Raw genomic sequence first — 57,671 nt, 5'->3', positions numbered from 1 at the left:
GATCGCAGGCTATTTTCGGGCTTTCGTCGCACCAGGCTATGTCTACGCTCATAATGACCATTTCAATAAACAAAATGAATTGGCAGACCCCGAAGTCGTGGAACGGGTCAAGCAGCTTGCCGATGAAGTGGTTCACATGCAACAAGCTTTAAAATAAATCACACCTGGGAAGGGGGAAGGGAAAAGCATGATCACCGACACGGTTGAACGTGGACTTCGTTTCCTGAAAGATGGGGAACTGATTATTCTTTTTGACAACATCAAAACAGGAAGTGGCATTCTGGTAGGATCGGCCAAGCATGTCACTCCCCATAAAGTTAATTTGATGACGAAAATCGGAAAGGGGTTAGTTTCCGTCTGCATCAGGGAAGAGAAAGCGAAGAAATTGGAGCTTCCTTTCATGGCAGCTCCTTCCCAAGATTCGAATGTGAAGCCCTTTACCCTTTCCGTAGACTATAAAACGAACACTACAGGGATTTCCGCCTATGAGCGGGCAGATACGATCAGAGCCATTGCAGATGAAGATTCCAGGCCGGAAGACTTCCGAAAACCAGGTCATCTTTTCCCCTTGGTCGGGAAAAACAACGGAGTGCTGCAGAGGATGGATATCGTGGAAGCAGTGCTAGATCTCTCCCAAATGACCTCTGCTGTCCCGGTAGGCTATATTTGCGAGATATTAAATCAAGAGGGCGGAGTAGCATCGGAAACGGAGATTCAAATGATATCAGAGGAAAACGGGATTCCCTTACTAAATTTAAGCGATGTGGCGGATATGCGAAAGAGTGAGACGCTAGGGAGTTTAATGGGGACGGTTATTTTCGGGAATCAAATTGGCCGGAAAATCGGCTTTCCTACGGCCAATCTGGATATCCATTCGGAAAAGCCCGATCTGCTGCATGGCGTGTACGGCGTGAAGGTTCATTACAATCAAAAGCCCTATATAGGGATTATGAACGTGGGTGTAAGACCGACGATCCAGCAGGAAGAAACCCAAGTCCACTATGAGGTGCACATCTTTGATTTCGATGAAATGATCTATGGCGAAAGCCTTCAAGTCGAGGTTTGCTTTTTCGTAAGAGAGGAAATGTCTTTTTCCGGTTTGGAGGAGTTGATCCAGCAGATTAACAGGGATGTTGGATTTGTTAAGCTTCGATTGGAAAAAACGGATCCTTTCAACAACCGTTCTCTTCTAATGGAGGGAGCCGTATGAAAACAGGAAAGGAAATCGACGTCCAGTTACCGGATTTATCATTCATACGCTTATGCGAATCCCGATACGGGATTAATCGGGGAGTCTATAACACCATTGATTGCTGGCTTTATGAGCAGGGATGGAAGAATATCGTAGAACGCCGCAAGACGATTCTTGGCTTTCTGGACGGAAATGGCCGCCAGCCGTTTGGTCATGGCGGTTTATCGATGAAATTGCAGGAATATTGCTCTTAACGGGTTAAAAAGGGAGAGGTGAGCCTCGTGAAAAAAAGATTATGGATCAATGGCGAATGGCTGGAAACAGAAAAATACAGCTCTTTGCTGTCTCCCTATTCGGGAGAAGTGATTGCTGAAATACCGGTTGCTACGGAAAAGGAAACCGATGATGCCATCGAAGCGGCTTATCGGGCAAGAATCGAAATGGCCAAAATGCCGGCCCATAAACGGGCCCAAATTCTGGAGACTTTATCCCGATTGCTGGAAGAAAGGGCAGATGAAGCCGCGCATCTTATCGCCTTGGAAGCAGCAAAACCGGTGACAACGGCCAAAGCGGAGGTTTCCCGCACGGTGGAAACGTATAAGTTTGCCGCGGAGGAAGCGAAGCGAATCCATGGCGAAACGATACCGCTTGATGCGGCACGCGGAGGGGAAGGAAGAATCGCTTATACCGTCAGGGAACCGATCGGCGTGATCGGGGCGATTACGCCTTTCAACTTTCCTATGAATCTCGTAGCCCATAAAGTAGGGCCTGCTATTGCCTCCGGTAATACCATCGTCCTGAAGCCTGCTTCCCAAACCCCGTTATCCTCATTTTTTATTGCTGAACTGCTAGAAGAAGCAGGTTTGCCAAGTGGAGCGCTGAACGTCATTACGGGAAGCGGCAGAGTGGTTGGCGATAAGATCGTGTCCGATGATCGAGTCAGCATGATTACCTTTACCGGCAGTCCTGCTGTAGGGATTGGGATTCGCAACAGAGCCGGGTTGAAGCGCGTTACGTTAGAGCTTGGATCCAATGCGGCCGTGATCATCGACAAGGGAGTAAATATCGGCAAACTGGTTTCACGTTGTGTGACGGGTGCTTTTTCCAATCAGGGGCAGGTGTGCATCTCCTTGCAGCGTGTGTATGCTCACGAAGAAGTTTATGATGAATTTGTTGAAAGATTTGTAGAAGCAACAAACCGCTTGAACTTGGGGAATCCGTTGGATGCGGAAACGGATGTATCGGCCTTGATCTCTCCAGGCGATGTAGAAAGAACCCTCCACTGGATCGAGGAAGCCAAGCAGGGTGGGGCGATTGTTGCATCCGGCGGAAAAGCGGAAGGGAATATCCTTTATCCAACCATCCTATTGAATGCAGACCCTTCCCTAAAGGTATCCTGCCAAGAAGTTTTTGCTCCGATTGTGTTAGTGAACAAAGTGAATTCAGTAGAAGAAGCGATTCAGCTCGTCAACGATTCACGCTATGGCCTGCAAGCGGGTATCTATACCGAAAACGTGCATGTGGCTTTGGATGCTGCAGAAAAATTGCATGTAGGTGGCGTCATGATCAATGATATTCCTACGTTTCGCGTCGATCATATGCCTTATGGCGGGGTAAAGGAAAGCGGATTTGGACGGGAAGGACTGAAATATGCCATTGAGGAAATGACGGAACTAAAGCTTGTCGTCTGGAATCGCAACTAATCTTTGATCCCTCAGGAGGGAATAGAATGCCGTATTATACAGCCCTTTTGCATATGCTTGATGCGGAAAAAAATAAGGAAGTCCTGCCGCGCCATATCGCCTACTTGGATCAGCTTGACCAGCAAGGAAAAATTTTCGGCAGAGGTCCTTTTGCGGATGGATCAGGCGGGATGGTCATCTATATTGCTGAAACGCGGGAAGAAGCCCAGCAAATGGCCGAGAATGACCCTCATGTTGTTGAGGGAGTTCGCCGTTTGGAACTGAAGGAATGGAAGCTATGGAAGCCATGATGGGAAAAAAGCACTGGATGGTTCGTAGCCTGTCGATTATATCGGCGGGCTTTTAATTTTTTTTCGATATTGTCAAGAATTAGCTGAGAGACAGCCGCGGATGCCGCGATCCTGAACATGCTGATGGCTGTGATGGAGAAACTAATAGGAGATCACAGCAAAGCGAGGTCTGACGATGGACGATAGGTCGATTGTGCATGAGGAAAGAGGGGGGAGGGAATGAAGCTTTATATCGCTGAAACCTATGATGAGCTAAGCCGGATGGCAGCGGACATCATTTCTGATGAACTGTCGGGTAAAAAGCCCTTCAATCTGGGGATGGCAACGGGTTCCACTCCCTTGGGACTGTACCGTCAACTGGTCCAAAAAAACAGGGCAGGGCAACTGGACCTTACTGATGTTCGCCTGTTCAATCTGGATGAATACTATCCGCTGGCTCAGGATCATCCCCAAAGCTTTTTTTCCTTTATGAAAAACCATGTTTATGATCCCCTCCATCTCCCATCTTATCGGGTATTTATCCCTAATGGACTAGCGAAGGATACGGGGGAGGAATGCAATCGGTATGAGCGGCTGATTCATCAGCATGGAGGCATCGATCTGCAAATTTTAGGTGTCGGAAGCAATGGGCATATCGGATTCAACGAACCCGGAACTTCCTTCGCTTCGCGTACACAGGTGGTCCGGCTTGCTGACCAGACGATTCAGGATAATGCCCGATTCTTTGATGATGTGGGGGACGTGCCGAAACAGGCCATTACCATGGGAATCGGAACGATTCTGGAGTCCAGGCGAATGGTTCTCCTCGCTAACGGAGATGCGAAGGCAGAAGCGATGCGGGAATTGTTCCATGGAAAAATCACGGAACAGGTGCCAGTCACCTCCCTGCGGCTTCATCCCCATGTGACGGTCATTATCGACCAAAAGGCGGCAGCATTACTGAACCTTTCACTTCAAAAAAAGTAGGGATTCCGATGATGAGAAGAGGCTGTCCCTAAAGGTCGAAAAACCGACTTTTGGGGATCAGCCTTTTTCTTTAATCACCATAGCAAAAAAGGCACCTCCCATCTTGGAAAGTGCACTTATTGGAAAGCAGAAACTGTTCGATGCTGGCTACTCCGATTCCTGCCTTCTTGCTTGGCTTGATATAGGGCCTTGTCCGCTTGATTTATCAGCTCCTGTGGGTCGGATCCCAACTGGGGGATCATAGAAGCGATCCCTAAACTGATGGTAAGATGGCTGCCAATCTTTGAGCCGAGGTGGGGAATTTGCAATTTCTCAATGTTCTTTCTTAAGGATTCCGCTACAACCAGTGCCCCGTTCATATCGGTATTCGGCAAGATCACGACGAATTCTTCTCCGCCATAGCGCGCTATAAGATCACTGGAACGATTTAAAGTTTTCTGCAGGACAGAAGCAACGGTTCTGAGGCAATCATCTCCCGCTTGATGTCCATAGGTGTCATTGTATCGCTTGAAATAGTCGATATCGAGCATGATGACGGATAGTCTGGCAGCAGAGCAGGCTGCACGGTCCCATTCCAAGTTTAGAAAAGCATCGAAAAAACGCCGATTGGCAATCCCGGTCAAGCCGTCTAAATTCGATAGCTGCTGCAGCAAGCGGTTGGACTCTACTAAATTTTCCTCAAACTTTTTTCTTTCCATGATATTTCGGGTTACCGCTAAAATCTGCCGGAGGCTGCCATCTTCATTACGGAGCGTTCTTGCGTTGGTTTCCAGCCAGATATACTGGCCATTCTTTGCAAGAAATTGAAAGCTAAAGGTAGCGATGTCTAGCTCGTCCATGGCTTCAATATGCATTCCTTCTAACTTGGGGTAATCGTCAGGATGGATGAATTCCAGGAATGAACGCCCATCCAGCTCTTCTGGGCTATAGCCCAGAAGCCGTTTGCATGCTGGGGAATTATAAAGATATAATCCTTCCGCAGAAAGAAGGGAAATGGTATCCGTAGAATTTTCCGCAATAAACCGATAACGCTCTTCACTTTCCTTCAACGCTTTTTCGATCTGTTTTCTTTCCGTGATATCCCGGAAGATCACTTGGCAAGCAGGTTTTCCTTTATAGGTGATGAAGTTAGCCGAGATCTCAATATCGTGCATTTGCCCATCGAGTCCGATGATTTTCAATTCGGTTATTCCGGCTTCCCGCTTCGTTCTATTCATTTTTCGAATACGGTAAGATGTACTCTCATGGTAGTCTGCGTGAACAAAATCATAGATCGATTTTCCCACCAGCTCGTGATAACTCTTTGCGCCTATTAGTTTTGTCGCTTTCTCGTTAGCAAATAAAATAAAGTTTCCGTCATGGATAATGATCGGATCAGGTGATAGGACTACCAAGCGCCGGTATTTTTCTTCACTTTCTTTTAATTCTTTTTTACTTTCTTTCAGGTTTTCTGCTTGCAAACGAGTTTTATCATAAAATCTGCCGATCCACCAACCCAAGGGTCCATAGAAAATAAGACCAATTAAGTCTGAAATCAGGATGGTATCATAAACCATATATTGATAAGCGCGTTCAAGCAAAGAAGTTATGATAACAAGGCCTAAAGCAGCGATTCTTCCGGTGTATTTCATGAATCCTTTTCCCCTTCTCCAACCTTTAGCAATAATCAGATTATATCACGAGGGGGATAGCAACTGATTCTCTTCATAATTTTGTAATTTTTTCCTACTATCAAAAAAACGTCTGCTTCAAATGGCAAGCCAGTTGTACTTTTAGCATCGATGGCCCATCCTGAAAGCTTATCTTTAATACATCTTCAATTTTTTTCAATCGCTTATAGAGCGTGTTGACGTGGATATGGAGCTCCTCAGCCGCGTGAACGGCAGATTGGTTGTGAGAAAGAAAGACTTGCAAGGTTTTTTCGAGATCGTCATGACCGCTTGCCCATAGGGGAGAAAGAATTTCCTCAATAAAGGGTTCGATCTCCGAATGTTGGCCAATGAACAGGCGATTCATGCCCATATCCTTGTAGCAAAGCACTTCATGCTTGCCTCGAGCCGAAAGAAAGTCCAATACCCTCTGGGCTTCTTCATAGCTTTTTTTCGCTTGAACTAGTCCTTGATGGACGGCTGAAACGGCTGTCCTGAGCGAACAATCGAACCTTTTCTCATATTCACGGTGAAGGGATTGCAAGTCTTTCAGCATGGGTTGAAAGCTTTCGGTTGGTTCCAGCGAAAATAAGGCTACGGCTTTGTTATTAAATCCGTAAATGAGCTTGGGTTGATACGTCAGGCTCGTTTTAATCCGATAGATTAAACGGTGAATATCAAGTTCAAGACGATACGGCTCATAGGCGTTCAGGTTCTCTATGATGACGATAAATATGGAGGAGTGCAGCGAAAGCTTTAAGTCGACCGACCGGTTGGCATGAAATTCGCTGTTTTCACTTTGCAGAAGTTCGTTAAAATATTCGTGCGTTTTTCGATTATACTTGTCCAGCAAAGAAAGTGTCTTCATGAACTCCAGGGCAAGGATGGAGGCTCCTTGCTCAATCATCACTTGATCTAAGAGGGGAAGCTGCCCATGAACAGGTGTGCAGATACATCCTAAGACCTCATGTCCGGAGCTGATGGGAAAAAAGCGGAGCCCTTGATCGCCTTCTTGATAATCAATGGAGGAATTCTTTTGGCGATGGAACAGCCGTTGAACGTCCTCGCAAGGCAAAGGAGATTTAGGGGTCGCTTCCATATTGATAAAGTCATAGAAATGCAGAGGTCTTTGAAGCATGTGTCTCAATTCGCGGATGATTCCCCCGATCCCTCTGTTGTCGAGGGAAAGCTTGGTCAGCACCTTATGGATTTGATTTCTTTTTTCCAGCAGCTCATTTTTCAAGCGCAGTTGATCGCTAAGCCTCGATACCTTCTTAAGCTGTGTCTCCGCATCCTGGTAGAGGTTCGCATTATGAATGGCAATGGCTGTATGTGCGGCAAACCCTTCCATCAGCTGTACATCCCATGGGGTAAGGAGGCCGTGTTTGTGAAATTGGTGGACCGCCAAAATGCCGATTCTCTTCTCCCCTATGGAAACCGGCACACAAATCATCGCCTTCGGATTGAGCGTATCGGCCGATTCCAGTGTAATCCGATAGTTTTCTGGCGTTGTGGTGGCCATGGCCTCATAAATTTCATCCCGATGATTAAATAACCGAGAGGTCCCCTCGAGGAAGACATTGCCTGTAATGCCTTCTCCAGGTGCAGCCTGGAAGTCGAAAAATTTGGGGCTAAACCCGACTAAAGCTTTGGGAACGAGACGCTGGCGCTCGGGATCAAAAAGCAGGAGGTAGCCCGCATCCACATTGGCAATGACGTGCAGCGCGTGATCGATGATTTTGGTCAGCACTTGCTCTCTTTCTAGAGTAGAGGTGATGGAAGTCGTGACCTCCAGCATTCGTTTTAAGTCGGTTTCCTTCGACTTCAACATGTGCTCTAAAACCAGAGGGCGGAACAAAAAGGAGAGCTCTTCATAGTCCTCTCTCGTTATTTCAACGCGTTCTTGCATGAGAACGAAAGTTATGACGTATTCCTCGGGATAACGAAAAGAATGATACGTGTTTCCTAGGTGCTGAAAGAAACGTTCGGATCTCGCGGCATGGGAAGAAGGATAAGGAGGAAAGCAGTGGTCTTCGGAATGGCAGAGTAGGGTTGGGTGGTTTTCTTCTTTCTTCCCGTGCAACCAAATTTGGTAGGGTACATCTGTAAACCTTTTAGATAAGTAGCCAGAAATAAACGGGAGGCTCATTATGTTATCACCTTGGAAGTTGTATTTTTACACTGTTTTTATTATAAAGTGTAGGTTTCTACATTGCAATGTGATTTCTGAAAATTATAATTAGAGATACTTAAATAAATTTTAGACATAATGGAGGGTCATATAATGAGAACGTGGGGAAAAATGAGTCGAGCATCTTTGAGTCTAGCATTAGCTTTAAGCTTAACAACGGGTGTGCTGCCTAGCTTTGCGGCTGAAAAGCATGTAACCGTTTCCCAAACGGAAGAGGTTAAAGTCAAGCAAGGAACCGTTAAAGTGATCCGGGATTCCTATGGGGTACCGCATATTTACGCCCAGAATTTGGACGATTTATATAAAGCCTATGGCTATGTAATGGCCAAGGACCGCTTATTTCAATTAGAAATGTTCAAGCGTGGAAATGAGGGAACAGCAGCAGAGGTTTTTGGGGAGAGGTACTTCGAGCGTGACCAAAAAATGCGTCGTGACGGGTACAGTGATGCAGAAATTAAAGAGATGATCAAGAAGATGGATCCATTCTCTCAAAAAGTGGCTCAACAATTTGCTGAAGGGATTTCATTGTATGTCGAAGAAGCCCTAAAGGATCCGGATAAGCTGTTATCCAAGGAATTCCATGACTACAAACTGACGCCAGAAAAATGGTCCGATGTGGACATTATTCGGCTTTGGATGTCGTCGATGACCGTGTTTATGGACCAGGAACAGGAGGTAAAGAATGCTGGGATACTAGCCAGCCTAGAAAAGCAGCACGGCAAGGAAAAGGCCAAAAAGCTGTTTGACGATATCATATACGCAGACCCTTTTGCTGTGACCACGATTGAATGGGATGAGTTTACTTATGGCGAAAAGAAAGCAGACCAGAAGGTAAGCCAAGCGGATCTTCGCGTGCTAGCTGCTTCTTCGGCCCTAAGCAAAGACAGAGAAGACTTCATTCAAGCCTCGGAAGAGCTTTCCCTGCCTTTGAAAGTAGGAAGTAACGCGTTAGTAATCAGTCCTAAGAAGTCTAAAAGCGGAAACGCTCTTTTAATGAGCGGCCCTCAGGTCGGATTAACGGCCCCTGGATTTATTTATGAAGTCGGATTGCATTCTCCTGATTTTAATATGCAGGGCTCCGGATTTATCGGGTATCCGTTCATCATGTTCGGAAGCAGTGATCATCATGCCCAAACCGCAACCGCTGGCTTCGCTGATATGGTGGATATTTACCAGGAAGAGTTGAATCCGGCGAACCCTTATCAGTATAAGTACCAAGGGAAATGGGTGGATATGGAGAAAAAGACACAGACATTTAAGGTGAAGAATATCGAGACGGGCAAGGTAGAGGAGACCAAGAAGGACTTCTACTATACCGTTCACGGGCCTGTCGTTTATCTCGATGAACAGAACCATTTAGCTTACACGAAAAAATGGGTATTCCGCGGACAGGAAGCACAGGGATGGGAAGCCTATGTTAGGACGAACCATGCCAAGGATCTAAATGAGTGGTTAGAGGCGGCACGCGACTTTAGAATGTCTTTGAACTGGTTCTATGCTGATAAAGAAGGAAACACGGCCTACTATCATGTGGGGCAGCAGCCGGTGCGTGACGAGAGGGTGGATTGGCGGCTTCCGACGCCAGGGACTGGTGAATATGAATGGAAGGGCTGGGCGGATACAAAGGATAATCCGCATGTCATCAATCCTAAGTCTGGCTATATTGCCAACTGGAATAACAAGCCGTCCGCAGGCTGGGACAACAATGAAAGTACTTATTCTTGGGCAGCGGATAACCGCGTCCAGCAATTCAAACTGGGTGTGGAATCCCGTGATAAGCTTGATCTTCAAGATGTCAACGATATCAATTATCATGCAAGCTTTGTCAATTTGCGAACAACGAAGTTCAAGCCTTTCCTCATAGAGGCACTTGAAAAGAACGTAAATGAGGATGACCGATTTGCCAGAGCTTTAGAGCTGCTGAAGGGATGGAACAATTTAGCGGAGGACAAGGATAGGGATAAACTTTATGATTCTCCTGCTGTGGCACTTTTTGAAGCCTGGTGGCCTATTTTAGTAGAAAACGTCATTAAAGACGATCTGGGTGAGGACTACAACACGCTTAGAGGAATTATTGATCACCGTTACGGAACCGGCCTATTATTGCGCATTCTTGAAGAGGATAAGGCTTCTGCGCCAACCCAGCATGACTGGATGACAGAAAATCGGGACGAGCTGATTCTCAGCAGCTTGAAGCAGGCTCTTGATAATTTAGAGAAAGAATACGGATTAGATATGGCGCAGTGGAACAAGCCCATTCGAACGGTTACGTTTGGAGGCCAATCGCTGATCGGAGTTCCGCACGGATTGGGCTCAGAAAAACCGATCATTGAAATGAACCGCGGAAGCGAAAATCATTTTGTAGAGCTTAAGAAAGATGGACAAGCCGGATTTAACTTAACCCCTCCGGGCCAGATTGGTTTTGTGGAAAAGGATGGAACGGTAAGAGACCACTATGAAGATCAGATCGAGATGTATGAGAATTTCGAGTACAAGCCGATCTTATTTACAGACGAAGAAGTCTTAAAGGATGCGGTTTCCACCGAGATGATAGATTTTGGGAAGAAGAAAAAGAAATAAACGAGGATTACAATATTACCCTCTGCCTGTGTTTTTACAGGTGGAGTTTTTTTTGCAACACATTAAAAAAAAATATTGATAGAATTTTTTAAATACTTACATTGACGGGCTTACCAAATTATTGTAACATAACGGGATAAATTATTGCCAGAACGGGAACTGATGGAATTTTTGAGGGTCGCCCGAACTTCTTTACGAGAAGCGATATACGAAGCCATTAACCGTCGAAATCCAGAAGAAGCTAGCTTGCTTATGTTAAATCACATGCTTGAAGTACAGAGTTTCTTTAAAAAAAGCTAGTGGGGCGGGGTGGCATGTGCCCCGCAACCTGCTCATTCTGCCTCAGGAAAGGTGAAGGACTGTGATTAAGCTAAATAACATTTATTTGAAACGAAACAACAAAGTGGTCTTGGAAGATGTCAATCTTAACATCGAGAGTGAACAGCAATGGGTCATTATTGGAAAAAATGGATCAGGCAAGACCAGTTTATTAGAAATGGTTACCGGTTATTTGTTTCCGAGTTCCGGCAGCGTGGAAGTATTGGGAAATCAATATGGTTCATGCAATATACCGGAGGTTCGCAAAAAAATAGGGTATATTACTCCGAACTTATTTGAAAAGCTCTCCCTTAGCGATTCGGTACTTGAGGTCGTAGCAACCGGGAATTTTGGCTATTTGCGATTCTATCAGCAAATTCCGCAAGAAGCCTTGGAAAAAGCCAGCGATATCATGGATAGAATCCAAATCAGCCATATGAAAGACCGACCTTTAGGTTTGCTTTCCCAGGGTGAGCGAAAAAAGGTCTTGCTGGCGAGAGCTTTAATTAATGATCCTTCTGTTCTGATCATGGATGAGCCTTGTGCAGGGCTGGATTTAGAAGAGAGAGAACGATTTTTGGAAAGCGTTCAAAAGCTCGCGGAACAAAATGTGAGAATGATTTATGTGACTCATCATTTAGAGGAGATTATTCCCTGCTTTACTCATGCCGCCATTTTGAAGGAAGGGCGTATTATCGCTTCAGGAGAAAAGAGCCAGGTACTCACCGATGAAGCCCTATCGGAAGCGTTTCATCTGCCTTTATCCATCCAGTGGCATAAAGAAAGACCATGGGTAATTGTGTGATAGAGTGGATTTGTGATCTGACCAGCTTTACCGAATCTAAAAAGTTTCATTAGTGCAGACGACCTTATTAATTTAGGGTCGTTTGTTTTTTAAGTATACCAATAAAAGGAAAGTTAAATACTATCTCTAGTTCTTATCTTCATCATAGGTGATGATATTAGTGGATGGGTTGCGAAAATGGGTTTACCCTGATGCCAAAACGCTGGTTATGGTCTTTATTCTTCTTTTCCTGTTGGATCAAGCCCTTGCGTATAGAATGAGTACTGTGATGTCCGGAAACGGACATTACCGGGAAGAAGTGGAAGGGAAAAATACTTTCGGGGTTTACCTTGAGCAGATAAAACAGGATCCTTACCCCAAGGTATTGATGTTAGGCAATTCGGTGATGTTTGGTTCCGCATCAAAGAATGATTCTGAAACCATACCTGTGTTTCTTGCAGAATACTTGAATCAGGGTCAAGGGGAAGAGGTTCATGTTTATAATCTTGGGATCAAAGGATTAGGGATTGCCGATGCCTATTATTTACTGGGCTTGCTTCGCGATGCTCAAAATGGGATCGACCTGATTGTGTATGATTTAAATATAGGGTGGTTCAATGAACCGAATCTGATTAATCGCCCCTTCATCTTAGAGCAATATCCGATGGAGCAAATCGACTGGAAGCGGTTGGGGGTGGAGCCTCCAGAAAAAGACGATACGACAGATGGCTGGATTAAAGAAAATATCTTAAGGCACTGGCGGCTGTTTAATTATAGGGATCTGGTGAATAATTGGATCTTTGGCAGAAATGCCACGGTAATGGTGGAAGATCAAGCAAGGTATACCTTTAAACCTTCTTCTAAAGAGGAAGATCAAGAGATTTATTTGCCTTGGTATGAAAAGAATTGGGAAGCTAAATACCAGGGGGATTGGAAAATAGGTTCGATTTCTTATACAGATGAGCAGTGGAAGTATTTTCAATTCCTTTTAGCGCTAATGAACGATATCTCGCGGGAGAGCCTGGTGTTTTTCACTCCGCAAAATGACGTGTTATTAAAAAGATATAACAAATTGGATGAGGCAGGTCTTGAGGAAGCGAAACAAAAGCTCGCTCAGGTGGCAGAGGAGGGACATGTCCAGTTTTTCGATTATGAAGAACTGTTGCCTGACCGGTTGTTTTCCGATTCCATTCACCCAATGCCTGCGGGCAATCGTATCATTGCGAAGCAATTGTTTGAAGATATTCAACAAATGGGTGTCTTTTCGGACCAATAAGAGGTGCAGCATGGTTCTGACTTTGACCTACGGATTTTTTGTGATTTTTTTCTTTTTGCTTTATTGGTGGGTGGTCCCCGGTCCCTGGAGAAAGTATGCATTACTTGTGGGGAGTGTTGGTTTTTTTCTTTCTTCTTTTCTCTATGCCACGCTTCTCTTGATGGCCTTAACGGTCATTGTCTACGGGTTAGGGCGGATGATTTCGCTGGGGGAAAACAAGCGCAAATGGCCGATGGCGGCAGGTGTCCTATTGACCCTGGGGGTATTGAGCTACTATAAATACACCCCTTGGTTCTTAGATACATTTAATCAATTCATGTTATTGCTGCAGTATCATACCCGGGTGCCGATTCCAGAACTTGCGATCCCTCTCGGCATTTCCTTTTTCACCTTTAAATTTATTCATTATTTAGTGGACATTTATCGGGGGAATATCAAAGAAACCTCCTTTATGCAATTTGCTTTGTATATGATGTTTTTCCCTACTTTATCTTCAGGCCCGATTGAACGATATCAGCCCTTTCAAGAGCAGACGAAGGAAAACCTGGCATTCTTTCGCAAAGAATACCTATCGGAAGGAATCTTTCGTATCCTCATTGGTTTGTTCAAGAAAGTGGTGATCGCCGATGCGATTACCCCTTTTTCCGACGGGCTTCAAAATCCTTCTTTAAGTGCCCTTAGCTACTGGATTGCCGCTTACGCCTGCGCGATAAAAATCTACATGGATTTCTCAGGCTACTCCGATATCGCGATCGGAACAGCCAAATTGTTCGGATATCGCATTATCGAAAATTTCCACTATCCGTACTTTCAGCGCAATCTGTCCCAATTCTGGAGACATTGGCATATGTCATTGACCCAGTGGTTTCGGGACTATCTTTTTATTCCGCTCGGAGGAAGCCGCGTGGGGGCGTGGAAAGGGATTCGAAATATTCTCCTCGTGTGGATGGCAACGGGAATATGGCATGGATCGGCATGGCATTTTATTTTTTGGGGTTTATTTCATGCGGCAGGATTGATCGCATTAAAGTACTATACGCAATGGATCTATCCTTATATTGAAAAGAGGATCCCTGATCATCCAGCCGTAGCGGCCTTCAGTGGACTTTTCACCTTTCATTATGTGGTCATCGGTTGGGTATTTTTCTTTTGTGAATTCGATCAAAGCTTTCATGTTATCGAGCGAATGCTGCTTCTGCATAAACTGGGGGGATAGAGAGGGTGTTATCTTGGATTGTGGCAGGGGTTAGGGCGATTTTTTGGGTGATATTGATCTCCCTCGTTGTCGTGTTTAGTTCAGGAGCCGGAAATCAATTTATATATAATAATTTTTAACGGAACAGATTACATGCAAAAAACCCTTTGCCTCGATTCTAGGTAAAGGGTTATTAGCGTTCCTTCATTGTGATCTCCTTTCCGCTTACTTTTTGTGGTTCTTGCTGTAATTAAAAGTCTTATCTAAGTTTTGTGCTTTCTTTGCTGCCAGTTTTTCCACAGATTTGCCGAATAACCAGTTCAACATGATTTATTCCTCCTAGATTTTTAGTAGGGTAGAAGATAGGGGCAGATTAACGATTGTGATAATCATTATCATTAATTAGAAAAAAACTAAATGCGGTCCACTTTTTTCAACTTGCTGTAATTCATAGTCAGATTCAAAGACTTGCTTTTTTTAGCCATTAACTTTTCAACACCTGCTCCAAATAGCCAGTTTACCATTTTTCATTCCTCCTAGTGTTTGGTTTGATTTCATCTTCCTTATGGTATACAGTATACCGTGTAATGATAATCATTGTCAACAGAATTATTTAAATGAATGTGGGCAAGATGGGAAGGGGAATTGCTTCTGATCCTGCTTGCCAAAATACTAAATGCAATCCACTTTTTTGATCTTGCTGTTTAATTTTCCTAAACGATATTGTTGAAAAAGAAGGGTGCTGCTTATAGAATGAATGTATTAAAATGCAACAATATAGTTGTTAAAATGAATGAGGCGGTCGCAAATGGGAAAAATCTTGGTGATTGCCCCCTATGAAGGGTTAAGGGATTTATTTTCAGAGGTGAATTCCGAACTTAACAAGGATATTCGGATTGAAGTCGGAGACCTTTACAAGGGGCTAACTATAGCAAGGGATTTGGAGAATCAAGGTTTTGATGTCATCATCAGCAGGGGAGCAACGGCACGGTTATTGCGGGAGCATTGTCATATCCCCGTGGTTGAGGTGAAGATATCGGGGTATGATATCTTGCGCTCTTTGACGTTAGTTAAAGGCTATCAAGGAAAAATCGGGTTAATGAGTTATCTGAATACGATTTTAGGTGCGGATGCAATTGGTACCTTATTGGAAATGAATCTCACTTTTTTTCCGATAGGGGCAGAGGATGAGGTTGAACGGGAAATAAAGAAAGCTCTTGAGGAGAACATTCAAGTCATTATAGGTGACGTGATTTCCACATCAGTTGCTTCAAGGCATGGCCTGAAAACGATCCTGATTACTTCCGGACGGGAAGCGGTCATTGAATCTATTATTGAAGCGGAACAAATGGCGCACTACACGAACAAAGAAAGGGTTCAAAGAGAGTTTTATGAAGCGATATTCAACTCTCATCTGGAAGCCTTAGTGGCGGTCGATCAACAGAAAAATATTGTCGCCGTAAATGAGCAAGCTAGAAAAATTTTGCATACAGACGAATTGGTTGGGAAGAAAGCCGTGGGAGCGTACAGTTTTCTCCATGCCGAAACGGTTTTGGAAGGCGGAGGATCATCATTTGAACAGATCATAAACTGGCATGGCGAAGATCTGATTGTCCAAAGCTTTCCTTTTCAGGCCAATGAAGTTTTTCTGGGTTCAGTAACGGTACTGCAGCCTGCGAGCAAAATTCAAATGGTGGAGACTCGCTTTCGCAACCGGCAGATAAGCGAAGATTATAAGGCTACGATACACTTTAATCACTTGGTCTCTCACTCAGCTTCGATGAAGGATATCATTAGATCAGCAAAGAAATTCAGTAAAAGCGATTTTCCTTTGCTTATTTTTGGCGAACCGGGTACAGGTAAGCAGAGTATTGCCCAAGCTATTCATAATGGCAGCAACCGCAAAGAATCTCCATTTATCTTTGTTAATTGCGAGGCTTTTAATGATGAACAATTGGAATATGAGCTTTGGGGCAGCGATGGTGAATACAAGCGGGCAGGGGCTTTTGAATTAGCTCATGGAGGAACTCTATTTATTGATGCTATAGGAAAGCTCCCTATACACTTACAGGGTAAGCTGATCAATGTATTGCTGGAAAACAGGATTACGCGAGTGGAGGGGGCCCATTCGATTCCTGTTAAGGCAAGAGTTATGGCTGCAAATGGTTGTGATTTGAAAGATCAATTGGAATCCGGTGAATTTCGCTTGGACTTGTATCACCTGTTGAACGGGGGAGTTTTGCAAGTGCCCCCGCTGAGGGAAAGAAAAGATGACATTGAAGAATTAGTGCGTTGGTTCATTGCTTCCTATAATTCAAATTCAGGGAAACAAATAGTCGGGTTGAGAACGGAAGTATTGGAAATGCTAAAAAACGCAGAATGGCGTGGGAATGTCCAACAACTAAAAAGAACAGTCGAGAAAATGTGCTTAGTCAGTTCTGGTCCTTTTATCGAGAAAGAAGAAGTGAAGGTTATATTGGATGATTTGTTGGACAATCATCCTGTTCAAATAAAAGCCGGACTGGATATTCGGGGAAAAACCTTGGACCAAATTGAGAAGGATGTTATTATGCTGGTTCTCAAGGAGGAGGATTATAATCAATCGCAGGTAGCCAAACGTTTAGGGATCAATCGCTCAACATTATGGAGAAAAATTAAAGAATTGGGGAATATAACAAGAGGATAACACCTCTTTTTTTTGTTGTTGATGTTGCAAAATAAAACCCAAATATGTTTTTGGTATTTATGTTGCAAAATAAAACGATATTTTTTTAAAAAATATATTGTATTTTGCAACTGCATCGTGTATTTTTAAATATGTAAACGGTTAATATCCAAAAGGTTAAACAACAAGAGATAAAGAGGTGATGTACACCTTGCCGCAGTTCATTATCATTGCTGATGATTTAACAGGTGCGAATGATACAGGTGTTCAATTTGCTAAGAAAGGATTTTCAACTGTTTCGCTTCTGGATTTGAGTCAGCAAGAATATATCCAAGATGCTGAAGTCTTGGTTTATAACGCAGAAACCAGATCGCTCGAACCTAATGCTGCATACGAGTGTATCAAAACCATTGCAAACCAACTCCCTTTTGCGGAATCATCCTGCATTTATAAAAAAATAGATTCGACTATGCGTGGAAACGTTGGTGCTGAAATGGATGGGATTATGGATGTGCACAAGTTTGATTTGGCAGTGGTCGTTCCTGCTTATCCGAAAGGATCGAGGTTAACTGTCGGGGGATACCATTTAGTTCATCAAGCCCTGCTTGAAGACTCCGAGTTTTCAAAAGACCCGAAGTGCCCAGTGAAGGAATCCTACTTACCGTCTTTGCTGGCTAGGCAAACCCGAAGGAAGATTGGGCATATCGGTATTAAAGAGATTAGGAATCAACTTGATTTGGCTAAACAGATTAAAGCCTTAACAAGGAATGGCACTCAAATCATCCTATTTGATGCCGCTGTACAACATGATTTGAAAGCGGTAGCAGAGGCGGTTGCATGCAGTGGATTACGTTGCCTATGGGTAGGGTCGGCAGGGTTGGCCCAATCGTTGGCGGATCAATCGGTTGATCATGATGCAAACGAATTCATATACGACCGTTTATTCTCTCCTTCAGAAGATCCGATCTTTGTGATAGCGGGGAGTGTCAGCGAGGTAACGAAACAGCAAGTGCAGCAGCTTTCCAACCTGCAAGGCTATAAAGTCATCTCTGCAGATCCTTTGGGAATCCTCGATGAAGATTCAAGCTTTGAATGGGAGCGTTTAGTCAATCAAATATTAGAAGTAATCGACCAGGGCCATAGTCCTATTTTGACAACGGATTCATCCGTTCATGCAAGAGAAGCTGTGCAGAAATGGGGGAATTCCCAAAAAAAGGATTCCTTATTTATCGGCAATCGAATTGCAGACCAATTAGGGCGACTAGGATCCTATATCATGTCTCAACGAAAGTTTAGCGGGTTGATTGCAACGGGTGGAGATATTGCTTTTCGCTTTTGTCACCATATGGAAGTCAAGGCGCTAAGAATACTTGATGAGGTAGAGCCCGGCATTCCATTATCGCAAATCATAGGAGGCAGCGGAGATGGTCTCCCGATTGTGACCAAAGCAGGCGCTTTCGGCAATCCAAGCTCCTTTGTGAATGCGGTAAACAAAATAAAAGAAAACAAAACGTTTATTAGGGGGATTAACTAATGAAAAAGCTATTAAGCACATTAACTGTAACTTCCATGGTGTTCCTTGCTGCATGCGGCGGGGGAGCAGACCAGGCAAAGGAACAAGCACCTGCAGGAGCGCCGACACAAGCAGCTGATGCGATCAGCTTAAAAATTGGACATACACTTTCTGACACTTCCCATTATCAGGAAGGGATGAAGAAATTTAAAGAATTGGTAGAACAAAAAACGAATGGAGCCGTGACCTTAGAGATCTTCCCTAATGGAGCGTTGGGTGGAGAGCGTGATATGATCGAAGGATTGAACGTGGGAAGCATCGATATGGTGCTTACTTCGACGGGCCCTATGAGCGGATTTGTTCCGGAAGTAACCGTTGTAGATCTTCCTTTCTTGTTCCGTGATGCGGATCATGCACACAAAGTGCTAGATGGAGAAATTGGTGACGGTTTGCGTACGAAAGTTGAAGAAACTATGGGGGTTAAAACATTAGCTTGGTGGGAAAATGGATTCCGCAATATAACCAGCGGCAAACAAGCGGTAAATAAGCCTGAGGATCTGAAGGGGCAAAAAATCCGCACCATGGAAAATGATATTCACATGGATTCTTTCAGTGCAATGGGTGCGCAACCGACTCCAATGTCTTTCACTGAGTTGTTTACTGCAATGCAGCAAGGGGTTATCGATGGGGAAGAGAACCCAGTACCAGTCATCATGACTTCCCGTTTTTATGAAGTTCAAAAGCATTTGACGATGACTCGCCATTTCTATTCTCCTTCTCTAATCTTAATGGCAAAAGGAAAGTATGATGCGTTGACTCCTGAACAGCAGCAAGCCATTGCGGAAGCTGCCGTAGAAGCTGGACAATATGAGCGCCAAGTGGTTCAAGACATGGAGAAGCAGTATCTGGGCGAATTGAAGGAAAAAGGGATGGAAATCGTTGAAAATCCTGATTTGCAGCCATTCGTAGATGCAGTACAGTCCGTTTATGACAAGTATGTACCTCAATTCGGACAAGACCTAGTCGATAGCATTAAAAATACAAAATAAAATAGCGGATTAAAGCGGATAGGGCAACCTATCCGCTCCGCAATACAGCGGGGTGAAAACTTGAAGGGGATTGTTCAAGGCATTGATGCCTTAAATAAACTATTGCGTTATTTTGCAGCCTTTTTGATGGCCGTAATGACGGCATTGATTGCTTATCAGGTAGTCGTTCGCATGCTGTCTGCTTATACCGATCTTCAATTGCCCAGATGGACCGAGGAGCTAGCAAGATATGCGATGATTTGGCTCGTGTTTGTCGGTGCTTCACTGGCAGTGCGCTACAGTGCGTTGATCGGGATGGAAGCGATCGCGGAGCGGCTCAGTGATTCAGCGAAGAAAATACTTAGGCTCACTGTGCTCGTCATTTCTATGACCTTATTTATCGTTATGATTGTGTATGGATTTGAAATGATTACCCACGTTTCATCACAGTTATCTCCAGGATTGAAAATTTCCATGGCGATTCCGTATGCGGCGATTCCGGTAAGCGGAATTTTTATGCTGCTCAATTCCATCGCTGTCTTTATTGAAGTGTGGAACAATGAAACCAACCGGGAATTTTTTAAGGGGAGCGAATAAAACATGGCAAGCATAATGTTTATATCTTTATTGGTTTTATTGCTGTTGAGTGTCCCTGTTGCTCTTTCGCTCGGTTTGGCTTCCATGATTGCCTTCCTCACGGAAGGGAGCATGCCGTTATTAGTGTTAATCCAGCGGATGTTTGCAGCATTGGACGTTTTTCCGCTGATGGCGATTCCTTTCTTTATCCTTGCGGGTTCCTTGATGGAAACAGGAGGGATTTCTAAGCGGCTTGTGAATTTCGCAAACTCTTTGGCTGGGGGCATGACGGGAGGATTAGCGGTTGTAACCGTCGTAACCGCCATGTTCTTTTCGGCGATCTCGGGGTCCAGTGCCGCAACGACGGCAGCTTTGGGATCCATTCTGATTCCGGCGATGGTAAAGAAAGGGTATGATGTCAGATTTGCCGGTGCCACTCAAGCGGTATCCGGAGAGCTTGGGGTGATTATCCCCCCTTCTATTCCAATGATCCTGTTCGGTATTACTGCCGGTGTTTCTATTGGAGATCTTTTCATAGCCGGATTTTTGCCGGGTATCTTAATTGGGGGCTCTTTGATCTTCACGGTCTGGTTCCTCTCTAAGAAAAAAGGCTATAAAGGCGAAGCAGGCATGACCTGGGGACAAAGATTCAAGGCATTCAAGGAAGCATCCTTAGCTTTATTAATGCCAGTTATCATCTTGGGCGGAATTTATGGCGGGTACTTTACTCCAACCGAAGCTTCTGTCGTGGCCGTTGTCTATGCGCTAATCGTAGGCGTATTTATTTATAAGGAATTAAATTGGAGAAATCTTATTGAGATCTTCACCAAATCGTCCATTACGACATCCATTATTATGATCATTATCGCTAACGCGGGTATGTTCGGGTGGATTTTGACTCGTGAACAAGTGCCGCAAAAAGTCGCTGCATTCTTTACTTCTTTTTCCGAAAGTCCCATTGTATTCTTGGCCTTGATCAATATCTTGCTTCTTGTTGTCGGCATGTTCTTTGAGACATCTGCCGCAATCATTATATTAGCTCCATTGCTTACCCCCGTAGCGGTCGCCTTGGGTATTGATCCTGTTCACTTCGGAATGATTGTAATTGTTAACTTGGCGATGGGAATGATTACTCCGCCAATAGGAGTAAACCTATTTGTAGCCTGTCAGATTGCTAATATCAAATTAGAGGATATTACGAAAGCGATGCTTCCATTCTTTATTACGCTGGTTCTTGATATTCTCATTATCACGTATTTTCCGGCTATCTCAACTTGGCTGCCGTCCCTGTTGAAATAATTAGCAAAACCTATAATCGTTTAAGAAGCTAACACAAAGGTGTTAGCTTTACAAAATCATCAAAACCATAAGCCATAGATCATTTGAAGGAGGAAAAAACATTGAATTTCCCTCGCATGGTAAAAGTAAAACAACGTTTCCATGGTCCGGTTGTTGAAGATATTGATGCTGCGGTAGCGAAGCAGTTTACAGACATTGGGATGCGTGACAAAGTGAAGCCCGGCATGCGAATTGCCATAACAGCCGGAAGTCGTGGAATTGCTAATATTGCCGAGATCGTGCGAGCGACGGTCAACGAGTTTAAGAAGCTTGAGGCCTCTCCGTTTATTGTCCCGACTATGGGAAGCCACGGTGGTGCAACGGCTGAAGGTCAAGTGGAGGTACTGGAGAGTTTGGGAATTACCGAGTCGTTTTGCGGAGCCCCGATTGTTTCTTCGATGGAAGTCGTACAAGTCGGTGAAACCAAAGATGGCATGCCCGTTCACATCGATCGCAACGCTTGGGAGGCGGATGGGATTCTTTTAGTGGGCAGGATCAAGGTACATACCGATTTTAAATCCCCTATCGGAATCGAAAGCGGACTGATGAAAATGGCGGCCATCGGTCTGGGAAAGCATAAGCAGGCTCTTCTTATTCATAGCTATGGTGTGCATGGCATCCGGGATATCATGCCGAAGGTCGCTGAGGTGATGTTCGAAAAGGCGAACATCCTATGTGGAATAGGGATCATTGAAAATGCTTATGAGCAAACGGCAAAAATTGAAGCTGTACCCACCGATGAAATCAGAGTCAGGGAGCGGAAGTTATTGGAAGAATCAGCAGCCCTAATGCCCAAATTGCCTGTTGAAGATATCGATTTGCTCATAGTAGATGAAATCGGAAAGAATTACAGCGGTACGGGAATGGATACGAATATTATTGGGCGAATCAGGATACTTGGCGTCGAGGAACCTAAATCCCCGCGCATAAAATATATATTGGCAAGGGACATAAGCGAGGAATCCCATGGCAACGCATTGGGAATCGGATTAGCTGATTTAACGACAAAAAGATTTTTCGATAAAGTGGACTTCAAAAAAATGAATGAAAATGTGGTGACAAGCACATTCCTTTCCCGTGCGGCTATTCCGATGGTCCTGGATAGTGACAGGGAAGCTATTTCGGCAGCGCTGCGGTCGAACTGGGGCGTATCACCGGAGCAGGCAAGAATCGTTTGGATTCCCAATACCCTTCATTTGGAATATCTCTATGTTTCCGAGCCCATCTTAGCTGAGATTCAAGGGCTCGATTCGGTTGAAATCGTGGGAGAATTAGAGCCGATGAATTTTGGCGAGGATGGCTATTTACCCAGCTTGGGTCATTGATCAATTGGTAATCAAGGGGGAGCGGCAAAATGATGTATGGGCACTATATAAACGGTGAATGGATGGAGAGTCCGGAAGCCTTATCGGTGAAAAATAAGTATACAGGTGAAGAGTTTGCAAAAATCGGAAAGGCTTCTCGAGAGGTCGTAACAGAAGCCGTAACGAATGCATTTGAAACCTTCCACTCGATGAAATTAACTCCTTGGCAGCGTTATGAGATCTTAATGCGTGCAGCAGAAATCTTTAAGGAGCGCAAGGAAGAACTAGCCATGATTCTTGTGCGGGAAGTGGGAAAAGTGCTGAAGGATGCCCGCGGAGAAATTGACCGAGGCATACAGACATTTATCGCTTCGGCAGAAGAGGCAAAACGCATTGCCGGCGAAGGAATTCCGCTCGGACAACCTGGGGCAGAGAATAAGATGGCTTTTTCCATTCGTGTCCCGGTAGGTGTCATCGGTGCTATTACACCTTTTAACTTTCCGTTTAATTTAACGGCACATAAAGTGGCCCCTGCTATTGCTGCGGGGAATACGGTCGTTCTGAAGCCTGCAGAGCTGACTCCGATCATTGCCTGCAAGATGGCAGACATCCTTACGGAAGCTGGTTTGCCGGCAGGGTTTTTGAACATCGTGAATGGTCTCGGTCAAGAGACCGGTCAATATCTGCTGGAAGATGATCGGATCGCCATGTTTACATTTACCGGAAGCCCGGGAGTGGGGCGCCATATCAAGAGTGTGACCGGCATTCGCCGAGTAACTTTGGAATTGGGGAATAATTCTCCGAACATTGTTCACAAGGATGCTCCGGATATTGAAAAAGCTGCGGAGCTTTGCGTTACGCGCGGGTATGTCAATGCTGGACAGGCTTGTATTTCTGTTCAACGGGTTTATGTCCATTGCGATATCCTGGATCGTTTTATGGATAAAGCTGTTGATGTGGCCCAGTCGTTAAACGTGGGGAATCCGGAAGATCCGGCAACTGACGTTGGACCTATGATATCGGAAAAAGAAGCCGCACGCGCTGAACAATGGATTCAAGAAGCTGTTGAAGCGGGGGCAAGAGTCGTGGTCGGCGGCAAGAGATCAGGCGCAGTGCTGGATCCAACCATCCTTACTGATGTCACGCCGGAAATGAAAGTGGTTTGCCAGGAAGTCTTTGCTCCGGTGATTAGCATCATTCCTTTCGATGATATTGATGATGCTTTCCGTCAAGCGAATGACAGCCGTTTCGGTTTACAGGTCGGATTGTTTACATCCGATATTACGCTTGCTATGCGGGCTGCCCACAGCTTGGAGTTCGGAGGCGTCATCATTAACGATGTTTCTACTTGGCGTGCCGATGTTATGCCATATGGCGGCATAAAAGACAGCGGGATTGGAAAAGAAGGACCCCATCATGCCGTACAAGAAATGACAGATGAAAAGATAGTTGTAATTAGCCTGTAACAGGGAGGGAGAAATTGGATGAGAAACACATGGGAGTTCTATTCTACGGAACGGATTGTATTTGGTAATGGGTCTGTTCAACAATTGGATACTATATTGCAAAGATTGAAAGCGAAGAATGTGCTGTTAGTCACTGATCCGGGCATCAAGCATGCCGGTATTGCTGACCGGGTGTTATCCTTGCTTAAGGAAGCGGATTATAATGTAGTGGTCTATGATCAAGTCGTTCCGGAGCCTCCGGTTCAATCGGCTTTTGATTGCTATGAATTCGCTAAATCCCAAATGGATACGGATGCTATTATTGGCCTAGGCGGCGGAAGCAGCATCGATATGGCAAAAATCGTAGCTTTGCTTGTAGCGCATGGAGGGCATCCGCTCGATTATGCCGGCGAAAATCAAGTTCCAGGACCGATTGCTCCCCTCATCGCCATTCCGACGACGGCTGGAACCGGGTCGGAAGTCACTTCGGTAGCCGTTTTGACGGATGTGGAGAATAACTTGAAGGTAGGGGTTTCTGACAATTATTTGCGCCCTGCGGTAGCTCTTCTTGATCCAGAGTTGACGATCGGTCTTCCGGCTTATGTAACAGCTTGTTCCGGAATCGATGCATTATCCCATGCTGTAGAAGCTTATACGGCGAAACCCTATTCCTATATTCAAGCGGAAGGGCCGATTCTGTTCCAGGGATCCATTCCTATCAGTGACGCATTGGCTTTGCAGGCCATTGAACTGATTGCCAGCAATCTTACCTTGGCTGTACAGCAAGGAACGAATATAGAGGCACGTTCAAATATGCTTTTGGGAAGTCTATTGGCAGGGATGGCCTTCTCCAATGCGGGAACCGCATCTGCCCATGCTTTAGCTTACCCCATCGGCGGTTTAGTCAAATCCCCGCATGGAGAAGTGACGGGATTGCTGCTTCCTTATGTAATGGAATTCAATGTTGATGTCGAGACAGAGAAGATGGTGAAGATTGCTCAAGCATTCGGGGTGAATACGCAAGGGCTTTCCAAAAAGGAAGCAGGTCTTGCAGCTGTACAGGCTGTCCTGAACCTGCTTGAAGAAATCGGATTGCCATCTAAGTTGTCGCAGATTGGAATAGAAGCTAAGGATATTCCTGAAATTGCGGAAAAGGCTTTGCAGATCAATCGCTTAGTTAGAAACAATCCGCGCGTTCCCACTCAAAAAGGCTATGAGGAACTGCTGCGAAAAGCTTTTTAATTTAATATAAGAAAAGGGTGAACATGATATGGGTAAGCCAATCATTGGAATTACTATGGGTGATGGAGCAGGAGTAGGTCCGGAAATTATCATGAAGTCTTTAAAGGACGCTTCCGTTTATGACAATTGTGCCCCATTTGTTATTGGTGACGCTAAAATATTGGAGCGTGCCAATCAGGTTGTGGACGCAGGTTTAAAATTGCGTGTGATTGAGTCACCGGAGGAAGCCCGATTTGAATTTGGGACGGTAGATTGTATAGATTTAAATTTGCTTCCAGCAGATCTTCCGTTCGGACAGGTATCCGCCGAAGCGGGAAACGCTGCATTTCGCTATTTGGAGAAAGCCATTGAATTAGCGAACGAAGGAAAGATTGACGTCATTTGTACCGCTCCTTTGAATAAAGAAGCCCTGCATAAGGGGGGGCATATCTATCCGGGGCATACGGAGATTCTCGCTGAGTTGACGAATACGAAGGATTTCTCGATGATGCTGTCTGCTCCGAAGCTGAAGGTGATCCACGTAACGACCCATGTCGGAATTCTGGATGCGGTGAAAATGATTAACCCGCAACGCGTTTACAACGTGATTAAGCTTGCCCATGATACGCTGAAAAAAGCCGGATATGAACAGCCAAGAATTGCGGTTTGCGGCATCAATCCGCATGCGGGAGAGAATGGATTGTTCGGTTATGGGGAAGAAGAGGAAAAAGTCATTCCCGGTGTAGAGCGAGCACAGCAAGAAGGAATGCAAGTATTCGGTCCGCTTCCGGCCGACACCTTGTTTTTCCGTACGGTGCGAGGTGATTTCGATGTTGTTGTGGCCATGTATCATGATCAGGGCCATGGGCCGGTGAAGGTGCTGGGATTGGAAGCAGGGGTTAACATAACGGTTGGCTTACCTATTATTAGAACGAGTGTTGACCATGGAACGGCTTTTGATATTGCCGGTAAAGGAATTGCTGACGAATTAAGCTTAAAGGAAGCAATCCGCCAAGGCATCGAGCTAGCTCCAAAGAGAGAGGCATAAGAGGGAAGGGAACAGATCAAGAACTGTTCCCTTTTTCTTGAGATTAGGGGAGGGAGTAAAATGAATCTGCCAAAAGTAGTAATTACCAGAAAAATTCCTCAACAGGCTTTGGAATTGTTGGAGCAGCATGCGAGACTATTCGTTTGGGATCGTGAGGAAGATGCCATTCCGCAGCATGTATTGCTTGAAGAAGTAAGGGATGCTGCAGCGATTTATACCAATGTTGCTGATAAAATTGACCGAGAAGTCATGGAGTCGGCACCAAATTTGAAAGTCATCAGCACCATGGCCGTTGGGTTTGATAACATTGATGTCCAGGCAGCTACAGAAAGAGGCATAGCTGTCGGTCATACTCCCGGCGTGTTATCTGAAACGACGGCAGATCTTACATTTGCCTTATTGATGGCTACGGCCAGACGGGTCGTAGAGGGACATGACTATGTGAAATCGGGAAAGTGGACGAGTTGGTCTCCCATGCTGTTAACCGGCCAAGATATTTATGGTGCAACGATCGGGATCATCGGAATGGGAAGGATCGGTGAAGCAGTAGCCCAGAGAGCAACTGGTTTTAAGATGAATATTCTTTATCACAACCGCAACAGGCGCCCTGAAGTCGAGGAACAGCTGGGGGCGAGCTATTGCGAACTCGATGATCTTCTTCGACAATCTGATTATGTCGTGCTGCTTGCTCCTGGAGGATCCGGCACTCATCGATTGATGGGAGCCAGGGAATTTGGCTTAATGAAATCAAATGCCATCTTTATCAATTCTTCAAGAGGGACGAATGTGGATGAAGCAGCGCTTTATAATGCTCTTAAGAATGGGACGATTTGGGCTGCTGGGCTGGATGTGTTCGATGTTGAACCGATTCAGGCCAATCACCCTCTTCTTAGTCTGCCGAATGTGACGGCGCTGCCTCATATCGGCAGTGCAAGTATCGCGACAAGAACGAGGATGGCTATTATGGCTTCGGAAAATATTATTGCGGGAATTCTAGGTAAGGAGCTTCAGCATATAGTAAATCCATCAGTATATGAAAATCGCCGCAATGCGGAGTCAGTGACAGATTAAAGAATTATTGCAGCAGTTGCAGAGGGTCAGCATAATTCTGATGCAGCTTATGATGTCATGGAAAGGGAGCTTTACGAGAAATGCTACAAGAAAAGGTTGAGAAATTAAAGCGGATCCTTCAAGAAATGGAGAGCGTGGTCGTTGCATTTTCAGGAGGAGTAGACAGCACTTTCCTTCTCAAAGTGGCCCTGGATAGCTTGGGGCCTGAGAATGTTCTGGCAGTTACGGCCGATTCCGAGACATACCCTTCGAGTGAGTTAATGGAGGCGCGGAAAATGGCTGATGAACTAGGTGTTCGTCATCAAGTGATTGAGACGTCAGAACTGGATATTCCCGGGTATGCGGAAAATACCCAAAATCGATGTTATTTTTGCAAGAAAAGTTTGTTTGAGCATTTGATCCCCATTATGCAATCCCAGGGATACAAGAATATTGTATTTGGTTTAATTGCGGACGATTTAAGCGAACATAGACCGGGGACCAAGGCTGCGAAGGAGATGGGGGTTCGAGGTCCGTTGCAGGAAGCGGATTTATATAAAGAGGAGATACGAGCTTTATCTAAAGATCTAGGCTTGCTGACATGGGATAAGCCCTCTTTTGCCTGCCTTTCTTCACGGATCGCGTATGGGGAAAAAATTACGCTGGAGAAACTATCAAAAATTGATAAGTCCGAACACTATTTGCAAAGTCTAGGGCTTCGTCAAGTTCGGGTTCGCACACATGGAGAGACGGCAAGAATCGAGGTAGAGCCGAAGGATATGCCAACGCTGCTGAAGAAACACAAGGAAATTGTAAAAATCATTCAAGGTTATGGCTATACGTATGTGACCATGGATCTTCTTGGATATCGGAGCGGAAGCATGAACAAGACTTTATAGGCGCTCATCCATGATTGGCGTTTTTGGGCTATCGGTTACGCGATAGCCTCTTTTTGCTTTTGGTATCGGTACTGAATATTACTAGAGTAAGGTGGTGTTTTATGCGTTATGTGATTTTATTTATAGCTATCTTATTTTTTGGTGTAGGAAATCTGCTGTTTGCTGTTCCCAACCAAATTATGAACGGCGGGATGACAGGATTAAGTTTAATGTCTTACTATATTTTTAAGATGAATATCGGGTTGAGTCTCTTTCTGTTTAATCTGCCGCTTTTTCTCTTCGCCTTTTTTAGATACCGGGATCTCTTTTATAAATCCATTATTAGTATGACCTGCCTTTCTATCATCGTTGGGATCCTGCAAAATGATCTTATTTCTTATGGTATTAAAAATATATGGATCGGAAGTATCGTTGGCGGGTTTTGGATGGGGTTATCTTTAGGCATCCTTGTAAAAATGAATGCCAGCTTAGGCGGCGGATCGCTACTGGGCAGAATGCTTCATTTGCGCTATGGCTTCTCGCTCAGCAAAACCATCTTTTTTATTGATTGTACCGTGTATCCTCTGAGTTTGTTTGTTATCGGGGGCAGAGAAACCTTATTTTCTATGGTTTTAACCGCATCCAGTTCATTGGGCATTTATGTCGTCAGTGTGGTTTATGAAAAAATGGCAAGCAAGGAACGGAATTCGTTGGCGGCTTAAGATTATCGGACCGCCCCCACCAATGCGCCTCCCCGCCTCACCTGCCTACCGGCTGGATCTCCCCATTATCTTGTAACTCAATTGAAACTTCACTCCTTTACACTAGTCATACAGATGAACTTACAGAAGTGGGGCGAGAAAATCATGATATGGGAGACGGATTGGCTAGCTAGCCGAGCGAGGCTGACCCCCAATCGGGAAGCAGTTGTAGAGTTGGAGTCAGGCGGCCGCTGGACGTATCAGCAGTTGGATGGGGAAGTGTCCAAGGCTGTCGGATTTTTGCAGGAACGGGGAGTAGGCAAGGGTGATCGCGTGGCCCTGATTTCCCCCAATGCCGTTTGTTGCCTGGAATTGCTGTTTGCTTGCGGGAGAATCGGAGCGATTTTTGTTCCGCTGAATTACCGTTTAGGTGTTTCTGAGCTGGAATATATACTGGACGACTGCCAGCCGAAGCTGTTATTTTATCATCCGTCGATGCAAGGTATTCTTCAACCTGGAATTCCTTCCCATAGTACGGAGGAGTATCTAGAAATTCGACAAGTGACAGGCACTTTTCGACAAGTGCCTGTCACCCAGGAGGATCCGTTCCTCATTATCTACACAGGAGGGACGACGGGGAGGCCGAAGGGAGTCGTTCTCTCCCATAAAAATGTGTTTTGGAATTCCATCAATACGATTGTCAGCTGGGGGATTTCGGATAGAGAAACGACGGTGACCTATATGCCGATGTTTCACACCGGCGGGCTTAATGCGCTTTCCCTGCCCATTCTTCATATGGGAGGAAAGGTGATTCTCGGCCACAATTTTGATCCGGTCCAAGCGATCCGCACGCTGGATCTGGAACGGTGCACGATCGTTCTCTTGGTGCCAACTATGTATCATATGATGATCGCGGATCCGGCTTTTGAGGAGGCTTCCTTCGAAAGTGTCCACACTTTCTTGTCTGGCGGAGCGCCTTGCCCGCATTCGATTTACGAAGCGTTTGAAAAGCGCGGCCTTTCCTTTAAGGAAGGCTATGGGCTGACGGAAGCGGGACCAAACAATTTTTATATCCATCCTTCGGATGCGTTGAAAAAGCGAGGGTCTGTTGGGAAACCCATGTTTCATTCCATGGTGAAGATCGTGAATGACGAAGGCCAGGAAGCGGCACCGCATGAAGTAGGTGAGCTTTATATCCAAGGTCATCACGTGTTCGAGTACTACTACAATAAACCGGAAGAAACGCGGGAGGCCAAGCAGGATGGATGGCTGCGGACCGGGGACTTAGTCAAGCGGGACGGGGAGGGCTACCATTATATCGTGGGGCGAAAAAAGGATATGATCATCACCGGCGGGGAAAATGTCTATCCCCAGGAGGTAGAGCACCTTTTGGATCAACACCCTTCGGTGGATGAAGCGGTTGTCGTGGGGATCCCTGATGCGAAATGGGGAGAGGTGGTTTCTGCTGCGATCGTATTAAAGCCAAACCGAACGCTCACTAAACAAGACGTGATGGATTATGTGGCCTGCCATTTAGGCAAATATAAAGTTCCAAAAAACATCTTCTTTGTTGAAGAACTAGCCAAAACACCGATAGGGAAAATCGACCGCAAACAAATGGTGAACCAGCTTCAAGCGCTGTGTAACTAAGGTGTAACTTCCATTTTATATAAAATGAGTAAAGAAAAAAAAGGGGGCTAAGAAATGATCAGTCGCACCAAAGGTAGAAATCGCTTTCTCATGGGGGTTCTAGCCGCATCGATGATGCTTGTCACGGCATGTGGAGGGGGGAACCAGAGCACAACGGGAGGAACAGATAAACCAGCCGAACAGCCAGCCGCTTCACCAGCCCAAAATGAAAACAAAGCTCCCATTAAAATCGGCATCGTCACCTCGAAAACCGGGGTGCTGGAGGCGTATGGAAACCAAATGCTAAACGGGTTTGAGCTGGGAATTGATTATGCGACCGATGGCAAGAGGGAAATCGATGGCCGCAAGATCGAGATTGTGGTGGAAGACACGCAAACCAAACCGGACATCGCCGTGCAAAAAGCAACGAAATTGCTTGAAGAAGATAATGTCGACGTGCTCGTAGGAAGTGCGAGCTCAGGGGATACGTTAGCGGTTCTTCCGCTCGTGGAAGAGTTCAATAAAGTGATGGTCGTTGAACCGGCGGTAGCCGACAGCATTACAGGTTCTGAGTGGAATCGCCATATTTTCCGCACGGCGCGAAATTCTTCCCAAGATGCTGCGGCAGGAGCGGCTGCGATTGCCAAGCCTGGCGTGAAAATTGCCACGTTAGCGCCGGATTATGCGTTTGGCCGCGATGGTACGGCGGCATTTGTGAAGGAGGCCAAAGAGCTGGGAGCCGAAATCGTTTTGGAGGAGTATGCGGATCCCAACGCAACGGACTTCACAGCAAACGTCCAAAAGATTATTGAAGCCAAACCGGATTATGTGTTTGTCATTTGGGCTGGCGCGAATGCCCCTTGGAAAAACCTGATTGACATGAAGCTTCCGGAAAAAGGAATCAAGATTTCTACCGGTGCCCCAGATATTGCGGCTCTCAAAACGATGGGCAACCTGGAGGGAATGGAAGGGTTCAGCGTCTATTATAATGAGCTGCCGAACAACCCTATCAACACGTGGCTAGTTGAAGAGCATAAAAAGCGCTTTAACAGTGTACCCGACTTGTTCACAGCTGGAGGCATGTCCGCTGCCATTTCTATTGTAGAAGGCATTAAGAAAGCCGGCTCTACCGATGCCGATCAGTTGATCGCGGCGATGGAAGGCATGGAATTTGATACGCCGAAGGGCAAGATGAAGTTCCGTGCGGAAGATCATCAGGCGCTGCAGACGCTTTATGCGATCAAGCTAGAAAAGAAAGAGGGCTATGACCACTTGGTGCCTACCCTGCTGCGTGAGCTTTCTCCTGAAGAAACGGAACCGCCAGTTTTAAATAAATAGCAAACCCTTACGAGGATGTCTCGATTTCGCCGAGGCATCCTTACTTTTTACTGGATTCTACTAGAAAAATCTGGGGAAAGATCTTATGATAGAGTTACTACCTATTTTTGGAATAATAATGTTCATTTACCCTGGAGGTTCCTATGAATTGGAGAAGCCCCGTATTAAAGTCGAAGTTGACGCTGCCTCTAGTGAAATCGAATATTTTAAGGAGGGTGGATCTGGAGAAAAAGCTTCGCACCATCCCGGACTATTCCCTCACGCTTCTTTACTCCGGCCCGGGCTATGGAAAAAGCACCGCACTCAGTCTTTTTGCGCGGGAATCGAAGCTGCCCGTTTGCTGGTATAGTGTTTCGGAACATGATGATGACATGTTTCCTTTTTTAATTCATTTGATCCATTCGATCCGGATGCAGTTTCCCTCCTTCGGGGAAGAGCTTCTCCGGAATCTGAATCAGGGGGATTGGTATTTTAACCATGAGGAGATGAATTACTTCTCTCGCCTGATTCTCAACGAGTGTTTTGCCATTTCAGAGGAACCCTTTGTGATCGTGATAGACGATTTTCATTACTTGAACCATTCCCATCTGGTAACAGAGTGGGTGAAGCTGTTTGTGCAAAACCTGCCGCCGCACGTCCATCTGGTCCTGTCTAGCCGGATTAAGCCGGATTGGGACTTTTTGTATTCTATGAAACTCAAAAATATGATCCTTGACATTAATCAAAAGGACTTGTCCTTTCAGCTGGATGAAATTGAAGTGCTGTTCCAGGATCAATTTGAAGTGGATATTCCCATGCCGGAGCTGCAGCTGCTGTTTCAAAAAACGGAAGGCTGGGCGATTTCTCTGAATATGATCTGGCAGGAACTTCGGGAGGGGGCGGACTTGTCTGCTCTCTTGCAGAGCCAGGGGAAAATGGAAGACCTCTTTCATTTCATGGCGTTGGAGGTATTATCCAAGCAATCCCCGGAGATGCAAAGCTTTTTGATTCGGACTTCGATTTTGACGGAGCTCAATGAAGAGATTGCTCAGTTTCTCCTGAATATCCCAAATCCCGGAGAGATGCTTCAGGAGCTTGTCCAGCGAAATACCTTCATTAGTTACTTGGGGTCGGGAGAATACCGGTACCACGCGCTGTTCCGGGAATTCCTGCAGCAGCAGCTATATAAGAAAAATGAGCAATATGAATGGCTCCATCGAAAAGCGGCCCATTTTTACAAGTTGAAAGGGATGTACAACCAAGCCATCTATCACTACCGCATGATTCGCGCTTATCCGGAGATGGGGGAAGCCCTGAGTGATTTCGGGGAGACGAAGGTGTTGAATGGAGAGTTTGAGAGCTTGGCTGAGCTGCTCAAGGTGATCCCGGAAGAGGTGATGGACCAGCATTATTCCTTATGGTTTTACAAAGGGGAAATGAACCGCTACCGCTGCAATTATCAGGAAGCTATCCAAAACTACCAGCGTTCCTGCCAGGCTGCCCTGCAAGGAGGGGATGTGGCGGGACAGGTCCGGGGCTTGGAAGGCCAGGCGAAAGTGTATTTGGACACCATCCAGCCAGGCAAAGCAGACCATTTGCTGCGCGAGGCGATTCGGCTTTTAGGGGATTCAGAGTCGGAGCAAAAGCTCCGCGTCATTCATCTCATCGCGGAAAACCTGATTAACAAAGGGCAGCCAGTGGAAGCGGAGTATTGGTTTAAAGAAATTGAGAACATGCAGCAAGGCATGGAGGAAGGAGAGCTCCAAGCAAGGTTTTACTTGCGCACCGGACGCCTGCAAACTTGTAAACGCCTTCTTGAGCGCAAGCTGCAGCAGGAGGGTGTGCGTCCTTATCGCCTTTCCAACTCGCATCGGGAAACTTCCCTGCTGTTATCGATTGTATCCTCTTTTTTGGGACAGGGGGAGGAGGCGAAGCGGTATGCGGAAAAAGGCCTTTTGCAAGGGACGGAAGCGAAATCGCCTTTTGTGGAGGCGGTGGGCTGGATGAGGCTAGGTCACGCTTCTTTGATCCACTCGACTCCCTACGCATGGGAAACGATCCAGCAATGCTATGCCAATGCGCTGCAGCTCATGGAAGATGTGCAAATTTCTCGCGGGAAAGCCGAGCCGCTGATGGGATTATGCTTGCTTCATGGGTTGGAGGGGAATTTGGAGCTGGCGCTTCAATATGGGGAGGCGGCTTTGCGGGAAAGCGAGTCCGCCCAAGACCATTGGTTTTCTTCCCTTGTCTCGCTGTGTCTCGGGATCGCTTATACGTCATCCGGCCAATGGGAGAAAGGAAGGGAGCTTCTTCTCCAGACATCCCAGCGCTTCGTAGCGGTCGGGGATTCTTTTGGCTGCACGGTGACCTTTTTATGGCTCAGTTATGTGGATTTTTCAGCGAAGGAGTGGACCGGGTTTACGGTTCATATCCAAGAGTTTTTAGAAAGGATGCAACAAGGGGATTATCCCTTTCTGCTCCAACGAAGAACGCTGTTTAGCCCCAAGGATATTCAAAAGATTGCCCCCATGCTGCTTGAGGCCCAAAAGCGCAACGTGAAGCCGAGTTATGTGAACCACCTTCTGCAAAAGATGGGTCTAGAGAACATCTCCTCCCATCCCGGTTATACGCTGAGAATCGAAACGCTGGGCCAGTTTCGGGTATGGCTCGGTGACGTGGAAATCGATGATAAGGGCTGGCAGCGCGATAAGGCCAAACAACTGTTTCAGCTTCTGATCACCCGCCGAAAGCATTTGCTTCCGAAAGAGGAAATTTATCATCTTTTATGGGGCGAATCGGATGAAGAGGTGGCTGGAAGGGACTTTAAAGTTGCGCTGAATGCTTTAAACAAGGCGCTGGAACCGCAGCGCAAGGCCCGAACCAATCCTTTTTACGTGCAGCGGCACGGCTCTTCTTACGGATTTAACCTGGCCTCCGGATATAGGCTTGATGCAGAAGAGTTTGAGGCCTTCGTCCAAATGGGATTCGAGGATAAGAACCCGGTTGCCGCTAAGGACTATTTGCAAAAAGCGGTGAAGCTTTACAAAGGGGATTACTTGCCGGAATGCCGCTACGAGGATTGGTCGATTGAGGAGAAAGAACGATTGCGGGTGCTGTATTTGCGGGCGGCGGAACGGTTGGCTTTTCTTTTCCTTCATCAAGAGGAATACGATGCCGCCATTGAATGCTGCGAGAAGATTATCCAAACGGATTCCTGTTCGGAAGAGGCCTATCGGCTGATCATGTATGGCTATGCTATGAAAAACAATCGCACACTGGCTTTGAAGTATTATCAAAAGTGCGAGGATAAACTGAGAGAAGAGCTGGGCATTCGTCCTTCTTCCTTAACCCAGCAGCTGCACCAAAATATTTTGCACGCCGAACCGTTAACATTAGCCTGATGATCATCAGGCTTTTTTTGTTGTGGTCATGTCGAAAGCCATGAAGTGTGGGGAAGTCCATTTTTTATAGAACATTGTGGATGGACTGGGACGGCATGATATTAAATTTGTGTCATTCACTGAGATCTTTTCTCATCCACAACGTTGTTTAAAAAATAACCTTATACAGGATATAGCCCATTCGACAACTGTAACTTATATGTAACCTCAACTGGGTAAGATGACCATATCGAATCTGAAAAACCATCCGAAAAGCAGGTGAGCCAATGAGCGAAATCATCCTTGAAACCAAGGATTTAACCATTTCCTTTGGGGGGCATACGGCCGTTAATCAAGTATCCCTCCAGGTCCCGGCCAACCAGTTCAAGTCCATAATCGGACCGAATGGGGCGGGGAAGACGACGTTTTTTAATCTTCTCAGCGGGCAATTGAAGCCTACCATGGGGCAGGTGCTCTTTAAGGGACAGGATGTTACCAAGCGATCCCCGGCAGAAAGAGCCCGAATCGGGATCGGCCGATCGTTTCAAATCAGCAATGTATTTCCTCAACTGACCGTGATGGAAAATGTGCGGCTGGCTGTGCAAGCCCAGGCGGGCGTCCTGTATAATTTTTTCTCTCATTTTAAGAAATTTAAATCGTTTGAAGAGAAAGCCTATCATCTCCTGGAAACGGTTTTATTGGATAAGAAAGCCGACCATCTAGCTAAAAACCTGGCTCACGGGGAAAAACGAAAGCTAGAGATTGCCATGCTGCTCGCCCTGGAATCGGAGATCCTGCTATTTGATGAACCGACGGCAGGCATGTCCCTAGAAGAGGTGCCAGCCATTCTGGAAGTGATTCAACGAATTAAAGAAAAGAAGGACCGGACCATTATCCTGATCGAGCATAAGATGGACATGGTGCTGGGCCTTTCCGATACGCTGACGGTTCTTTTTAACGGAAAGCTTCTCGCTGATGGAACGCCCGAAGAAATCATGAACAATCAGCTGGTTCAAACGGCATACTTGGGAGGATTATATGACGACGCTTCTTAAGGTTAATCAAATTGAAACGTATATTGGACAATATCATATTTTGCAAGGGGTTTCGTTTGAGGTCCAGCAAGGGGGGGTAACCGTGCTCTTAGGAAGAAATGGGGCAGGAAAAACGACTACACTCCGCTCCATCATGGGCCTAAATCCTATCAGCAAAGGCAGCGTCACGTTCAAAGGGGAGGAAATCGGAGCTCTCCCCACCTACACGATTGCCAAGAAAGGAATTGGCTACGTCCCAGAGGATCAGTCGATCTTCGGGGATCTTACGGTAGAAGAAAATATGAAGGTCGCGATGCAAAAGGAAGACGAACCGACCCTAGCCAGCTTGGATTATATTCTGAACCTTTTTCCAGACCTGAAAACCTACTGGAAAAAGAAAGGCGGTCATCTGAGCGGCGGCCAGAAGCAGATGCTGGCCATCGCGAGAGCTTATGTCAATAATAATGAACTTCTCCTGATCGATGAACCGAGCAAGGGGCTCGCCCCGATCATGGTCGAGAAGGTAATGGACTCGATCAATCAGATTAAAGAAAAAACGACCGTGGTATTAGTGGAGCAAAACTTTATGATGGCCGGCGGAGTGGGAGATTCCTATTACATTATTGATGATGGGCATACCGTTCACTCGGGAACCATGAGAGATTTGAAGCAGGACGAACAGCTTAAGAAGCAATACCTGGGAATCGCTTAGAGAGAGGAGGTATATAGAGAGATGGACTTGATCTTGACACTTGGCGTCAATGGGTTGGCTACGGGGATGCTGATCTTTTTGCTGGCTGCAGGGCTTACCCTTATTTTTGGGCTCATGGATGTCCTGAACTTTGCCCACGGGGGGCTGTTTGCCTGGGGAGCCTATGCGGGAGCCTGGTTTTACTTGATTTCAGGGAACTTTATCGTGGGCATTCTCTGCGGAATTTTGGCAGGGGTGCTGCTTGGTTTTCTTATGGAACGTTTTATTATTCGTCCGGTTTACGGCAATCATATTCAGCAAATCTTGATTACCATGGGGGCGATGCTCGTTCTGAGCGAGCTGCTCAAAGTATTTTGGGGGCCGAATCAACATAGGACGCCGGTCCCTTCCTACTTGGATGGCAGCTGGCAAGTGGGTGACGTGATTATCATTAAATACCGCGTATTTATTATTCTCGTGGGGCTCCTGGTGCTCGTTGGACTAGAGTATGTGATGAATCGTACGAAGATCGGCTTGATCGTCCGGGCGGGTGTGATGAATAAGGAAATGGTTCAAGCGCTCGGCATTAACATTAAGAAAGTGTTTGCTCTTGTTTTCATGTTTGGAGCAGGGCTTGCTGCCTTAGGCGGCGTCCTGATGGGACCTTACTCGGGATCCATCAACCCATCCATTGGCATGCAAAACATGCTGCTCGCCTTTATTGTCGTCGTGATCGGGGGCATGGGGAGCATTAAGGGATCGGCTTTGGCTGGCGTGCTCGTGGGACTTTCGGGCGCGTTCATGGCTTACTATTTCCCGGAAGGAACCCTTGCCGTAAACGTTCTATTAATGGCGGTTGTTTTACTGATTAAGCCTTCCGGATTATTCGGGGTAAAGGGGTGAGAAGAAAATGAAAACTGAAGCTAAAGTCTTTTCATCTACGATCGATAAAAAGCCCCTATGGAACCGATCGCTCGCTTTTCAATTGGTGATCCTGGCTGCCATGCTGGTGTTTCCTTTGGTCTTTGACTCCAGAAGCACGATGATCATGGTGTCGCAGATGTTTATACTGGGTGTGTTTGCGATGTCGTATGATATATTGCTCGGATACACAGGGATCATTTCCTTTGGGCATGCTATGTTTTTTGGCTTAGGTTCCTATGCTACGGCCATTATGATGAAGCAATGGGACAATACGTTAGGAGTTCTCTTTCTTGCCGTGTTGGTCACCGTCGGTTTGGCCTTTGTGATTAGCTTGTTTATCGGATTTTTATCCCTTCGATTGAAAGCCACCTTCTATGCGATGATCACCTTGGCTTTTGCGGAATTGTTTTTCATCGTGGCAGAAAAGTGGAGAAGTCTCACCCAAGGCAATGACGGCTTTACTTTTTCCATTCCGAAGCTATTGAATGACCGGCTGACGTTCTACTATGTAGCCTGCATCTTTATGGTCGTGATGTATTTGTGCCTGCGGCGATTTATCGAGTCACCGGTGGGAAAAGTCCTCGTAGCCGTCCGTGAAAACGAACAGCGGACCGAATCGCTCGGTTACCAAGTGGTGCATTACAAGATTATCGCCAATATTGTAGCCGGCGTATCCGCCTCTTTAGCAGGAATCATGTATGCCCTATCCATCAAATTTGTGAATACTTCCGTTTTTGCCGTGGATAAAACGGTAGATGCCCTGCTCATGACCATCGTGGGGGGAGTAGGTACCCTTTTTGGACCGCTGCTTGGTTCTGTCATTATTCAATACGCTCATGAGTCGCTAACCGAGCTGGCGAAAGTCCATTGGATTTTTGAACGCTGGCTGATTCTGTTTGGGATCATTTATATTCTAATCGTCATGTTTTTTCCGAAAGGTATCGTGGGAACCATCCAGGAGAAGTGGGCGGCCAGAGGAGGGAAGTAGATGGGGTCACAGCTGATATCGTTTGTTCTTCGCTTTTATAAACCGGAAGATGAGCTTACGGGTCATTGGAGAATCAAGGTTACGCATGTGCAAGGGGATGAAGACATCCAAGCCAACACTTTGCAGGAAGCAATGGCCTATATCCATCATATCCTTTATGAAGAGGAGGTGGAAGCATGAATACAGTGACAGTAAATGGATTTAAGATGGCCTATGAGAAACATGGGGACGGCGAGTCCTCCCTTCTGCTGATTCACGGGAACCTGGCCAGCAAACGGTGGTGGAATCTCGTAAAAGAGCCGTTGGCAGAGTGTTTTACCGTGTTCATGGTAGATCTGAGAGGGTGCGGACAGTCGGAGAAGCCCCCAGCTGGCTACTCGATTTGGCAGTACGGGGATGATGTCCTGGCTTTTATCAAACGAATGGGTCTGGAGCGCCTTTCCGTTGTGGGTCATTCAATGGGTGGGGCGATCTCGATGGATATTGCTTCAAAGAATCCTGAACTTTTGGAAAAACTCATCCTGCTCAATCCTGCACCGGTGTTTGGTTTTCCGACTTCACAGGATAAATACCAAATGATCGAACAATATTCGAGCGATCGGGAACTGCTCCAAGCTGCATTAACGGCGGTCGTACCGATGGGGGCCCATACGCCTTTATTCCAGGAATTGGTCGATGATGCATGGAACAGTACCCATACTGCGATCCCAAATGCAAGGTCACTGGGGGAGATCGATTATACGAAGTGGGCAGAGACCTTTTCCAAGCCGGTTAAGCTTCTATATGGAGAACAGGATGTGTTAATTTCGTTAGATGATATGACGAGAACCATCGGGTATTTTCCGAATGGCCAGCTGGTGACCCATCCAGGGGTGGGGCATTCCCCGCAGGTGGAGGATCCGGAGTGGTTTGTAAGGGAAACGTTGGATTTTTTGTAAAGGTAGATAGGCATAAAAGAACCTTCCAATAGGGCAGCTGGAAGGTTTTTGCTTTTAGAAAAAAGTAACTCACTCTAAAAATTCACAATCAGCCTCAGAGATACAAGAATCATCGTTACGCCTAGGACGGAAAAAATAGTCCAGCATCTTCTGATTTACCCTTCATAGGTGACATTATCGTGATCTTCGTCCAGGTCATCAAATCGATCGTGATTTCGTTTATCTTGAGTACAGCTGGAACAGATGTAATTGCCATACCTGGAGATAAATATATGGATCGTATGTGCCCCGCAGAAATCACATCGATAGTAATAATGAATCATTTTACAAACTTCCTCACTATTTGTATATAGTACTATTTTAATAGAAAATGGACTTTTTTGCCATATCCTGCCTTCTTCATTTTTGCTCAATGGTTTGCTTGACTGCTTGGTGCGTCGTAATGGCCATTCCTGTAGCAATAATTCCATTCGCTACACCATTAACCGTAAATCCGATGCTAAGAATGCCTGCGATGATCCCTAAACCCAGCAAAATCCAAATGATGAGCCAGTTTGGTATAAAGGGTGTTTGTTTGAGGGCGTAGCCTATGACATTCAGTGCGGGTGCCACGAGCACAAGGGCAGGATCTAGCGTAATTCCTTCCAAGAATTGAGCCAGCATGAAATGATACACGCTCCTTCTTTGTTTTTTGTACAAAGATAATAAAGGCGAGTTCGTTTTAGAACCGGCAACCCCTGATCTGAATATATTAGTAGAAAGAAAAAGGTTCGGGGAGGGGGAACACAGCATGAGGGATCGCTATGGACCATTTTAAGAAAGTGAAATATATCTGTGAAATTTATAAGGATAAACGATTTTATTATCGGCAGGAGTATTTAGGCGGTTCTGCTCGCTGGGGTGAACCTAAACCCATTTCGGAGGAAACCTTCCTAAAAAGGCAAAAAGATGGATACCCCGTCGAATACCGGTATATTCACAAGTTGCCGCCTTACATTATAAGCCAGTTGGAGGATATTGATGCATTAATCGACTTGGCCTTGGATACCAGGGATGAGGAGTGGTTTTACGAATTGGTAAATAGAAGGAATTCCATCATGTAGTGGATAGAGGAGGCGTTTCGTCGCCTTTCTTTTTGTGCAGGGTGAAAAGTGAAAAGGAGCCCGGAGGCTCCTCATAGTAATTTCCCATATTACATATTATCCGTGAATTTATGCATCAAGGCAGCTTTTTGGTTCTTTTTCCTTGCTTCATATTCATTCTCCGCTAGTTTAACCAGGTCAGTGGAAAGGCCCGGTTTAGCCCTTCCTTTCTATGATTTTCTCCCCGTATTTTAACATAAAGGGCGATTTTTGGCATGACGATGGAGCTCTATGGGTGGATGATAAAGGGACAAAAATAATTCTTTGAATCTTGTCTTGGAGGATATAGAATAATAAATAGTTTTATTTACTAGTATCACATAGGGGGAACCATGAAAATTAAACATAAGCTTATCTATTCTTTTACTATCCTGCTTCTTTTACCTTGTTTGGCGATTGGAGGGCTGTCTTTTTTAAGTGCGAAAGCTAGCATAGAAAATGAATTAATAGGAAGTGCAAAGGGAAATATTAATATTCTCAATTCTATGATAGACAGCACGATTAACGCCAAGCTGGTAGACACGGATTATTTTTCTAAAGCGATTACAGCAAGCCTGTACGAGGGGGAAGAAAGTCCGCTTATCATTGAACGGCTGGATATGTATGCAGCGCAGCATCCCGAGGTTAAATCCACCTATGTCGGCACCCAAACCGGGTTAATGATTCAGGCTCCGGATCAGCAGCTTCCCGAGGGATACGATCCGAGAAAACGTCCTTGGTACCAGGAAGCCATGGCTCAAAAGGGACAACCTGTGATTACCGAGCCCTATGTGGATGCAGGATCCGGAGAGATTGTCGTGTCGATTGCCCAAATGACAGCTGACGGATCGGGGGTTGTGGGACTGGACCTGGATTTAAAAAGCCTGGCCGCCCTCGTTCAACAAGTAAAGATTGGACGTGCAGGTTATTCCATTCTATTAGATCAAACCGGGAAGGTTCTCGTCCATCCGACGGCCGAGATTGGTACGGAAGCCACCGAGTCCTGGCTAGCCACGGTTTTACAGCAGTCTTCGGGGGAACTGGATTATGAAATAGAAGGTCAGGCCAAGAGAATGGCTTTTATTACGAATGAGCGGACAGGGTGGAAACTGGCAGGCACGATGTACGCATCAGAAGTGGATGAGGCAGCTCAGTCTATCTTTGATAGGACGTTATTGGTGATCGCTGTAGCCATTTTAGTAGGAGCCATCTTGGTTTATGCCATTATCCGCTCGATTAATCGTCCGCTTGTTCGTCTGGTAGAGGCAGCCAATCAAGTGAGTCAAGGGGATTTAAGCCAACAGATTGCGATTAAAGGGAACGATGAGCTGGCACAGCTGGGCAAAAGCTTCAATGCCATGATCCATTCGCTTCAATCGGTCCTGAGCGGCGTTCAGCAAACCGTGGAAAAACTGGCCTCTTCATCGGAAGAGCTTTCTGCAAGCTCTGAGCAGACCACTCGCGCTTCCGAGAACATTACGTCGGCCATCCAGCAAGTGGCAGGCGGGGCAGAGCTCCAATCGAAGGGAGCGCAAGAAAGTGCTGTTTCTTTAGTGGAAATGTCCCATGGCATTCAGCGTATCGCGGAAAACGCATCCCTTGTATCCGAGGCAGTGAAACATACGAGCCGGCAGGCGGAGGAAGGCGGCGGTTATGTTCAGCAAACGGTAACGCAAATCCGCTCCATCCATGGATCCGTTCACGAATCGAGTCAAGCGGTGAATTTGCTGATCGAACGCTCCAATGAGATTAGCAATATAGCCGAAGCGATTACCGGCATTTCCAGCCAAACCAACTTGCTGGCCTTGAATGCAGCGATTGAAGCGGCCCGGGCTGGGGAGCATGGGCGAGGTTTTTCTGTGGTGGCCGACGAAGTCCGCAAGCTGGCCGAACAATCGGCAGAATCGGCGCAACAGATTGCAAACCTGATTGAGGAGATTCAGCGAGATACGAAACGTTCCTTCCAGGCCATGGATCAAGTGAAAAAAGAGGTGGAATCCGGTCTGAGCATTGTCAGCACGACCGAGCAAAGCTTCCAGCGCATTCTTGCTTCCATGAGTCAAATTTCCGGTAAGGTTCAGGAAGCAGCGGGAACCGCCGAGCAGATTTTCGCGGGGGCCCAGCAGATTACGGCCTCGGTGACGGCCATGTCCCAGGTGTCAGAGGAAACATCGGCCAGCTGCGAAGAGGTTTCGGCATCGGCCGAAGAGCAGTTGGCATCGATGGAGGAGATTTCAACCTCTGTAACTTCTTTGGCCGAGACGGCTGAGGAGTTAAGAGAGATGATAGGAAAATTTAAGATGTAAAAAGAGGATACTCCAATAAAGTTAGAGACTTTATTGGAGTATCCTTTTTGTTCTGGTAGGGACTACTCCCCTGCGTTCAGTAGCTTATAAGCCATGATCGCCAGCTGCAGCTTCATCCGGTCGTCTGCGGAAGAGAGATCCATTCCGGTTTTTTTCTCGATCTGATTCAAACGGTATTTCAGCGTATGGCGATGGATGTACAGATCGGCCGCCGTGGTATGGATGCTTTGGTTATTCAATAAGTACGTTTCTAAGGTTAAAATCAGGTCCATGCCTTGGCGCTTCATGGAAATTAAGTTGGACAGGTTGGCCTCACAGAATTCTTTCAGATCCACCTCTAATTCCTTCATTTGAATGAGCAAATGGTAGAGCCCCAAATCATCATAGTGGACCACTGTCTTCGGCTTCAACAGCAAGCGGGCAAAGGTGAGAGCATATTCGGCTTCTTTGGCACTTTTTGCCAGCTGTTGGAAATCCCGGTAGTTGCGTCCAATGCCGACCCGTAAAGAACTTAACGGATAGCTTTGTTTCCATCGAGCTTCGATGTCTTTCGCCACATCTAGCAAATAGATGCGAGGCGTTTGTTCCAAGCTTTCCATGACATTAGTCAGCATGACCAGCCCATCCCATTTATAGCGAAGGATGAACTGTCTGTTCTGCTCTCGCATAACCTGTTGAACAAGGTGGTATAAAGGTTCGGGGTCGGCCTCCACTTTAAAATGCAGCACCGCCTGATTGAGCGTTAAATCCAAACCGAGCCTTTTTCCCCGTTCGATGGCAAGGCCCGCATTTTTGAAGTTTTGATTCAATATTTCGTCCAAAAAATCCCCCTGAAGACGGATTTCCGTGTCTTCCACGGCCTTCTGCTTCAAAAATTCCACCGCATAGACAGTGGCGGCATGCTCGATAGCAATGAAGTCAAGGTCTTTCCATGAACCGGCTTCTTTTACTGCCAAAATGGAGCCATATCCCGTTTCGTTGGCAATAATCGGATAGCTTTCTAATTGCAAAGCCGGGTTCAGGATCTCCTGGCTTTCCAAGTCCACCCCTTCGTGCAGCAAAAGATAATCCATGATTACGCCATCCTCATTAAGTAATATAACGCTTCCCTGAATGAGACCGGACAATACCCGGGTGATCGGCTCCAGGCCTTGATCGCTCAAAACAAGCCGATTGAATTCTTTATGAATCGCAAGGGAGTACTCATAGAGCTTGAGCTGCTTATTGACGATTTGCTCGAGAATCGCACGCGTTAGTGCGGAAAAGTTGATGTTGGTCGGAATTTCGATGATGGGCAATTTCGCCTCATTCGCCACCTCGATAAAGGTTTCCGGTATCTCATGCAAATAAAATCCGGTATAGATGGCTACTCCCGAGAGCTTCCGGTTCGCCAAAAGCGCCAGAAAATGGGCTCGTTTCTGCTCATTGTCCAATAAGCCAAATCCGGTGGTAATCAGGAATTCCCCTTCCTGGAACCGGCTGATATCCTCAATGACTTCCACGATGGTCACCCATTTAATCTCATTGCCCAGCCCGTCCAACCCAGCAACAAGCTTTGTTTCCGACATGACAGGGAGGCGGAGCGCTTCTTGAATCGTGATGCCCATGTTCTTTTTCTCCTTTTTGTTCAATCCGTCTGATGTAGTTGTAACATGAGAGAGCTCCTATGGACAATAGCTTTTGTACACCGCGTATAATAGGAGTCTTTTATTTTCCTCTTCTCCGGCGAATATCGGGCACCCGGGGGGCTGTAATAAGATATCAGTATGAAACTAGTATTTCGGGGGGTTCACATATGGTAATGAAAGTAGCCGCAGAAGAGAACTTTAATGTCTTTGAAAGAACCCAAGAGGTCATTAAGCTAGCGCTCGATGCAATGGGGTATGAAAATTCCGTCTATGAGCTTTTGAAAGAACCGCTTCGCCTGCTCACGGTCCGCATCCCGGTTCGCATGGATGACGGGAGCGTCAAGATTTTTACGGGGTATCGAGCCCAGCACAATGATGCTGTGGGTCCGACCAAAGGAGGGATTCGCTTCCATCCGGATGTGACGGAGGAAGAAGTGAAGGCGCTTTCAATGTGGATGAGTATCAAGTGCGGCATCACGGATCTTCCCTACGGGGGAGGAAAAGGGGGGATCAACTGTGATCCGCGCTCGATGTCCTTCCGTGAACTGGAGAGATTGAGCCGGGGATATGTGCGGGCCATCAGCCAGCTGGTGGGGCCAACGAAGGATATTCCCGCTCCGGATGTGTTTACGAATTCGCAAATCATGGCGTGGATGATGGATGAATACAGCCGCATCCGCGAGTTTGACTCTCCAGGCTTCATTACGGGAAAACCGCTTGTGCTGGGAGGGTCGGCAGGCCGGGAAACGTCCACGGCCAAAGGCGTGACGATCGTGATGCGCGAGGCGGCGAAAGTGTTGGGCATGAAGGTCGAGGGAGCCCGGGTCATCATCCAAGGCTTTGGCAATGCGGGCAGTTACTTGGCGAAGTTTCTCTATGATGCAGGTGCAAAGATAATCGGGATATCGGACGCTTATGGAGCGCTTTATCAGCCTGAGGGATTGGATATCGATTATTTGCTGGAGAAAAGGGATTCTTTCGGAACGGTCACAAATCTATTCCCGAATCGGATCACGAATGAGGAGCTGCTGGTTCATGATTGCGATATTTTGGTGCCGGCTGCGATTGAGAACCAGATCACCGAAGCGAATGCCGCGGATGTGAAAGCGAAGATTTTGGTGGAAGCGGCCAACGGGCCGACTACGCTGAAGGCAACCAAAATCCTTACGCAAAAAGGGGTCCTGATTGTACCTGACGTCCTGGCAAGTGCCGGAGGCGTGGTCGTTTCTTACTTTGAGTGGGTACAGAACAATCAAGGCTACTATTGGACGGAAGAGGATGTCAGCGAAAAATTGGAAAAGATCCTAAGCAAGTCGTTTCGCAATGTCTATCAGCTGGCGCTGGATCGAAAAGTAGACATGAGGCTAGCGGCTTACATTGTCGGACTGAGGCGCATGGCGGAAGCGTCCCGCTGGCGCGGCTGGGTCTAATTTTAGAAGGAGGAATGCAGCGATGGAAAAGAAAAGAGCCCATTTAATCAAACCAACACTAGATTATCCATATCCTACCGTTTCATACGGGAAGGGAATCTATCTTTATGATATCGACGGAAACCAATACATTGACGGTTCCTCTGGAGCTGTGACGGCAGCGATTGGACACGGGGTGCCCGAGATAGCGGAAGCCATGGTGGAGCAGGCGGGGAAGGTTTCCTTTGCTTACCGCTCGCAATTCACGTCCGAACCGGCAGAACAGCTTGCAGAAAAGCTAAGCCAGTTGGCGCCGGGCGACCTGAATTGGTCGTTCTTCGTTAATAGCGGCTCGGAAGCTACAGAAACGGCAATGAAAATCGCCATCCAGCACTGGCAGGAGAAAGGGTATGGGCGGAAAAACCGCATTCTTTCCCGCTGGATGAGTTATCACGGCATTACCATGGGAGCTTTGTCCATGTCCGGGCATGTTCTTCGCCGAAAACGATTTGTCCCCTTGCTCGAGGATTTTCCGGCTGTGTCTGCTCCGTATTGCTATCGCTGCCCTTTTAACAGCAGCTATCCGAGCTGCCAGCTGTCCTGCGCCAACGAATTAGAGACGGCGATCCGGCGAACAGGTCCGGAAAATATCGCGGCCTTTATTGCTGAACCGATCATTGGGGCTTCTGGAGGAGCGGTGACTCCGCCTGACGGGTACTACGAAAAAATCCGCGAGCTCTGCGATAAGTACGAGATTTTGTTTATTGCTGACGAAGTGATGACAGGAATCGGGCGTACCGGGAAAATGTTTGCGATGGAGCATTGGGGCGTGGTACCGGACATTATTGCTTTGGGGAAAGGGATGAGCGCGGGATATACGCCGATGGCGGCGACGGTGGTCAGTGACCGGGTCATGGAGCCGATACTGAACGGATCCAAGTCCATTATGGCCGGCCATACGTATAGCGCAAATCCGCAATCCGCCGCCGTTTCCCTCGCGGTTCTAAAATATATCGAACGACATAATCTCGTAGAAAACGCGAAGGAACAGGGCCAATATCTGCTAGAAAAGCTAGCTGATCTGGCGACAAGGTATTCCATCGTTGGCGATGTGCGCGGCAAAGGGCTGCTGGTGGGCTTAGAGCTGGTGAAGAATAGCTTTACCAAGACGCCGTTCCTGCTTTCTTTGGGAATCACGGGACGGATCATTGAGCGGGCTTTCAGCAAAGGACTGCTGGTCTATCCGGCTACAGGGGGAATCGATGGGATTGCAGGAGACTCGATTATTCTTTCCCCGCCGCTGATGATCAAGAAGGAAGAGATTGACCGCATGGTGGACATTTTGGAAGAAACGATCAGCGAGATTCAGCGGGAATTGGAAGCCGAGGGCTTGCTGGACCACAGCCAAGCGGTATAAGGAGGGCGATGCGATATGAATAAAGTAGCGACGTTGGAGCAAGCGTTAGAGCATATTCGTGACGGCTGTACGCTGATGTTCGGGGGATTTGGCGGAGTCGGAAATCCGCCGACCCTGATCCAGGGGATTCTCGATAAAGGGGTTCAAGACCTCGTTTTGATCGGAAATGATACCGGGTTTCCGGAGATAGGAATCGGAAAGCTGATTACGGCGGGCCGGGCGAAAAAGGTGATTGCTTCCCATATCGGCTCGAATCCCAATGCGGGAAAGCTGATGACCGAAGGAAAGCTGGAGGTGGAGTTTTCCCCGCAAGGAACGTTGGCGGAACGGGTTCGGGCCGGCGGAGTGGGGCTCGGGGGAGTTTTTGTGGATATCGGGTTAGGGACGATTGCAGAAGAGGGAAAAGAGAAGATGAGGATCGGGGGCACCGAGTATCTGGTGGAGCCGGCTTTGACAGCGGAAGTCGCGATTGTCTATGCGAAGAAAGCCGATCCTCTCGGGAACCTGGTGTATGACAAGAGTGCCCGGAACTTTAATCCGCTTGTGGCCATGGCGGGAACTTTTACGATTGCTGAAGTGGAGGAAATCGTGCCGGTGGGTGAGCTGGATCCGGAATGCATCGTCACGCCGGGGATTTATGTCGATATGATTATACCAAGCCAGGGGGTGAATTGGAAATGGGCATGGGAGTAGAAATCCGCAATCGGATTGCCAAGCGGGCGGCTCAAGAAGTGAAAGACGGGATGATCGTCAACCTGGGCATCGGGATTCCGACGCTGGTAGCGAACCACATTCCAGAGGATATCCATGTCATGTTCCACGCCGAAAACGGCATCCTCGGAACCGGTCCCAGCCCGGAAGCGGGCCAGGAAGATGAGAATTTGTGCAATGCGGGAGGTTTTCCAGTCACCCTCGTTCCAGGGGCTTCTTACTTTGACAGTGCGATTGCTTTTGGCATGATCCGCCGCGGGTATTTGGATATTACGATCTTGGGGGCATTGGAAGTCAGCGAGAAGGGCGACTTGGCCAACTGGATTGTTCCGGGAAAGCGAGTGCCCGGCATGGGCGGCGCGATGGAGCTGGCGCAAAAGGCAAAGAAAGTGATCGTGCTCATGAATCATGTGAATAAGCAGGGCGAGTCGAAGATTCTGCGAGAGTGCACGCTTCCTCTAACAGCAAGAAGCTGTGTGGATTTGATTATCACGGAAATGGCCGTGATTGAGGTGACGGAAGAAGGCCTGGTGCTTAAGGAAGTGATGGCGCCTTATACCGTAGAAGAGGTGGTGGCCCATACCGAGGCGCCGCTGCGAATACCGGCTGTCGTACACAGCATTGAGTAGGGGAGGGTGAGGAAGATGCGCGAGGTTGTTATTGTGGCAGGCGTGCGAACGCCAGTGGGGTCGTTTGGAAAGTCACTGAAAGCCGTAGCCGCGACAGAAATGGGCCGCCAGGTGCTGGAGGCGCTCATGAAGCGGACGACGCTGAACAAGGAAGAAGTGGGAGAAGTGATTTTTGGCCATGGATACGTCCATGGGGGCGGGTTGAATTCGGCCCGCATCAGCTCGCAGCTCGCTGGTTTTCCGCGGACAGTTCCCGGCCATATTGTGATCAAAGCATGCGGTTCCGGACTCAAGGCGATTACGAGCGGGGCGCTAGCGATTGCCGCAGGAGAAGAGGATGTGGTGATCGCGGGTGGGGTAGAGAGTATGAGTAATGCCCCTTATCTCGTGAGGAACCGCTGGGGAAGCAAGTTTGGAAATGTGCAAATGGAAGATGCGCTTTTGGCAGATGGACTGATTTGTTCTTTAGGAAATGAGCATATGGGAGTCACGGCGGAGCGATTGGCAGAGCAGTACGGGATTTCGCGGGAGGAGCAGGATCGGTTTGCTTTTGAAAGTCATCGCAAAGCTCACGCGGCATGGTCTGCGGGGAAGTTTGGGGAAGAGATCGTGGCTCTAGAGCTGAAGGATCGAAAGGGGACGCGGTGGTTTAGCCAGGATGAAGGGGTTCGCGCGGAGGTTGACTTGGATGCGTTAGGGCGGTTGCCGGCTGTGTTTCAGAAGGGCGGTACGGTCACGGCTGGCAATGCCTGTCCGATGAATGACGGAGCGGCGGCGGTGCTTCTCATGTCGAGGGAAAAGGCGGAGGAAAAAGGGCTGCGGCCGCTGCTGAAGGTGAAGGCGTTCGCGAGTGCAGGGGTAGAGCCTGGCGTGATGGGGATCGGTCCGGTGCCGGCGACGCGCAAGGCATTGCAAAAAGCGGGATTAACGCTGGACGATATCGGGTTGATTGAGCTCAATGAAGCGTTTGCCGCACAGGCCTTGGCTGTGATCAAAGAATTGGATCTGGATCCGGATCGGGTAAATGTGAATGGCGGTGCCATCGCTCTGGGCCATCCTGTGGGAGCGACGGGGGCGAAGCTGACGGTGACTTTAATGCATGAAATGCTCCGCTCGAAGGTGAGGTACGGGTTGGTTACGCTTTGCATGGCTGGAGGCATGGGTCTTTCGGTGATCTATGAAAATCTGACAGGGGAGGCTGAATAGGATGAAAGAAGGGATCCATCGGTGGTTGGAGGATTATCGCGAGGAAGGCATCCTTTTTCTGCAAAAGCTGGTGCAAGCCCGGAGCACGCAAGGAAATGAAGCTGGGGTACAGGACCTTGTGATCAAAAGGCTGAACGAGATGGGCTTGGAGGTGGATGTTTGGGAGCCGGATGGCGAGGAGCTTCAGAAGCACTCCTATTTTTACTCCCCGAGAACCGAGTTTTCCGGCAGCCCCAATGTAGTGGGCGTCATGCGAGGAACGGGGGGAGGGCGCTCGATTGTGCTGAATGGCCATATTGATGTGGTGCCGGATGGCGACCGGGCGCAGTGGAAGGAGGACCCTTTCAGCGGGAAGATCGTGGATGGAAAAATGTACGGCAGGGGCGTGACCGATATGAAGGGCGGCAATGTGTCTTTGCTGCTCGCGATGCAAGCTTTGCAGGGGTTAGGCGTGCGATTGAAAGGGGATGTGATCTTTCACAGCGTGATTGAAGAAGAAAGCGGCGGAGCGGGAACATTGGCCGCGATTCTCAGAGGGTATACGGCAGATGCTGCGATCATTCCGGAGCCGACGAATATGCGGATTTTCCCTAAGCAGCAGGGCTCCATGTGGTTTCGTCTGGGGGTGAAGGGGCGATCGGCTCATGGAGGAACGCGCTATGAAGGGGTCAGTGCGATTGAGAAAGCGATGGCGGTGGTTCAGCATATTCGGGAGCTGGAAGCCGAAAGGAATGCTCGGATTACAGACCCTTTGTATAAAAACACCCCGATTCCGGTTCCGATTAACATCGGTGTGATTGAAGGCGGCAGCTGGCCTTCCTCCGTTCCCGATTTAGTGAAGCTGGAAGGCCGCATGGGTGTAGCCCCTGAGGAAACGATGGAGCAGGCGAAGGTGGAGATGAAGGACTGGCTGGCGAAATTGGGCGATATCGATCCATGGTTTAAGGATCATCCGGTGAATCTGGAATGGTTCGGGGCGAGATGGGTGCCAGGAACGATTGATGCGGATCATGGGCTGATGAAGGCGCTGGTGTCTCAGTTTCGACAAGTGACAGGCACCGATCCGGTGATTGAGGCTTCCCCATGGGGAACGGACGGAGGGCTGCTCACCCAGGTGGGAGAGACGCCATCGATTGTATTTGGACCGGGAGTGACCGAGGTAGCGCATTATCCGAATGAGTATATCGTGTTGGATAAAGTATTTGAAGCCGCAGAAATCATTGCCTTGACGCTTGTGGAGTGGTGCGGTGTAGAAGCAAAAGGAGGAATGAAGAGATGAAATCGATGACAACGCAATTTATTCAACTGAAGACGGCCATTCCTGGACCGAAGTCCCAGGAGCTTCTGAAACAGCGCGATGCGAATATTCCAAGGGGACCGTTCAATACCATCTCCGTGTTTGCGGAAAAAGGGGAAGGAGCTTTATTGACCGATGTGGACGGAAATACCTTCCTTGACTTCGCTGGTGCAATCGGAACGTTGAACGCAGGGCATTGTCCGCCGGCTGTGGTGGAAGCGCTCAAGGATCAATTGGATAAATATATTCATCCTTGCTTCCACGTGGCGATGTATGAGCCGTATGTGGCGTTGGCTAAGAAGCTGAATGAAATTACGCCAGGAAACCATGAAAAGAAAACCTTTTTCCTGAACAGCGGAGCAGAAGCGGTAGAGAATGCGATCAAAATTGCCCGCAAGTACACGGGAAGAAAAGGGATTATTTCGTTCGAAAGAGGGTTCCATGGAAGGACTTATATGGCGATGTCTTTGACCAGCAAGGTGAAGCCGTATAAGTATGGGTTCGGGCCTTTCGCGCCCGATACGTATAAGATGCCCTATCCTTATTATTATCGGGCTCCTTATGGGCTGACTCCGGAGCAGGTGGATGAACAGATTTTGAATAAGCTGGAGGATTTCTTCCTTGCTGAGGTGCCAGCCGATGAGGTAGCGGCGATTATTATGGAGCCTGTTCAAGGAGAAGGCGGATTCGTTGGGCCTTCCAAGCGATTTGTTCAAGGGATTAAGGCGGTTTGTGAAAAGTATGGAATTCTGTTTATTGCGGATGAGGTGCAAACGGGCTTTGGCCGTACCGGAAAAATGTTTGGGATGCAGCATTATGATGTGGTGCCGGATTTGATGACGATGTCGAAATCCATTGCCGCAGGACTGCCGATCAGTGCGGTAACGGGAAGAGCGGAAATCATGGATGCGCCGAATCCGGGCGAAATCGGGGGAACTTATGGCGGAAGTCCGCTTGGTTGTGTGGCGGCCCTGAAGGTGATCGAAATGATGGAAGAAGAGGGATTGCCTGAGCGTGGGATGAAGATTGGGCAAGTGATTGTGGATCGTTTCCGCGGGCTGCAAGAGGAGTTCCCTGTGATTGGCGATGTACGTACGCTGGGAGCGATGACGGCTGTTGAATTCGTCAAGGATCCATTAAGCAAGGAACCGAACAAAGAATTGACAGCAAGCATTATCCAAGAGGTTCATCAGCGCGGCGTAATCTTGATGGGTGCAGGCCTCTACGGAAATGTGATTCGTTTCTTGACCCCATTGGTCATTACGGATGAGCAGCTGGAAGAAGGCCTCCGCGTCATCGAGCAGGTTGTTCGTGAAAAATGCCAATAGAGAGGGGAAAAGTGGGGATGAAGAAGCATCTTTTTATCCATGGAGAATGGGTGGAAGCTAAAGAATACCGTCCTTTATTGAGTCCATATAACGGAGCGCATTTAGCTGACGTGGCGTATGCCTCGGAAGAAGAAGTGAACTTAGCGATCGAGGCGGCGGAAAAAGCGAAGGGAATCATGGCTCGTATGCCCGCTCACCAGCGGGCATCGATCCTGGAGAAGCTGGTATCCATCCTGGAGCGACGGTCGGAGGAATGTGCGCGTTTGATTGCACTCGAAGCAGCCAAGCCGATTTCTACGGCGAAAGGGGAAGTGGCACGTACGATTATGACTTATAAGTTCGCTGCCGAAGAGGCGCGGCGGATTCATGGGGAAACCATTCCGCTTGATGCCGCGCCTGGCGGCGAAGGCCGGTTGGCTTATACGATACGCCAGCCGCTGGGGGTTATTGGGGCGATTACGCCGTTTAATTTTCCTATGAACTTGGTTGCCCATAAGGTCGGTCCGGCGATTGCGGCTGGCAATACGGTTGTGCTGAAGCCGGCCACGCAAACTCCTTTAACCTCTTTGTTTCTTGCCGAGTGTTTGCAGGAAGCTGGCTTGCCGCCAGGGGTGCTTAATGTGGTGACGGGAAGCGGCAGCATTGTAGGCGAGCGGCTGGTAGAGGATGACCGGGTGAAGAAAATTACCTTTACCGGCAGTCCGGCAGTCGGAATCGGCATCCGCAATAAGGCCGGTTTGAAAAGGGTGACGCTTGAACTAGGGTCCAATGCGGCTTTGATCGTGGACCGCTCCGTGGACGTCGAAAGCATAATCTCTCGCACGATCATGGGGGCCTTCGCTTTTGCTGGTCAGGTGTGTATTTCTTTGCAAAGGGTGTATGTTCATGAAGAAAACTACGATGCCTTTGTAGAGAAATTCGTGGAGGCAGCTCAAAAACTCAAGCTAGGGGATCCGTTAGATGCGGAGACGGATGTTTCCGCTTTGATTAGTCCGAAGGATGTAGAGCGTTCGTTGCAGTGGATCGAAGAGGCCAAAGAACAGGGAGCTGTTGTGGCTGCAGGCGGAGTACGGGAAGGAAATATGCTTCATCCGACGGTGCTGCTGAACGTAGATCCGAAAGCCAAAGTATCCTGCCAGGAGGTTTTTGCCCCCATTGTGCTTATTAATCGTGTGGGCTCCGTGGAGGAAGCGATCGGTTTTGTCAATGACTCGCGCTACGGCTTGCAAGCAGGCATATATACGAATGACATCGCTACGGCTCTCTATGCGTCAGAAGCTTTGGAGGTCGGAGGCGTGATGATCAATGATATCCCCACCTTCCGGGTTGACCATATGCCGTATGGCGGTGTGAAGGAAAGCGGCCTCGGGCGCGAAGGCTTAAAATACGCAATAGAAGAAATGACAGAGATGAAGCTCGTATGCTGGAAAAAATAAAAAACAGATAAGAATATGGGGGTAATTGGTATGATCGATACAGGAACTTCCCGCGTTAAGCGGGGCATGGCAGAAATGCAAAAGGGCGGCGTAATCATGGATGTGGTTAACGGAGAACAAGCCCGAATCGCCGAAGCGTCGGGTGCGGTAGCCGTAATGGCTTTGGAACGGGTACCTGCCGATATTCGCGCGGCGGGCGGAGTGGCTCGGATGGCGGATCCGCGAATCATAGAGGAAGTCATGGCCGCTGTAAGCATTCCGGTAATGGCAAAAGCAAGAATTGGTCACCTGGTAGAAGCGAAGGTGCTAGAGGCCCTTGGAGTGGATTATATTGATGAAAGTGAAGTGCTCACCCCTGCGGATGAAGTGTTTCATATCAATAAGAAGGATTTCACGGTTCCGTTTGTGTGCGGAGCGCGAGATCTTGGGGAAGCGCTGCGCCGAATCGGAGAAGGGGCTTCCATGATTCGCACGAAGGGAGAGCCTGGCACGGGAAACATCGTGGAGGCAGTTCGCCACCAGCGCATGATTCAGAGTCAAATTCGCAAAGTTCAGAGCATGTCCTATGACGAATTGATGGCCGAAGCGAAAAACCTCGGCGCTCCTTTTGAACTGTTGGAGTTTGTACATAAGAATGGGAAGATGCCTGTCGTCAACTTTGCTGCAGGTGGCGTTGCCACACCGGCAGATGCTGCTTTGATGATGCATTTGGGATCGGATGGCGTTTTTGTCGGTTCGGGGATTTTCAAGTCTGATAACCCAGAGCGGTTCGCCCGCGCAATTGTCGAAGCGACGACCCATTTCCAGGATTATGCCTTAATCGGAGAGCTTTCCAAAAATCTAGGAACTGCGATGAAAGGAATTGACGTGGCTGGTTTATTGGAAAATGAGAGAATGGCCGTGCGGGGCTGGTAGATAGAATAAGAGAGGAGAGGAGGCTGTGTCTATTGGGTGGAGACCAGCCTCTTTTTTTAGGGTGGTTTTTTGGGTGGATCCGGTTCCGTGTCGAATGACTTGTATCTTGGAGAAGTATATTTTTTAAACAACATTGTGGATGGACAAAGGGAAGGCGGTGGGATATAATAGAACATATGTTCCTTATGTTGGATAAGGGGGTCTATCAATGAGCAGAATGACCAAACTCCGCGAATCTTTTTATCGGTTTACCGATCCAGAAACCTGCGAAACATTACTCGGTCAAGTAAAGGAACAAAAACAAACCGCCACCCCATCCTGCCCTCACTGCGAAAGCCTCTCCGTTGTCCGTTATGGCAAGTACCGCGACCGCCAGCGCTACAAGTGCAAAGACTGCACCCGGACATTTAACGACTTTACCAACACCCCCCTTCACCGTACGCACTATCCCGAGAAATGGATCAAGTTTTTAGAATGCATGATGGAAGGGCATAGCCTGCAGCTTTCTGCCCTGATCGTTGGAGTTTCGTATGTTACGTTATTTTATTGGCGCCATAAACTAATTCAAGCCCTTAATAAACTGGACTCTAGTATAGAGAAAAGCCGTGCTAGAAACTATGGATTAAAGAAGAAGTATATTTGGGTCTATGTTTATCCCCCGACCCATGTGATTTCCTATGAGAAAAGAGATGCGTTTACCATCTGGATTCGGAAATTTGTCGGCATTGCTCAAAAATATCTGGAGCGATATGTCGCTTGGTTTAATTTCGTAGAAAAGGAAAAACCAACAAGGAAGAAAATGCTGGATGGGATGAGTTCCATGCTTCTTAATACGTGTTCGTTGTCTTTAGAGCAAACCTATAGCAACTTGCGCATGAATCAAACTATAGTTTCGTGAGTGAAAGACGTTTTTTTGTGCTGCGAATTTACGGGAAAATTTGCAACCACACTCTATCTTGCCATCAAACATGTGTATTTCTTCTGATAAAATATGTATTTTTTCAGAACCGAGGGTGAAGTTTGTCCTTCGAAGTTTAACGAGGAATGGACAAGAACCAAGCTCAATTTCCCCATCCACAACGGTGTTTAAAAAATAAAGAAAAAGAAACATAGTCTCAATCGACAGGCTAAGTTTCAAATAGAACTGACCATCAACAAAAATATTATTTTGCTATAATTTACTAATTTTTGTGCTATTATTGAATAATAAATCAATGACAAACTATGGAAGGAGGATCAGCGCCCGACGCTTTCTGCTGTTTTAGATATATATATAATAGGGGGTAACTACGTTGAAAAAGTACCAATTCATGTCCTTGCTGGGAGTAGCTTTATCGGTCTTGCTGGTAACGGGGTGCGGATCAAAGGACACGGCAGGGCCGTCTGAAAAAGGTGCTTTGGACAAGATTCAATCGGAAAAGGTGATGAATGTCGGAATCGAAGGGGCTTTTCCTCCTTTTAACTATTTTAATGATAAGAATCAACTGGAGGGTTTTGACGTCGATATAACGAATGAAATGGCCTCCCGTATGGGTGTCAAAGCGAATTTCATCGCTACGCCTTGGGATAGTATCCTGGACGGACTGCTCTCCAAGAAATACGATATCATCATTTCGAGTATGACCATCACGGATGAGCGAAAGGAAAAGGTAGACTTCACGGAACCCTATTACCGAACAGGGGCTCAGCTGTTTGTTCCTGATAATTCGACGATTCAAGATCCAACGAAGCTGCAAGGGGTGAAAATCGGGGTTTCCATCGGAACGACATTCGAACAAAAGGCGGATGAACTGGGTGCGGAGATGGTTACGTATAAGAGCGATCTCTTAACTTTCGAAGACATGAAAAATGGACGGGTAGAAGGCGTCATTACGGACAAAGTTGTAGGGGCAGCGATAATCAAAGAAAAGGGGTATCCTTTCCAAACGGTCGGGGATCTGCTTTATAGCGAAGAAGTTGGGATTGCGCTCAACAAGAACGAAGAGGCTTTCCTCGAGGAGATCAATAAACACTTGAAGGATATGATGGAAGACGGAACCTACGAAAAAATAAGCCAAAAATGGTTTAACCGAGATATTCGTTAGGGGAGGGAAGTTCATTCCTTTCCTTATCCAAGCTGCTTGGGTAACGCTAGAAATTTCGGTGCTATCGATCATCCTTGGGCTCATCCTGGGATTGCTCGCAGCCTTAATGAAAATCTCTAAAATTCGCCCGCTTGTCTGGCTGGTAGACTTTTATCTGTGGGTCATCCGGGGGACGCCGGTTCTGGTCGTGACCCATGAAATGACCTTTGCCCGCGAAGTGGCGGATCGAGTGGTGTACATGCATAACGGATTAATCGAGGAACAGGGCGACCCGAAGGTGGTCCTGACGGATCCGAAGAGTGACCGGCTAAAGGCCTTTTTGCGCATTATCAAATAAGAATGAACCAAAAGAAACTCCGGCCATTTTGAGTG

The 57,671-nt window shown here is 47.2% G+C and carries 49 protein-coding genes and 1 pseudogene (1 of these 50 cut by a window edge); 45 read left to right on the top strand and 5 right to left on the bottom strand.

What is annotated here, in order from left to right:
- The 6 genes from ABLT31_RS21945 to nagB form a co-directional block, all read left to right on the top strand.
- A protein-coding gene (locus ABLT31_RS21945; protein ID WP_367755699.1) for an NADPH-dependent FMN reductase crosses the window boundary here: on the top strand, nt 1-157 show its 3' portion. The gene continues 377 nt to the left of window position 1, outside the view; 157 of the gene's 534 nt are visible here — the last part of the coding sequence; the start codon falls outside the window, past its left edge; its stop codon occupies nt 155-157.
- Nucleotides 158-187: 30 nt separating this feature from the next.
- Nucleotides 188-1,210 carry a 3,4-dihydroxy-2-butanone-4-phosphate synthase gene (locus ABLT31_RS21940; protein ID WP_367755697.1) on the top strand — a complete coding sequence of 341 codons (1,023 nt, stop codon included), beginning with the start codon at nt 188-190 and terminating at the stop codon, nt 1,208-1,210.
- On the top strand, nt 1,207-1,446 hold the full coding sequence (locus tag ABLT31_RS21935; RefSeq protein ID WP_367755695.1) for a hypothetical protein: 240 nt from the start codon (nt 1,207-1,209) through the stop codon (nt 1,444-1,446). Before ABLT31_RS21940 ends, ABLT31_RS21935 begins: the two co-directional genes overlap by 4 nt.
- A gap of 27 nt (nt 1,447-1,473) precedes the next feature.
- Nucleotides 1,474-2,895 carry an aldehyde dehydrogenase family protein gene (locus ABLT31_RS21930; protein WP_462976520.1) on the top strand — a complete coding sequence of 474 codons (1,422 nt, stop codon included), beginning with the start codon at nt 1,474-1,476 and terminating at the stop codon, nt 2,893-2,895.
- Nucleotides 2,896-2,921: 26 nt separating this feature from the next.
- On the top strand, nt 2,922-3,185 hold the full coding sequence (locus ABLT31_RS21925; protein WP_367755691.1) for a YciI family protein: 264 nt from the start codon (nt 2,922-2,924) through the stop codon (nt 3,183-3,185).
- Between the two features lie 219 nt (nt 3,186-3,404).
- Entirely contained in the window at nt 3,405-4,151 is a 747-nt protein-coding gene (gene nagB / locus ABLT31_RS21920) for a glucosamine-6-phosphate deaminase (RefSeq protein ID WP_367755689.1), read from the top strand.
- A 116-nt stretch (nt 4,152-4,267) separates the two neighbouring features.
- Here the strand turns inward: nagB and ABLT31_RS21915 are convergent, their stop codons facing one another.
- Complete coding sequence (locus ABLT31_RS21915) at nt 4,268-5,782, bottom strand: diguanylate cyclase (RefSeq protein WP_367755687.1); 1,515 nt, start codon at nt 5,780-5,782, stop codon at nt 4,268-4,270.
- Between the two features lie 100 nt (nt 5,783-5,882).
- Nucleotides 5,883-7,949: a helix-turn-helix domain-containing protein gene (locus ABLT31_RS21910; protein ID WP_367755685.1), complete on the bottom strand. Its 2,067-nt coding sequence runs from the start codon at nt 7,947-7,949 to the stop codon at nt 5,883-5,885.
- 135 nt (nt 7,950-8,084) lie between these two features.
- Between ABLT31_RS21910 and ABLT31_RS21905 the strand changes: the two genes are divergently transcribed.
- From ABLT31_RS21905 to ABLT31_RS21785, 25 genes are all read left to right on the top strand, one after another.
- Nucleotides 8,085-10,571 (top strand): penicillin acylase family protein, encoded by a 2,487-nt coding sequence (locus tag ABLT31_RS21905; protein ID WP_367755683.1) that lies wholly within the window; start codon nt 8,085-8,087, stop codon nt 10,569-10,571.
- Nucleotides 10,572-10,932: 361 nt separating this feature from the next.
- The gene (locus tag ABLT31_RS21900) at nt 10,933-11,694 is read left to right on the top strand and encodes an ABC transporter ATP-binding protein (RefSeq protein ID WP_367755681.1); all 762 of its coding nucleotides are present in this window, start codon (nt 10,933-10,935) and stop codon (nt 11,692-11,694) included.
- A gap of 148 nt (nt 11,695-11,842) precedes the next feature.
- Entirely contained in the window at nt 11,843-12,949 is a 1,107-nt protein-coding gene (locus ABLT31_RS21895; RefSeq protein WP_367755679.1) for a hypothetical protein, read from the top strand.
- A gap of 10 nt (nt 12,950-12,959) precedes the next feature.
- Nucleotides 12,960-14,165, top strand: coding sequence for an MBOAT family O-acyltransferase (locus tag ABLT31_RS21890; protein WP_367755677.1), 1,206 nt, complete (start codon nt 12,960-12,962; stop codon nt 14,163-14,165).
- Nucleotides 14,166-14,952: 787 nt separating this feature from the next.
- Nucleotides 14,953-16,830, top strand: a complete 1,878-nt coding sequence (locus ABLT31_RS21885; protein WP_367755675.1) for a sigma-54-dependent Fis family transcriptional regulator — start codon at nt 14,953-14,955, stop codon at nt 16,828-16,830.
- Nucleotides 16,831-17,020: 190 nt separating this feature from the next.
- A complete protein-coding gene (locus ABLT31_RS21880; protein WP_367755673.1) occupies nt 17,021-18,343 on the top strand; it encodes a four-carbon acid sugar kinase family protein in 1,323 nt (440 codons plus the stop codon).
- Nucleotides 18,343-19,371, top strand: coding sequence for a DctP family TRAP transporter solute-binding subunit (locus ABLT31_RS21875; RefSeq protein ID WP_367755671.1), 1,029 nt, complete (start codon nt 18,343-18,345; stop codon nt 19,369-19,371). Before ABLT31_RS21880 ends, ABLT31_RS21875 begins: the two co-directional genes overlap by 1 nt.
- Before the next feature lie 60 nt (nt 19,372-19,431).
- On the top strand, nt 19,432-19,947 hold the full coding sequence (locus ABLT31_RS21870; protein ID WP_367755669.1) for a TRAP transporter small permease: 516 nt from the start codon (nt 19,432-19,434) through the stop codon (nt 19,945-19,947).
- 3 nt (nt 19,948-19,950) lie between these two features.
- On the top strand, nt 19,951-21,225 hold the full coding sequence (locus ABLT31_RS21865) for a TRAP transporter large permease (protein ID WP_367755667.1): 1,275 nt from the start codon (nt 19,951-19,953) through the stop codon (nt 21,223-21,225).
- Between the two features lie 101 nt (nt 21,226-21,326).
- On the top strand, nt 21,327-22,589 hold the full coding sequence (locus ABLT31_RS21860) for a nickel pincer cofactor-dependent isomerase, group 22 (protein WP_367755665.1): 1,263 nt from the start codon (nt 21,327-21,329) through the stop codon (nt 22,587-22,589).
- Nucleotides 22,590-22,618: 29 nt separating this feature from the next.
- A complete protein-coding gene (locus tag ABLT31_RS21855; RefSeq protein WP_367755663.1) occupies nt 22,619-24,034 on the top strand; it encodes an aldehyde dehydrogenase family protein in 1,416 nt (471 codons plus the stop codon).
- An 18-nt stretch (nt 24,035-24,052) separates the two neighbouring features.
- Nucleotides 24,053-25,255: a hydroxyacid-oxoacid transhydrogenase gene (locus ABLT31_RS21850; protein ID WP_367755661.1), complete on the top strand. Its 1,203-nt coding sequence runs from the start codon at nt 24,053-24,055 to the stop codon at nt 25,253-25,255.
- Between the two features lie 28 nt (nt 25,256-25,283).
- A complete protein-coding gene (gene pdxA, locus ABLT31_RS21845) occupies nt 25,284-26,282 on the top strand; it encodes a 4-hydroxythreonine-4-phosphate dehydrogenase PdxA (protein ID WP_367755659.1) in 999 nt (332 codons plus the stop codon).
- A 60-nt stretch (nt 26,283-26,342) separates the two neighbouring features.
- Nucleotides 26,343-27,353 carry a 2-hydroxyacid dehydrogenase gene (locus tag ABLT31_RS21840; protein WP_367755657.1) on the top strand — a complete coding sequence of 337 codons (1,011 nt, stop codon included), beginning with the start codon at nt 26,343-26,345 and terminating at the stop codon, nt 27,351-27,353.
- A gap of 80 nt (nt 27,354-27,433) precedes the next feature.
- Nucleotides 27,434-28,231 (top strand): ATP-dependent sacrificial sulfur transferase LarE, encoded by a 798-nt coding sequence (gene larE, locus ABLT31_RS21835; protein ID WP_367755655.1) that lies wholly within the window; start codon nt 27,434-27,436, stop codon nt 28,229-28,231.
- Between the two features lie 101 nt (nt 28,232-28,332).
- On the top strand, nt 28,333-28,932 hold the full coding sequence (locus ABLT31_RS21830; protein WP_367755653.1) for a YitT family protein: 600 nt from the start codon (nt 28,333-28,335) through the stop codon (nt 28,930-28,932).
- A gap of 114 nt (nt 28,933-29,046) precedes the next feature.
- Nucleotides 29,047-30,561: an acyl-CoA synthetase gene (locus ABLT31_RS21825; protein ID WP_367755651.1), complete on the top strand. Its 1,515-nt coding sequence runs from the start codon at nt 29,047-29,049 to the stop codon at nt 30,559-30,561.
- A 54-nt stretch (nt 30,562-30,615) separates the two neighbouring features.
- Complete coding sequence (locus ABLT31_RS21820) at nt 30,616-31,878, top strand: substrate-binding domain-containing protein (RefSeq protein WP_367755649.1); 1,263 nt, start codon at nt 30,616-30,618, stop codon at nt 31,876-31,878.
- Between the two features lie 143 nt (nt 31,879-32,021).
- Nucleotides 32,022-35,258: a BTAD domain-containing putative transcriptional regulator gene (locus ABLT31_RS21815; protein ID WP_367755647.1), complete on the top strand. Its 3,237-nt coding sequence runs from the start codon at nt 32,022-32,024 to the stop codon at nt 35,256-35,258.
- A gap of 266 nt (nt 35,259-35,524) precedes the next feature.
- A complete protein-coding gene (locus tag ABLT31_RS21810; RefSeq protein ID WP_367755645.1) occupies nt 35,525-36,292 on the top strand; it encodes an ABC transporter ATP-binding protein in 768 nt (255 codons plus the stop codon).
- Nucleotides 36,276-36,983 (top strand): ABC transporter ATP-binding protein, encoded by a 708-nt coding sequence (locus tag ABLT31_RS21805; protein WP_367755642.1) that lies wholly within the window; start codon nt 36,276-36,278, stop codon nt 36,981-36,983. Before ABLT31_RS21810 ends, ABLT31_RS21805 begins: the two co-directional genes overlap by 17 nt.
- A gap of 21 nt (nt 36,984-37,004) precedes the next feature.
- On the top strand, nt 37,005-37,865 hold the full coding sequence (locus tag ABLT31_RS21800; protein WP_367755640.1) for a branched-chain amino acid ABC transporter permease: 861 nt from the start codon (nt 37,005-37,007) through the stop codon (nt 37,863-37,865).
- A gap of 7 nt (nt 37,866-37,872) precedes the next feature.
- Nucleotides 37,873-38,874, top strand: a complete 1,002-nt coding sequence (locus ABLT31_RS21795) for a branched-chain amino acid ABC transporter permease (protein ID WP_367755638.1) — start codon at nt 37,873-37,875, stop codon at nt 38,872-38,874.
- Nucleotides 38,875-39,054: a hypothetical protein gene (locus tag ABLT31_RS21790; RefSeq protein ID WP_367755636.1), complete on the top strand. Its 180-nt coding sequence runs from the start codon at nt 38,875-38,877 to the stop codon at nt 39,052-39,054.
- On the top strand, nt 39,051-39,812 hold the full coding sequence (locus ABLT31_RS21785; RefSeq protein ID WP_367755634.1) for an alpha/beta fold hydrolase: 762 nt from the start codon (nt 39,051-39,053) through the stop codon (nt 39,810-39,812). The genes ABLT31_RS21790 and ABLT31_RS21785 overlap by 4 nt, the downstream gene beginning before the upstream one ends.
- Before the next feature lie 155 nt (nt 39,813-39,967).
- Here ABLT31_RS21785 and ABLT31_RS21780 read toward each other — a convergent pair whose 3' ends face one another.
- Both ABLT31_RS21780 and ABLT31_RS21775 read right to left on the bottom strand, forming a co-directional pair.
- On the bottom strand, nt 39,968-40,135 hold the full coding sequence (locus tag ABLT31_RS21780; RefSeq protein ID WP_367755632.1) for a hypothetical protein: 168 nt from the start codon (nt 40,133-40,135) through the stop codon (nt 39,968-39,970).
- A 76-nt stretch (nt 40,136-40,211) separates the two neighbouring features.
- Nucleotides 40,212-40,475 carry a phage holin family protein gene (locus ABLT31_RS21775; protein ID WP_367755630.1) on the bottom strand — a complete coding sequence of 88 codons (264 nt, stop codon included), beginning with the start codon at nt 40,473-40,475 and terminating at the stop codon, nt 40,212-40,214.
- A 140-nt stretch (nt 40,476-40,615) separates the two neighbouring features.
- On the opposite strand from ABLT31_RS21775, the gene ABLT31_RS21770 reads away from it, so the two are divergent.
- Nucleotides 40,616-40,915 carry an IDEAL domain-containing protein gene (locus ABLT31_RS21770; protein ID WP_367755628.1) on the top strand — a complete coding sequence of 100 codons (300 nt, stop codon included), beginning with the start codon at nt 40,616-40,618 and terminating at the stop codon, nt 40,913-40,915.
- A gap of 371 nt (nt 40,916-41,286) precedes the next feature.
- Nucleotides 41,287-43,239 carry a methyl-accepting chemotaxis protein gene (locus ABLT31_RS21765; protein ID WP_367755626.1) on the top strand — a complete coding sequence of 651 codons (1,953 nt, stop codon included), beginning with the start codon at nt 41,287-41,289 and terminating at the stop codon, nt 43,237-43,239.
- 62 nt (nt 43,240-43,301) lie between these two features.
- Here the strand turns inward: ABLT31_RS21765 and ABLT31_RS21760 are convergent, their stop codons facing one another.
- On the bottom strand, nt 43,302-44,846 hold the full coding sequence (locus ABLT31_RS21760) for a PucR family transcriptional regulator (protein WP_367755624.1): 1,545 nt from the start codon (nt 44,844-44,846) through the stop codon (nt 43,302-43,304).
- Nucleotides 44,847-45,034: 188 nt separating this feature from the next.
- Between ABLT31_RS21760 and ABLT31_RS21755 the strand changes: the two genes are divergently transcribed.
- The 12 genes and pseudogenes from ABLT31_RS21755 to ABLT31_RS21700 all read left to right on the top strand — a co-directional run bounded on the left by ABLT31_RS21755 (nt 45,035) and on the right by ABLT31_RS21700 (nt 57,636).
- Nucleotides 45,035-46,297 (top strand): Glu/Leu/Phe/Val family dehydrogenase, encoded by a 1,263-nt coding sequence (locus ABLT31_RS21755; RefSeq protein WP_367755622.1) that lies wholly within the window; start codon nt 45,035-45,037, stop codon nt 46,295-46,297.
- 22 nt (nt 46,298-46,319) lie between these two features.
- Complete coding sequence (locus tag ABLT31_RS21750) at nt 46,320-47,693, top strand: aspartate aminotransferase family protein (protein ID WP_367755620.1); 1,374 nt, start codon at nt 46,320-46,322, stop codon at nt 47,691-47,693.
- Nucleotides 47,694-47,708: 15 nt separating this feature from the next.
- Nucleotides 47,709-48,386 (top strand): CoA transferase subunit A, encoded by a 678-nt coding sequence (locus tag ABLT31_RS21745; protein WP_367755618.1) that lies wholly within the window; start codon nt 47,709-47,711, stop codon nt 48,384-48,386.
- Nucleotides 48,371-49,033 (top strand): CoA transferase subunit B, encoded by a 663-nt coding sequence (locus tag ABLT31_RS21740; protein WP_367755616.1) that lies wholly within the window; start codon nt 48,371-48,373, stop codon nt 49,031-49,033. Before ABLT31_RS21745 ends, ABLT31_RS21740 begins: the two co-directional genes overlap by 16 nt.
- 15 nt (nt 49,034-49,048) lie before the next feature.
- Nucleotides 49,049-50,239 (top strand): thiolase family protein, encoded by a 1,191-nt coding sequence (locus ABLT31_RS21735; RefSeq protein ID WP_367755614.1) that lies wholly within the window; start codon nt 49,049-49,051, stop codon nt 50,237-50,239.
- A 1-nt stretch (nt 50,240) separates the two neighbouring features.
- A complete protein-coding gene (locus ABLT31_RS21730; protein ID WP_367755612.1) occupies nt 50,241-51,518 on the top strand; it encodes a peptidase in 1,278 nt (425 codons plus the stop codon).
- On the top strand, nt 51,515-52,864 hold the full coding sequence (gene gabT, locus ABLT31_RS21725) for a 4-aminobutyrate--2-oxoglutarate transaminase (protein ID WP_367755610.1): 1,350 nt from the start codon (nt 51,515-51,517) through the stop codon (nt 52,862-52,864). The genes ABLT31_RS21730 and gabT overlap by 4 nt, the downstream gene beginning before the upstream one ends.
- A gap of 17 nt (nt 52,865-52,881) precedes the next feature.
- Nucleotides 52,882-54,300 carry an aldehyde dehydrogenase family protein gene (locus ABLT31_RS21720; protein WP_367755608.1) on the top strand — a complete coding sequence of 473 codons (1,419 nt, stop codon included), beginning with the start codon at nt 52,882-52,884 and terminating at the stop codon, nt 54,298-54,300.
- Nucleotides 54,301-54,330: 30 nt separating this feature from the next.
- Nucleotides 54,331-55,215, top strand: coding sequence for a pyridoxal 5'-phosphate synthase lyase subunit PdxS (pdxS, locus tag ABLT31_RS21715; RefSeq protein WP_367755606.1), 885 nt, complete (start codon nt 54,331-54,333; stop codon nt 55,213-55,215).
- Nucleotides 55,216-55,531: 316 nt separating this feature from the next.
- Nucleotides 55,532-55,801: pseudogene (locus tag ABLT31_RS21710) on the top strand (transposase); the annotation flags it as partial.
- A gap of 706 nt (nt 55,802-56,507) precedes the next feature.
- Nucleotides 56,508-57,299 (top strand): ABC transporter substrate-binding protein, encoded by a 792-nt coding sequence (locus tag ABLT31_RS21705; protein ID WP_367755604.1) that lies wholly within the window; start codon nt 56,508-56,510, stop codon nt 57,297-57,299.
- Nucleotides 57,289-57,636: an ABC transporter permease subunit gene (locus tag ABLT31_RS21700; protein ID WP_367755778.1), complete on the top strand. Its 348-nt coding sequence runs from the start codon at nt 57,289-57,291 to the stop codon at nt 57,634-57,636. Before ABLT31_RS21705 ends, ABLT31_RS21700 begins: the two co-directional genes overlap by 11 nt.
- Nucleotides 57,637-57,671: the final 35 nt, after the last annotated feature.

Source organism: Ammoniphilus soli, assembly GCF_040813775.1.
This window is presented reverse-complemented; position numbering and strand designations above follow the sequence as displayed.

What these genes read in the sequence shown, in the direction of transcription:
- ABLT31_RS21905 (WP_367755683.1), top strand. Translation starts at nt 8,085, where the DNA reads ATGAGAACGTGGGGAAAAATGAGTCGAGCATCTTTGAGTCTAGCATTA.
- ABLT31_RS21745 (WP_367755618.1), top strand. Translation starts at nt 47,709, where the DNA reads ATGAATAAAGTAGCGACGTTGGAGCAAGCGTTAGAGCATATTCGTGAC.
- ABLT31_RS21940 (WP_367755697.1), top strand. Translation starts at nt 188, where the DNA reads ATGATCACCGACACGGTTGAACGTGGACTTCGTTTCCTGAAAGATGGG.
- ABLT31_RS21810 (WP_367755645.1), top strand. Translation starts at nt 35,525, where the DNA reads ATGAGCGAAATCATCCTTGAAACCAAGGATTTAACCATTTCCTTTGGG.
- ABLT31_RS21925 (WP_367755691.1), top strand. Translation starts at nt 2,922, where the DNA reads ATGCCGTATTATACAGCCCTTTTGCATATGCTTGATGCGGAAAAAAAT.
- ABLT31_RS21775 (WP_367755630.1), bottom strand. Translation starts at nt 40,475, where the DNA reads ATGCTGGCTCAATTCTTGGAAGGAATTACGCTAGATCCTGCCCTTGTG.
- ABLT31_RS21785 (WP_367755634.1), top strand. Translation starts at nt 39,051, where the DNA reads ATGAATACAGTGACAGTAAATGGATTTAAGATGGCCTATGAGAAACAT.
- ABLT31_RS21750 (WP_367755620.1), top strand. Translation starts at nt 46,320, where the DNA reads ATGGAAAAGAAAAGAGCCCATTTAATCAAACCAACACTAGATTATCCA.
- ABLT31_RS21825 (WP_367755651.1), top strand. Translation starts at nt 29,047, where the DNA reads ATGAACTTACAGAAGTGGGGCGAGAAAATCATGATATGGGAGACGGAT.
- pdxA (WP_367755659.1), top strand. Translation starts at nt 25,284, where the DNA reads ATGGGTAAGCCAATCATTGGAATTACTATGGGTGATGGAGCAGGAGTA.
- gabT (WP_367755610.1), top strand. Translation starts at nt 51,515, where the DNA reads ATGAAATCGATGACAACGCAATTTATTCAACTGAAGACGGCCATTCCT.
- ABLT31_RS21830 (WP_367755653.1), top strand. Translation starts at nt 28,333, where the DNA reads ATGCGTTATGTGATTTTATTTATAGCTATCTTATTTTTTGGTGTAGGA.
- ABLT31_RS21795 (WP_367755638.1), top strand. Translation starts at nt 37,873, where the DNA reads ATGAAAACTGAAGCTAAAGTCTTTTCATCTACGATCGATAAAAAGCCC.
- larE (WP_367755655.1), top strand. Translation starts at nt 27,434, where the DNA reads ATGCTACAAGAAAAGGTTGAGAAATTAAAGCGGATCCTTCAAGAAATG.
- ABLT31_RS21875 (WP_367755671.1), top strand. Translation starts at nt 18,343, where the DNA reads ATGAAAAAGCTATTAAGCACATTAACTGTAACTTCCATGGTGTTCCTT.
- ABLT31_RS21760 (WP_367755624.1), bottom strand. Translation starts at nt 44,846, where the DNA reads ATGGGCATCACGATTCAAGAAGCGCTCCGCCTCCCTGTCATGTCGGAA.
- ABLT31_RS21730 (WP_367755612.1), top strand. Translation starts at nt 50,241, where the DNA reads ATGAAAGAAGGGATCCATCGGTGGTTGGAGGATTATCGCGAGGAAGGC.
- ABLT31_RS21780 (WP_367755632.1), bottom strand. Translation starts at nt 40,135, where the DNA reads ATGATTCATTATTACTATCGATGTGATTTCTGCGGGGCACATACGATC.
- ABLT31_RS21890 (WP_367755677.1), top strand. Translation starts at nt 12,960, where the DNA reads ATGGTTCTGACTTTGACCTACGGATTTTTTGTGATTTTTTTCTTTTTG.
- ABLT31_RS21765 (WP_367755626.1), top strand. Translation starts at nt 41,287, where the DNA reads ATGAAAATTAAACATAAGCTTATCTATTCTTTTACTATCCTGCTTCTT.
- ABLT31_RS21800 (WP_367755640.1), top strand. Translation starts at nt 37,005, where the DNA reads ATGGACTTGATCTTGACACTTGGCGTCAATGGGTTGGCTACGGGGATG.
- pdxS (WP_367755606.1), top strand. Translation starts at nt 54,331, where the DNA reads ATGATCGATACAGGAACTTCCCGCGTTAAGCGGGGCATGGCAGAAATG.
- ABLT31_RS21850 (WP_367755661.1), top strand. Translation starts at nt 24,053, where the DNA reads ATGAGAAACACATGGGAGTTCTATTCTACGGAACGGATTGTATTTGGT.
- nagB (WP_367755689.1), top strand. Translation starts at nt 3,405, where the DNA reads ATGAAGCTTTATATCGCTGAAACCTATGATGAGCTAAGCCGGATGGCA.
- ABLT31_RS21815 (WP_367755647.1), top strand. Translation starts at nt 32,022, where the DNA reads ATGAATTGGAGAAGCCCCGTATTAAAGTCGAAGTTGACGCTGCCTCTA.
- ABLT31_RS21840 (WP_367755657.1), top strand. Translation starts at nt 26,343, where the DNA reads ATGAATCTGCCAAAAGTAGTAATTACCAGAAAAATTCCTCAACAGGCT.
- ABLT31_RS21805 (WP_367755642.1), top strand. Translation starts at nt 36,276, where the DNA reads ATGACGACGCTTCTTAAGGTTAATCAAATTGAAACGTATATTGGACAA.
- ABLT31_RS21820 (WP_367755649.1), top strand. Translation starts at nt 30,616, where the DNA reads ATGATCAGTCGCACCAAAGGTAGAAATCGCTTTCTCATGGGGGTTCTA.
- ABLT31_RS21855 (WP_367755663.1), top strand. Translation starts at nt 22,619, where the DNA reads ATGATGTATGGGCACTATATAAACGGTGAATGGATGGAGAGTCCGGAA.
- ABLT31_RS21755 (WP_367755622.1), top strand. Translation starts at nt 45,035, where the DNA reads ATGGTAATGAAAGTAGCCGCAGAAGAGAACTTTAATGTCTTTGAAAGA.
- ABLT31_RS21935 (WP_367755695.1), top strand. Translation starts at nt 1,207, where the DNA reads ATGAAAACAGGAAAGGAAATCGACGTCCAGTTACCGGATTTATCATTC.
- ABLT31_RS21865 (WP_367755667.1), top strand. Translation starts at nt 19,951, where the DNA reads ATGGCAAGCATAATGTTTATATCTTTATTGGTTTTATTGCTGTTGAGT.
- ABLT31_RS21885 (WP_367755675.1), top strand. Translation starts at nt 14,953, where the DNA reads ATGGGAAAAATCTTGGTGATTGCCCCCTATGAAGGGTTAAGGGATTTA.
- ABLT31_RS21740 (WP_367755616.1), top strand. Translation starts at nt 48,371, where the DNA reads ATGGGCATGGGAGTAGAAATCCGCAATCGGATTGCCAAGCGGGCGGCT.
- ABLT31_RS21915 (WP_367755687.1), bottom strand. Translation starts at nt 5,782, where the DNA reads ATGAAATACACCGGAAGAATCGCTGCTTTAGGCCTTGTTATCATAACT.
- ABLT31_RS21790 (WP_367755636.1), top strand. Translation starts at nt 38,875, where the DNA reads ATGGGGTCACAGCTGATATCGTTTGTTCTTCGCTTTTATAAACCGGAA.
- ABLT31_RS21720 (WP_367755608.1), top strand. Translation starts at nt 52,882, where the DNA reads ATGAAGAAGCATCTTTTTATCCATGGAGAATGGGTGGAAGCTAAAGAA.
- ABLT31_RS21910 (WP_367755685.1), bottom strand. Translation starts at nt 7,949, where the DNA reads ATGAGCCTCCCGTTTATTTCTGGCTACTTATCTAAAAGGTTTACAGAT.
- ABLT31_RS21770 (WP_367755628.1), top strand. Translation starts at nt 40,616, where the DNA reads ATGGACCATTTTAAGAAAGTGAAATATATCTGTGAAATTTATAAGGAT.
- ABLT31_RS21735 (WP_367755614.1), top strand. Translation starts at nt 49,049, where the DNA reads ATGCGCGAGGTTGTTATTGTGGCAGGCGTGCGAACGCCAGTGGGGTCG.